Source organism: Hungatella sp., assembly GCF_046966825.1.
Window position 1 is genome coordinate 35,478 of sequence record NZ_JBKVCZ010000009.1, and the last position, 55,561, is coordinate 91,038.

50 protein-coding genes, 1 pseudogene and 1 riboswitch are annotated in these 55,561 nt (G+C 50.1%); of the genes and pseudogenes, 44 read left to right on the plus strand and 7 right to left on the minus strand.

Going from position 1 to position 55,561, the window contains the following annotated elements; translation table 11 throughout:
* Positions 1-101: 101 nt before the first annotated feature.
* Complete coding sequence (locus ACLTD4_RS04665) at positions 102-1,829, minus strand: IS1634 family transposase (protein ID WP_002602553.1); 1,728 nt, start codon at positions 1,827-1,829, stop codon at positions 102-104.
* Positions 1,830-2,118: 289 nt separating this feature from the next.
* Between ACLTD4_RS04665 and ACLTD4_RS04670 the strand changes: the two genes are divergently transcribed.
* The 19 genes and pseudogenes from ACLTD4_RS04670 to ACLTD4_RS04760 all read left to right on the plus strand — a co-directional run bounded on the left by ACLTD4_RS04670 (position 2,119) and on the right by ACLTD4_RS04760 (position 25,431).
* Positions 2,119-2,778, plus strand: coding sequence for a YigZ family protein (locus tag ACLTD4_RS04670; RefSeq protein WP_055655344.1), 660 nt, complete (start codon positions 2,119-2,121; stop codon positions 2,776-2,778).
* A gap of 247 nt (positions 2,779-3,025) precedes the next feature.
* Entirely contained in the window at positions 3,026-8,644 is a 5,619-nt protein-coding gene (locus tag ACLTD4_RS04675) for a polysaccharide lyase family 8 super-sandwich domain-containing protein (protein ID WP_243008447.1), read from the plus strand.
* A 96-nt stretch (positions 8,645-8,740) separates the two neighbouring features.
* Positions 8,741-9,250, plus strand: a complete 510-nt coding sequence (locus ACLTD4_RS04680) for a DedA family protein (protein WP_110324804.1) — start codon at positions 8,741-8,743, stop codon at positions 9,248-9,250.
* A gap of 13 nt (positions 9,251-9,263) precedes the next feature.
* Complete coding sequence (locus ACLTD4_RS04685; RefSeq protein WP_117622341.1) at positions 9,264-10,523, plus strand: glycosyltransferase; 1,260 nt, start codon at positions 9,264-9,266, stop codon at positions 10,521-10,523.
* Between the two features lie 226 nt (positions 10,524-10,749).
* Positions 10,750-12,591: a translational GTPase TypA gene (typA, locus tag ACLTD4_RS04690; RefSeq protein WP_055655337.1), complete on the plus strand. Its 1,842-nt coding sequence runs from the start codon at positions 10,750-10,752 to the stop codon at positions 12,589-12,591.
* Between the two features lie 408 nt (positions 12,592-12,999).
* A complete protein-coding gene (locus ACLTD4_RS04695; protein WP_002600312.1) occupies positions 13,000-13,626 on the plus strand; it encodes a single-stranded DNA-binding protein in 627 nt (208 codons plus the stop codon).
* Between the two features lie 126 nt (positions 13,627-13,752).
* Positions 13,753-14,259, plus strand: a complete 507-nt coding sequence (locus ACLTD4_RS04700; RefSeq protein ID WP_002600311.1) for a cob(I)yrinic acid a,c-diamide adenosyltransferase — start codon at positions 13,753-13,755, stop codon at positions 14,257-14,259.
* Positions 14,260-14,279: 20 nt separating this feature from the next.
* A riboswitch (Lysine riboswitch) is annotated at positions 14,280-14,457 on the plus strand.
* Positions 14,458-14,641: 184 nt separating this feature from the next.
* Positions 14,642-15,526 carry a 4-hydroxy-tetrahydrodipicolinate synthase gene (dapA, locus tag ACLTD4_RS04705; protein ID WP_002600310.1) on the plus strand — a complete coding sequence of 295 codons (885 nt, stop codon included), beginning with the start codon at positions 14,642-14,644 and terminating at the stop codon, positions 15,524-15,526.
* Positions 15,527-15,638: 112 nt separating this feature from the next.
* Positions 15,639-16,390, plus strand: a pseudogene (gene dapB, locus ACLTD4_RS04710) (4-hydroxy-tetrahydrodipicolinate reductase).
* A 295-nt stretch (positions 16,391-16,685) separates the two neighbouring features.
* Entirely contained in the window at positions 16,686-16,925 is a 240-nt protein-coding gene (locus ACLTD4_RS04715; RefSeq protein ID WP_243008446.1) for a GNAT family N-acetyltransferase, read from the plus strand.
* Positions 16,926-17,051: 126 nt separating this feature from the next.
* Positions 17,052-17,363 (plus strand): hypothetical protein, encoded by a 312-nt coding sequence (locus tag ACLTD4_RS04720; RefSeq protein WP_055655331.1) that lies wholly within the window; start codon positions 17,052-17,054, stop codon positions 17,361-17,363.
* A 109-nt stretch (positions 17,364-17,472) separates the two neighbouring features.
* The gene (locus ACLTD4_RS04725) at positions 17,473-18,141 is read left to right on the plus strand and encodes a vancomycin high temperature exclusion protein (RefSeq protein ID WP_117622346.1); all 669 of its coding nucleotides are present in this window, start codon (positions 17,473-17,475) and stop codon (positions 18,139-18,141) included.
* Complete coding sequence (locus ACLTD4_RS04730; RefSeq protein WP_117622338.1) at positions 18,134-18,553, plus strand: hypothetical protein; 420 nt, start codon at positions 18,134-18,136, stop codon at positions 18,551-18,553. The genes ACLTD4_RS04725 and ACLTD4_RS04730 overlap by 8 nt, the downstream gene beginning before the upstream one ends.
* Before the next feature lie 167 nt (positions 18,554-18,720).
* Positions 18,721-19,428, plus strand: coding sequence for a phosphoribosylaminoimidazolesuccinocarboxamide synthase (gene purC, locus ACLTD4_RS04735; RefSeq protein ID WP_002600301.1), 708 nt, complete (start codon positions 18,721-18,723; stop codon positions 19,426-19,428).
* A 23-nt stretch (positions 19,429-19,451) separates the two neighbouring features.
* Positions 19,452-20,894 (plus strand): amidophosphoribosyltransferase, encoded by a 1,443-nt coding sequence (gene purF, locus ACLTD4_RS04740; protein ID WP_117622337.1) that lies wholly within the window; start codon positions 19,452-19,454, stop codon positions 20,892-20,894.
* A gap of 466 nt (positions 20,895-21,360) precedes the next feature.
* The gene (gene purB / locus ACLTD4_RS04745; RefSeq protein WP_025532461.1) at positions 21,361-22,791 is read left to right on the plus strand and encodes an adenylosuccinate lyase; all 1,431 of its coding nucleotides are present in this window, start codon (positions 21,361-21,363) and stop codon (positions 22,789-22,791) included.
* Between the two features lie 132 nt (positions 22,792-22,923).
* On the plus strand, positions 22,924-23,820 hold the full coding sequence (locus ACLTD4_RS04750; protein WP_117622336.1) for a LysR family transcriptional regulator: 897 nt from the start codon (positions 22,924-22,926) through the stop codon (positions 23,818-23,820).
* 75 nt (positions 23,821-23,895) lie between these two features.
* Positions 23,896-24,102: a hypothetical protein gene (locus tag ACLTD4_RS04755; RefSeq protein ID WP_147342746.1), complete on the plus strand. Its 207-nt coding sequence runs from the start codon at positions 23,896-23,898 to the stop codon at positions 24,100-24,102.
* Positions 24,103-24,156: 54 nt separating this feature from the next.
* The gene (locus ACLTD4_RS04760; protein WP_117622334.1) at positions 24,157-25,431 is read left to right on the plus strand and encodes an adenylosuccinate synthase; all 1,275 of its coding nucleotides are present in this window, start codon (positions 24,157-24,159) and stop codon (positions 25,429-25,431) included.
* A 79-nt stretch (positions 25,432-25,510) separates the two neighbouring features.
* Here ACLTD4_RS04760 and ACLTD4_RS04765 read toward each other — a convergent pair whose 3' ends face one another.
* Complete coding sequence (locus ACLTD4_RS04765; protein ID WP_117622333.1) at positions 25,511-25,726, minus strand: hypothetical protein; 216 nt, start codon at positions 25,724-25,726, stop codon at positions 25,511-25,513.
* A 185-nt stretch (positions 25,727-25,911) separates the two neighbouring features.
* Between ACLTD4_RS04765 and ACLTD4_RS04770 the strand changes: the two genes are divergently transcribed.
* Positions 25,912-27,123: an N-acetylmuramoyl-L-alanine amidase family protein gene (locus ACLTD4_RS04770; protein ID WP_412331173.1), complete on the plus strand. Its 1,212-nt coding sequence runs from the start codon at positions 25,912-25,914 to the stop codon at positions 27,121-27,123.
* Between the two features lie 645 nt (positions 27,124-27,768).
* On the plus strand, positions 27,769-28,530 hold the full coding sequence (locus tag ACLTD4_RS04775; RefSeq protein WP_055655319.1) for an SDR family NAD(P)-dependent oxidoreductase: 762 nt from the start codon (positions 27,769-27,771) through the stop codon (positions 28,528-28,530).
* A gap of 82 nt (positions 28,531-28,612) precedes the next feature.
* Here ACLTD4_RS04775 and ACLTD4_RS04780 read toward each other — a convergent pair whose 3' ends face one another.
* Positions 28,613-30,550 (minus strand): ABC-F family ATP-binding cassette domain-containing protein, encoded by a 1,938-nt coding sequence (locus ACLTD4_RS04780; RefSeq protein ID WP_412331174.1) that lies wholly within the window; start codon positions 30,548-30,550, stop codon positions 28,613-28,615.
* A gap of 548 nt (positions 30,551-31,098) precedes the next feature.
* On the opposite strand from ACLTD4_RS04780, the gene ACLTD4_RS04785 reads away from it, so the two are divergent.
* From ACLTD4_RS04785 to ACLTD4_RS04825, 9 genes are all read left to right on the plus strand, one after another.
* A complete protein-coding gene (locus ACLTD4_RS04785; RefSeq protein WP_055655681.1) occupies positions 31,099-31,773 on the plus strand; it encodes a redox-sensing transcriptional repressor Rex in 675 nt (224 codons plus the stop codon).
* A gap of 151 nt (positions 31,774-31,924) precedes the next feature.
* The gene (locus tag ACLTD4_RS04790; protein WP_117622330.1) at positions 31,925-33,439 is read left to right on the plus strand and encodes an NAD(P)H-hydrate dehydratase; all 1,515 of its coding nucleotides are present in this window, start codon (positions 31,925-31,927) and stop codon (positions 33,437-33,439) included.
* A gap of 30 nt (positions 33,440-33,469) precedes the next feature.
* Positions 33,470-34,654, plus strand: a complete 1,185-nt coding sequence (alr, locus tag ACLTD4_RS04795; protein ID WP_412331175.1) for an alanine racemase — start codon at positions 33,470-33,472, stop codon at positions 34,652-34,654.
* 153 nt (positions 34,655-34,807) lie between these two features.
* A complete protein-coding gene (locus ACLTD4_RS04800) occupies positions 34,808-35,155 on the plus strand; it encodes a type II toxin-antitoxin system PemK/MazF family toxin (RefSeq protein WP_002600289.1) in 348 nt (115 codons plus the stop codon).
* A 368-nt stretch (positions 35,156-35,523) separates the two neighbouring features.
* On the plus strand, positions 35,524-36,930 hold the full coding sequence (locus tag ACLTD4_RS04805; protein ID WP_412331176.1) for a hemolysin family protein: 1,407 nt from the start codon (positions 35,524-35,526) through the stop codon (positions 36,928-36,930).
* A gap of 84 nt (positions 36,931-37,014) precedes the next feature.
* Complete coding sequence (locus tag ACLTD4_RS04810; protein WP_029466057.1) at positions 37,015-37,743, plus strand: YebC/PmpR family DNA-binding transcriptional regulator; 729 nt, start codon at positions 37,015-37,017, stop codon at positions 37,741-37,743.
* 51 nt (positions 37,744-37,794) lie between these two features.
* Positions 37,795-38,007, plus strand: a complete 213-nt coding sequence (locus ACLTD4_RS04815) for a hypothetical protein (RefSeq protein ID WP_412331177.1) — start codon at positions 37,795-37,797, stop codon at positions 38,005-38,007.
* On the plus strand, positions 37,947-39,854 hold the full coding sequence (locus ACLTD4_RS04820) for a M28 family peptidase (protein ID WP_412331178.1): 1,908 nt from the start codon (positions 37,947-37,949) through the stop codon (positions 39,852-39,854). Before ACLTD4_RS04815 ends, ACLTD4_RS04820 begins: the two co-directional genes overlap by 61 nt.
* The gene (locus ACLTD4_RS04825) at positions 39,827-40,459 is read left to right on the plus strand and encodes a GNAT family N-acetyltransferase (protein WP_002600285.1); all 633 of its coding nucleotides are present in this window, start codon (positions 39,827-39,829) and stop codon (positions 40,457-40,459) included. The genes ACLTD4_RS04820 and ACLTD4_RS04825 overlap by 28 nt, the downstream gene beginning before the upstream one ends.
* A gap of 74 nt (positions 40,460-40,533) precedes the next feature.
* On the opposite strand, the gene ACLTD4_RS04830 is transcribed toward ACLTD4_RS04825, so the two are convergent.
* Positions 40,534-41,295 (minus strand): GNAT family N-acetyltransferase, encoded by a 762-nt coding sequence (locus tag ACLTD4_RS04830; protein WP_412331179.1) that lies wholly within the window; start codon positions 41,293-41,295, stop codon positions 40,534-40,536.
* A gap of 176 nt (positions 41,296-41,471) precedes the next feature.
* Between ACLTD4_RS04830 and pepF the strand changes: the two genes are divergently transcribed.
* Both pepF and ACLTD4_RS04840 read left to right on the plus strand, forming a co-directional pair.
* Positions 41,472-43,253, plus strand: a complete 1,782-nt coding sequence (gene pepF, locus ACLTD4_RS04835) for an oligoendopeptidase F (RefSeq protein ID WP_117622326.1) — start codon at positions 41,472-41,474, stop codon at positions 43,251-43,253.
* 38 nt (positions 43,254-43,291) lie between these two features.
* The gene (locus tag ACLTD4_RS04840; RefSeq protein WP_055655305.1) at positions 43,292-44,056 is read left to right on the plus strand and encodes a nitroreductase family protein; all 765 of its coding nucleotides are present in this window, start codon (positions 43,292-43,294) and stop codon (positions 44,054-44,056) included.
* Between the two features lie 175 nt (positions 44,057-44,231).
* On the opposite strand, the gene ACLTD4_RS04845 is transcribed toward ACLTD4_RS04840, so the two are convergent.
* Complete coding sequence (locus ACLTD4_RS04845; protein WP_055655303.1) at positions 44,232-44,645, minus strand: Hsp20/alpha crystallin family protein; 414 nt, start codon at positions 44,643-44,645, stop codon at positions 44,232-44,234.
* A gap of 240 nt (positions 44,646-44,885) precedes the next feature.
* On the opposite strand from ACLTD4_RS04845, the gene pyrF reads away from it, so the two are divergent.
* The 8 genes from pyrF to ACLTD4_RS04885 are packed head-to-tail and all read left to right on the plus strand — an operon-like array spanning position 44,886 to position 51,256.
* On the plus strand, positions 44,886-45,803 hold the full coding sequence (gene pyrF, locus ACLTD4_RS04850; RefSeq protein ID WP_412331180.1) for an orotidine-5'-phosphate decarboxylase: 918 nt from the start codon (positions 44,886-44,888) through the stop codon (positions 45,801-45,803).
* An 8-nt stretch (positions 45,804-45,811) separates the two neighbouring features.
* Positions 45,812-46,588, plus strand: a complete 777-nt coding sequence (locus ACLTD4_RS04855) for a dihydroorotate dehydrogenase electron transfer subunit (RefSeq protein WP_117622325.1) — start codon at positions 45,812-45,814, stop codon at positions 46,586-46,588.
* Positions 46,588-47,490, plus strand: coding sequence for a dihydroorotate dehydrogenase (locus ACLTD4_RS04860; protein WP_055655297.1), 903 nt, complete (start codon positions 46,588-46,590; stop codon positions 47,488-47,490). The genes ACLTD4_RS04855 and ACLTD4_RS04860 overlap by 1 nt, the downstream gene beginning before the upstream one ends.
* Before the next feature lie 27 nt (positions 47,491-47,517).
* Complete coding sequence (gene pyrE / locus ACLTD4_RS04865; protein ID WP_055655295.1) at positions 47,518-48,192, plus strand: orotate phosphoribosyltransferase; 675 nt, start codon at positions 47,518-47,520, stop codon at positions 48,190-48,192.
* 12 nt (positions 48,193-48,204) lie between these two features.
* A complete protein-coding gene (locus ACLTD4_RS04870; RefSeq protein ID WP_002600276.1) occupies positions 48,205-48,354 on the plus strand; it encodes a hypothetical protein in 150 nt (49 codons plus the stop codon).
* Between the two features lie 10 nt (positions 48,355-48,364).
* Complete coding sequence (locus ACLTD4_RS04875; RefSeq protein WP_117622324.1) at positions 48,365-48,856, plus strand: VanZ family protein; 492 nt, start codon at positions 48,365-48,367, stop codon at positions 48,854-48,856.
* Complete coding sequence (locus tag ACLTD4_RS04880) at positions 48,825-49,145, plus strand: DUF6142 family protein (RefSeq protein WP_242352911.1); 321 nt, start codon at positions 48,825-48,827, stop codon at positions 49,143-49,145. Before ACLTD4_RS04875 ends, ACLTD4_RS04880 begins: the two co-directional genes overlap by 32 nt.
* 2 nt (positions 49,146-49,147) lie before the next feature.
* Positions 49,148-51,256, plus strand: coding sequence for an aminopeptidase (locus ACLTD4_RS04885; RefSeq protein WP_117622323.1), 2,109 nt, complete (start codon positions 49,148-49,150; stop codon positions 51,254-51,256).
* A gap of 203 nt (positions 51,257-51,459) precedes the next feature.
* Here the strand turns inward: ACLTD4_RS04885 and ACLTD4_RS04890 are convergent, their stop codons facing one another.
* Together ACLTD4_RS04890 and ACLTD4_RS04895 are read right to left on the minus strand one after the other, a co-directional pair.
* Entirely contained in the window at positions 51,460-51,948 is a 489-nt protein-coding gene (locus ACLTD4_RS04890; protein ID WP_002600272.1) for a hypothetical protein, read from the minus strand.
* Between the two features lie 3 nt (positions 51,949-51,951).
* Positions 51,952-52,149, minus strand: a complete 198-nt coding sequence (locus ACLTD4_RS04895; RefSeq protein WP_002600271.1) for a helix-turn-helix transcriptional regulator — start codon at positions 52,147-52,149, stop codon at positions 51,952-51,954.
* A 263-nt stretch (positions 52,150-52,412) separates the two neighbouring features.
* Between ACLTD4_RS04895 and purE the strand changes: the two genes are divergently transcribed.
* From purE to purD, 4 genes are all read left to right on the plus strand, one after another.
* Entirely contained in the window at positions 52,413-52,931 is a 519-nt protein-coding gene (gene purE / locus ACLTD4_RS04900) for a 5-(carboxyamino)imidazole ribonucleotide mutase (RefSeq protein ID WP_117622322.1), read from the plus strand.
* Positions 52,932-53,018: 87 nt separating this feature from the next.
* Complete coding sequence (gene purM / locus ACLTD4_RS04905; RefSeq protein ID WP_117622321.1) at positions 53,019-54,044, plus strand: phosphoribosylformylglycinamidine cyclo-ligase; 1,026 nt, start codon at positions 53,019-53,021, stop codon at positions 54,042-54,044.
* On the plus strand, positions 54,038-54,637 hold the full coding sequence (gene purN / locus ACLTD4_RS04910; RefSeq protein WP_117622320.1) for a phosphoribosylglycinamide formyltransferase: 600 nt from the start codon (positions 54,038-54,040) through the stop codon (positions 54,635-54,637). The genes purM and purN overlap by 7 nt, the downstream gene beginning before the upstream one ends.
* Before the next feature lie 46 nt (positions 54,638-54,683).
* Positions 54,684-55,561: phosphoribosylamine--glycine ligase (gene purD / locus ACLTD4_RS04915; RefSeq protein ID WP_412331181.1), on the plus strand; the 878-nt coding region annotated here is incomplete at its 3' end.

The following is a 55,561-nucleotide window of genomic DNA, read 5'->3' on the forward strand; positions in this document are numbered from 1 at the left end:
TATAATCCCATCTTTGACAGTTGATTAAGAAGAAACCGCTGCAACCCCCAGGTTTTATCAGGGGTGCAGCGGTTTTGTTCTCTGTCACGGACTTTAGTAATTTATGACTTGCCTTTACTTTCTTTTTGAATGGTTCGCATTTGGCTTTTGGTGATAAACTGATAATCCGTTCGGAAGCCACAGACATTATGCAAGGCATCGGTTATCTTTTCTCGTTTATATAACGGCATAAATCCCTGTTCTTGTATCTCTGCAAAGTTCATTGCTTTTAGTGCTTCTAAAATAGTTTTACATGTGTACTTATAATCCAGCTTTTTCTCAAGAATTCTGTAGAATAGGAGTGCGAGAAAACAAATAAGGAAATGAGCCTTAATTCTGTTTTCGCCTTGCAAGTATACTGGCCTTGCAGAAAAATCGGTTTTCATGATCCGGAAGCATTCTTCAATCTGCCATCTGCCTTCACTGATTTTTAAGATCTGGCTTATATCATCATCAAGAAGATCGGTGCACACCGCATACAAGCCGTCATACTGGGCTTCCGCTGCTATTTTTTCCGTGTCAAGATAACTGTGGGTTTCGGCAGCTTCTCCTTCCTTTGTCACCGCAATTGTGCCAATAAACCGGGCAGGATCATTTGGGTTTTTACGGTTCCTCTTTGCCTTTCCGCTATTTAACAACTGTTCCGCACGTTCCATCTGCCTGGCACGGATGGTCTTCTGGTATAAAGCGTACTTCGGTGAGTAAGTGATAATGAGCCGCTGATGGAGGCGTTTCGTGGTGTATGGTTCATCTTTATAATAGAGTCCCTGATCATCTTCTGGAATTCGGGTGATATCAACCGGCTTATTATCGGAAATCCTCTTAAAACCACGAAGATCTAATGCCCATACTTTATCTTCAGAAGGAAGTTTCTTTATTGATTGTGTTACAATAAAGGAACGTTCGCCCATGTGATTGAAATGTCGGATATCTTCAGACGCAAGTCCAGCGTCACAGCAATAGATGAATTTCTGGCAACCGAATTCACTGAGTATTTTTTTCTCCAATGGCTTCAGGGAAGTCTGTTCATTGGCATTGCCAGGAAACATGGAAAATGCCAGAGGAATGCCTTCACCGTCCATAAATAAGCCCATTTGAATAATCGGGTTAGGTCTGTGCTCTTTACTCTTACCGTATCTCTTATCTCCAGCCTCCTGCTCAATTTCAAAGTAATAATTAGAGCAGTCATAGTAAAGTACCTGATCATTTCTGTTCATTAAAAAGTTGCTGTTTTTATATAGCTCACTTTGAATGAGATCACACTCATTCCCCAGGATATCCAGTGCGCGGTATACATCGTGAAGTTCATAGGATGGTTTCTCCAGGAACTCCGATGCAAGCTTAAAAGAAGAACGCTTGCTGGTCGGTTCAAGGACTCTGGCATAAATCAGGTCGGACAGGATCGCATTAATATCATACTGAAACTTATACTTTAATTTTATTTTCCGACAGACCTTGTTTAACTGAAGCCCATAATAAATAGATTGCAAAAAGAGATATCCCCCACGGAAGAACTTTTGCCTATCATAGTCCAGTTGTCTGTCAGCCTGAAACGTAATCTGGACAGATTTAATCTTTTGTTCGTTTTTATATTTGTCTGTTTCAATTTTCACTTCATTTTTAGCCCAAGAAATGACATCATCTCTGGTCGGACCGTGTTCTAAGAGCAATTTGTCTAAGGTACCAAGTTTACGAACAATGGTAGAAGTAGTACAGCCATTTGCCTTGACATAGGATTTACAAATATAAAAAGATTCTGAATTTTTAGATTTCGTTATATGAAGATTCATTTTGACACCGCCTTTATCCTTATTATACTATACAATAACATAAAATACTATATACTAAAACAAAAAAGTTGACAAAAAAACACAGGCTTTATGCAGCCTGCAAGTATTTTTCTTAATATTCAACTGTCAAACTCCCGGGGAGATGATTACATGGATAAATATTATGTGACAACAGAGTTCTGAATGCCAGGTCTCTGCTCAATATACGAAAACGTACTTGCCTTAGTCTTTGTGTTTTCTTATAATGTTAGATAGAAAAAAGAAAACAGCGAAAGAAACGAGGAATCCTATGAGAAATCCATATAAGATATTATACCAGGGCGGAACCTCCGAAATTGTGGAGAAGAAATCCAGATTCATTGCGTCTCTGCGCCCCGTCAAGTCGGAAGAGGAGGCGCTTCTGTTCCTGGAAGAGACACGGAAAAGGTATTGGGATGCGCGCCATAACTGCTACGCCTGGATCATTGGAGAGAATGGGGAGCAGAAGCGGTGCAGTGATGACGGAGAACCATCCCAGACTGCCGGCCGCCCCATGCTTGATGTGCTGGAAGGCGAAGGCGTATGCAACGTCTGTGCTGTTGTAACCCGTTACTTCGGAGGAACCCTGCTGGGAACCGGCGGATTGGTGCGGGCCTATTCTTCCGCTGTCCAGGAGGGGCTTAAAAACAGTACCGTTCTCTCTGTGACGCCTGCAGTAAAGACGGCTGTCACTACCGATTACAATGGAGTCGGCAAGATTCAGTATCTGCTTGGACAGAGAAATATTACTATTCTGGACAGCCAGTATGCAGACCAGGTGATGCTCACGGTGCTGATCCCGGAGGAGCAGAAAGAACGGACGCTTGCGGAGCTGACTGATTTAACCAATGGAAAGGCCGGGATTGAGGTACAGGACGAGGTAGCTTTTGGTATTCTGGATAAACATGTGATTCTGTTGGATAACAGGTAAAGTACGGCGAAAAATATAGAATAAATGAAAATAAAAAACATGGAATAATTTGATAATAACACGAATATAAGTATGTATTACAACTGAAAATAGTATTTTTATACAAATAATATAAAAATCTGAAAATAGTAATAGAATTATTGGGTGAAATCCTGAAATTTTATAAGAAATATAAAAATGTTCCATTTCGTTTTACATCAATACTTTCTATAATTTTTTTATCTTATAGAAGGAAAGAGGGGATTGTGTGAAACGAAGGGGTAAAAACAAATGGAAACAGGCCGTCAGTATGTGTCTTGTATTTCAGATGGCGGTGACGTCGCCGGCCGCTGCGGTGACTCTGCCGGCGGGAAAACAGCAGTCAAAGTTTAACACGGGACAGTATGCTGCGGTACTCGATCCATCGGCAGGCGGCGGGAGTCTTGCACTGTTTAACGGCAGCCGGCCGGATCAGGCCTGGAACACCATGGACGAAGCGCTGGTTCCGGGGACGACGATGCTGTGGGACGGCAGCAGTGGTTTTAGGAAGCTGCAGATAACACCGGAGGCAGTCATGAGTGCAGGCTTAAACAGCGGCGCGGCCACCGGGATCAGGCTGGGAAATGAAGCAGAAGGGGTGAAATCCTGGTTCCTGTTTGAGGATGAGATCATCTGTGCAGGAGCAGGCGTAAAGGTGCGAAAGGAAGAAAGCGGCAGGCTTGTGACGATAGTGGATACCATTCCGGTTACCGACACCACGAAGCTGGCACTGACAAACCCGAATAATGGATTCCGGCTTGTGCGTACAGCCAGTAAAGAAGGCGGTTTGTGGGCATCGCTGATCGACACGGTGACTCAGGGGGTCCATACCCAGCGGAACTGGCTCAGCGCGTCTTCCGGATCAGGAGCTTCCAACAGTCTGGACTGGTCCTATGTATTCGGCAGCGGTGAGAGCGGGTCCTATTTGACGAAGGAATCCGTTTATTACAGGCTCAATACAAAGGAAACAGATGCCGCTCAGCTTGCAGAACTGTTCCTCGCACCGCAGGAAACGTACCAGTATACGCTGGTTGCCGGCGGGACGACGGATGATTATTCCAACAAGAGCCTGTATCAGACGGATGCCAGACTGCTTATCAATACGACTGCGGTCCAGGCGGCCGCCGATGTGGGGGAAGGCGCAGTAGCCATCACAAAGTGGGAACCGGGAAGTGTCCGGGTGGACAATCAGGTCGTTCCTGTTACCATGGATTACCCTGCGGCACTGGAACTGAAGAAGGATTCTTCCACAGGAAACATCGAACTTACGGCGGCAGTTATGCCGTCACAGCAGGATGGGATTCTGGAGGTGATTCTTGAGACCGCTGGTAAACAGATTTTAGCGAATTCGAATCCGGATGCGCTGCAGGAAGCGGTTATGGGAGAAAAGGTAATACTTAAGTTTGACACCGCGGCCATGAAGGGCAATGCGGCGACTGTAACCATTGAGGGAAAGGTTCCGGATACATTGACGGGCGAAGAGATTACTCTGGTCCGGGGATCGGATGGCAGAATAAAGGCGCCGGAATCCCTGCAGGGGGCGATCCGGTGGGAAGTAAAGATTCCAAAGCCGGATGGAAGCTTTGTCCGCAATGCAGGAAGCAGTAAAATCAAGCGGGAACTAAAGGAAGGAGAGACAGACGGGGACAGAAAAGCCGGTGATGCAGACGGCAGCCACATTGCCTCCGTTCGAGGGGCAGCTGATGGGTACGGCATGATCACCGCACGGGAAAAAGGAACCGTGACGATCGTAGCGACGGATGAATACGGAACGAGCGCAAAATGGCAGGTAACTGTTCTCTATGAGGATCCGGATAATCTGCCGGAGGCGGACTCAGCCGATTATGCTGCAATCCGCAAACGCTGGAAGGAATCGATCATCGGAGCCGATTTGACAGCTGTGGACGGCGGTACTGAAATTCTGGAAACGATCGACGAGCGGGCCATGGCTGCCTGGGAGGCGTATGCATACCGCGGACAGGATTCCTGCCAGGATATTCCGTGGCCGGAGGATGCCGGCGCAGCGGGGAATGCTGACATAGCGTACGAGGACGATGCGGTGGAGTTCAGGCCGGCATTTAAAAAGGTACTGGCCATGGCAAGCGCCTATGCAGCGAAGGGAAGCCGGTATTATAAGGATAGCTATATGCTGAGCGACATGAAGCATATTCTGAACTGGCTCTGTTCCAACTGTTATACGCCGAAGACGCAGACCGATAACTGGTGGACATGGGAAATCGGTCTGCCGAAGGATCTGATTCCGGCACTGGTGCTCTTATATGACGATCTGACTCCGGAAGAAACGGCGCTTTATACCGAAGCACTTTACTTCTTCCAGCCGGATCCCTATCATGAAGGGCTGATCGGAACCGGAAGCACTCATGCGCAGGGATACCGGACAGCCCAGGGGGCCAATATCATCGACTGTTCCAGAACCGCGCTGGGGCTTGGGGTTTTAAGAGAAGACAATGAACTGGTTTACTTAGCTTCCAAGGCAGCCTCGGAGACGTTTGTCATCCAGTCGGTGGAAGACAGCACAAAGATTGCGGATCAGGGATATACCAGCGGATTCTACGCAGACGGTTCCTACCTCGATCACTCCCATGTGCCGTATCTCGGCTCCTATGGGATCGAATTCTTAAAGGGCGGTGTCGGCCTTCCTCCGCTGCTTGCAAAATCACCGTGGGATTTTCCGAGGGAAGTTCAGGAGAATCTGGAATTTTATCTGAAAGAAGGTTTTTTAAACGGTATATACAACGGTTTGATGATGGACAGCCTGAAGGGCCGTTCTGTATCCAGACCGGGGGCGAGTGACCGTGATTCGGGAAGAGAAGCCATGGCTCTGATGATTCAGCTTATGAATTCCGTTTCCCCGGAGGTGGAAGAAGAGCTGAGGGGCGCTTTAAAGACGTGGATCGATCTCGATCCGGGCTTTTTGGATACCTTAACCGGTGCGGAGAATATGGCGGTAAAAGAGAAGGCCATAGAAATCAGAGATGATGATTCCATCGTAAGCAGTATACAGCCTGTCCATAAAAACATGCCGCTGATGGACCGGGCTGTTCACAGAACGGATGATTTCCAGCTGGCGCTGTCTATGTATTCCGAGCGCATTCAGAACACGGAGATCATGAACCATGAAAACCGTTACGGATGGCATCAGGGAAGCGGAATGACCTATTTATACAACCGTGACATTCTGCAGTATACAGAGAATTTCTGGAATACGGTCAATCCGCTGCGGCTGGCAGGTACGACTGTGGTTTCCAAGGATATCGGCACAGGACAGCCTGACAGTTCCGGCTTTGCCCAGGGAGGGGATTTCCGGTCGAAAGAGTCCTGGGTAGGGGGCAGTACGATCGGCACGAACGGAATCAATGGTATGTCCATGACCGGAGAGGTCCGGGTGAAGGAGGGCGAGGGATCTCCGTCCATACTGTATGCCCCGGAGTTCTCGGCTAAAAAGTCCTGGTTCATGTTCGGCGGACAGATCGTGTGTCTCGGAGCAGGGATCACCAATACCGGAGAGTCATATCCGGTGGAGAGCATCATTGAGAACCGGAGACTGAGACCGGAGCAAGACAATGTATTGACGGTCAACGGAGAAGTCGAGGACCTGTCGGTTCAGGAGGCTGATCTGGAAGATATTGTGGCCGGCAGCATCGACGTTTCAGGAACCAGAATTCCCGAGGTGTCATGGGCCCATCTGGAAGGCAATGTGGAAGGAAGCGATATCGGATACTATTTCCCGGGAGGAGACCAGACGGTATCCGTCAGAAAGGGAAGAAACGCGGGAGACTGGTCCCTGATTGGGACTTCGAAAGGCGGGGCTTTGGAGACTTACCTGGAGATGTGGTTTGATCACGGAGCCAATCCGGAGAATGAGGCGTATGAATACGTTCTCCTTCCTGGGCTGAGCGCCGAAGAGACGGAAGCCTATTCAAAAGAACCGGGAATTACAATATTGAAGAATACGCCGGAGATTCAGGCCGCTGCAACAGCAGACGGGCTTCTGACAGGCGTGAATTTCTGGACAGACGGACAGGCGGAAATCGGGGCAGTGGCGGCCAGCAGAGCGGCATCTGTCATGACAGAAGAGGATGAAGACGGCGTATTGACGATCGCTGTGTCTGATCCGACCATGAAGAATTCCGGGTCGGTCACTGTGGATATTAAACGCCCGGCTGAAGAAATCCTGACTCACGATGAAAATGTTGACGTCCAGCTGACAGAAAACGGAGTGAGGCTCGTCGTACATACGAAAGGAACCAATGGAACCAGTTCTTACGCGTCCGTAAGGCTGACTCCGTCCGTGATACCGCCGTCCGTGGAACACGTTGTGGAACTGATTACGCAGGCAGCGGAAACAGCAGAGGCGGCCGGTGATTACGGAGCTTTCGATGTGGTAAAGGCAGTGAAGACGGCGGTCAGCGCAGTCTGGAGCGTATCAAACGAAGAACTGGCAGAGTACTGCATGAAAGATCTTCTGGTTTTGGAAGAACTGTACAGAGAGGTTATGGCGGCCCGCGGCAATCGCGTTGAGGTCAGGGTTGAGACGCCAGAGCTTATGGAAAGCCCGGTTACGGCGGCAGGACTTCTGCTGAGTGTCCCGTGGGATGACAGCTTAATGCCGGCGCCCCCATCCCAGGCGAAGAAGGCTACGGCCTCCAATGCCGGTTATAAAGCGTTCGGAGCCGCACGCCAATCAGCGGCCCCATCAACAGCGGCCCCATCAACAGCGGCCCCATCAACAGCGGCCCCATCAACAGCGACCCCATCAACAGCAACCCCGTCAACGGCAGATTCCCCGGCATCAGCCTCTTCCAAAGAGAAAAAGGAGGCAGGAGTGCGCGCCGCGGTACATTCCGTCATATTAACAGTGACAGAAAACGGCGATGCAGGCTGGCCTGAGGACAGACCGCGCGGGGACTGGAGCCAGTCGTATAAGTTCCAGCTCTGTCTGGAAGATGAAAATGGTGTGAGAAGCGGCCCGGTGGCCTGGAAGGCGCCTGCGAACATCTGGATGCAGTTTTCTGAGGACGAGGTACAGACAGACACCATTCGTGCATACTCAGACACCGGCAGCGGAGAGGTACAGTCACTGTCAGTCAGCCTGGAGGAAGCCGGGAGAATCTGTTTTGTACTTCCGGACAGTGCCAGGGTGTATCTGACGGGAGATAAGACAACGGCCGCAGAAGAAATCTTCCAGGTGTCGATCGAAGAAGACTTGACAGGAGGCAGGATAACGGCCTCTCCCATGAGCGGAAAGAAGGGCACAAAGGTAACCGTGCAGGCAGTTTCCCAGAGCGGTTACCGTCTGGCAGGCCTGTCGGCCAATGGAAAATCGCTTACTGCCGGCAGCGACGGCCGCTGTACCTTTGTGCTCCGGGAAGATACACATCTGACTGGCGTGTTCAAACGATCCGGCAGCAGCAGTTCAGGTTCAGGCTCCTCTTCTGGATTCAACAGCGGCTGGAAGAAATCGGGCGAGGTATGGTACTATTACGACACCAATGGAAGAAAAACGACAGGATGGCTTTTAGACAATGGAAAATGGTACTGGCTGGATTCCAGCGGAGCCATGAAAACCGGCTGGCTGCTTAACGAATCCGATGGCTTCTGGTATTACTTAAAACCGGACGGCTCTATGGCAGAAGGGTGGAATTCGCTTAACGGTGTCTGGTATTACTTCGCTCCCCAGACCGAAGGAAGTCCAGGCTGGAGTCTGGTAAATGGCCGCTGGGTCTACGAAAAACCGGAAGCGTCTTATCGTCCTCACGGAGCGATGTACAGCGGATGCGTGACACCGGATGGGTATACGGTCGCGGAAGACGGTGCGTGGAATTAAGATAATATTTCTTTTTTATCCTTCTTTTTTTCTTTAAAATCAGCAAGTGGTGTTAAGATTCCTCCTTTATGATTCTATCATCAAGGAGGTTTTTTTATGGATATACAGGCATTGACACAGTATTTTCTGCAGTACGGGGCAGTTTTTATATTTGTAATTGTGTTGCTGGAGTATTTGAATCTTCCCGGCTTTCCGGCCGGTGTTATCATGCCGCTGGCAGGGATCTGGGCCGCAAGAGGGCAGATCGGACTTGGGATGGCGCTGCTGCTGGCGCTGGCTGCGGGACTGCTGGGAAGCTGGATTCTGTACGGGCTGGGAAGGCTGGGCGGCCATGTACTGCTGGAACGGTATTTAAAGAAGTTTCCGGCCCAGCGGCCGGTCATAGAGAAGAATTTCGCCATGCTTGAGAGGCGGGGGGCCATCGGAATCTTTATCAGCAAGCTGATTCCCATGGTCAGGACCGTGATCTCCATTCCGGCCGGAGTGATCCGCATGAATTTTATTAAATACAGCGTGAGCTCGGCGCTTGGAATTTTTGTATGGAATTTTTTCCTGATAGGAGCCGGTTACTGGCTGGGTGACAGGGCGATCAGCCTGTTTTCATAAGAGGAGGAGCGAAATGAAGATCGCAATGCTGACAAACAATTACAAACCATTCATCGGCGGTGTTCCGATTTCTGTTGAGAGGCTGGCAGAGGGGCTTCGGAGCCTGGGGCATCAGGTGACCGTGTTTGCACCGGAGGGGGCAGGATGGGAGGAAGAACCGGATGTGGTGAGATTCCGGGTCCTTTACGAGTGGCGGGACAAGGGGCTGGTAATCGGCAATTTCAGCGACAGCCGCATTGAAAAGCGTTTCCGCGAAGAACAGTTTGACGTTATTCATGTACATCACCCGGTGGTAATCGGATTTACGGCCGTCTATTTAAGCAAAAAATACGGAATTCCGCTGGCGTATACGTACCATACCCGCTATGAGGAATATCTTCACTATTTTAAACTGTATGAGAGGATGGCGGCGGGGCGGGAGTCTGTGAGAAATGCAGCGCGTTTCAGCAGGGAAGTGCTGGTGCCAGGGTATCTGAATACATTTACGGATCAGTGTGACACGGTATTCGTACCGACAGCATCGATGAAGGAATGTCTGGTGAAACAGGGAGTTGCGACACCGCTGGAGGTCCTTCCCACGGGAATTGGCGAGGAGGCATTTAAACGGGACCCGGAACGTGAGAGGGAGATCCGATCCCGGTATTTAAACGGAGAACCGTGGCTGTTTGCCACGACCGCGCGCCTGGAAAAGGAGAAGAATCTCGATTTTCTGCTGCGGGGAGCCGCCCGTCTCAAGGAACTGGTGGGAGACTGCTTCCGCATTCTGATAATCGGGGATGGGACGAGGAAAGAGACGCTTAAGAATCTGGCAGAGGAGCTTGGAATCGGACGCCAGATCGTGTTTGCCGGACGGGTTCCCAATGCCGAGGTATCCCATTATCTCCATGCGGCCGACGGATTTTTGTTCGCCTCCAAATCGGAGACGCAGGGAATCGTTCTTCTGGAAGCCATGGCCGCAGGCTGTCCCGTAGTTGCGGTCCATGCCAGCGGAGTTGTCGATGTCGTCAGCCAGGGAAAAAACGGATTCATGACCGGAGAAGAGGAGGAAGAATGGGCGTCTGCCGCAGCACGCCTCATGACAGAACCGCAGCTATATCAGAAATTATCGGCGGGAGCCGCAGAAACTGCTTCCTTATATAAGGCGGAGACGGTGGCAAGGGAAGCGGAACACCAGTACTATAAAATGATAGAGAGAAGAACTTCTCCGGAATGGGAATACAGTGGCAGGCAGCTGCCTGTGCCGTCTTTCCTGCGGCTGTTTAAGACTGCCTGACTATGCCTTCCAGGTGGGTGAGAGAACCGTCGGATTAGTAGGAATGTACCGGCGAAAGTGAAAAAACTGGAAAGGCAATAGCCAAAATTCTGAAAAACACCTTGCAATCTGGTATATAGGGTGCTATACTAAATTATTGTGAAGAGTGTAAATGAAACTAAGGACAGTATAGAGTCCTTAGTTTTTTATTGAGTTTTTATCCAAAGGAAAGAAGAGTACACATATTATGAAGATGAAACGAGAAGACGTCAGAAATGTAGCCATCATCGCCCACGTTGACCACGGCAAAACTACCCTGGTGGATGCCCTGCTCAGACAGAGCGGAATTTTCCGCGAGAACCAGGAAGTTGTTGACCGGGTTATGGACTCCAATGATATTGAGAGAGAGCGTGGTATTACCATCCTTTCCAAGAATACCGCTGTCAACTACAACGGTACGAAGATCAACATTATCGATACGCCAGGCCATGCGGATTTCGGCGGCGAGGTTGAGCGTGTCTTAAAGATGGTAAACGGAGTTATTCTGGTGGTGGATGCCTACGAGGGCGTTATGCCGCAGACGAAGTTTGTTCTGCGCAAGGCGCTGGAACTGGGCCTCTCCGTTGTAGCCTGTATCAATAAGATTGACCGTCCGGAGGCGAGACCGGACGAGGTTGAAGAGGAAGTCTTAGAGCTCCTCATGGACCTTGATGCGACAGAAGAGCAGTTAGACTGCCCATTCTTATACGCATCCGCAAAGGGCGGTTTTGCAAAGAAGAATTTAGAGGACGCGGAAGAGAACATGAGCGCCTTATTCCAGACAATCATCGACCATATACCGGCTCCAGAGGGAGACCCGGAAGCGCCGACTCAGCTTCTGATCAGCACCATCGATTACAACGAGTACGTAGGCCGTATCGGCGTAGGCAAGGTGGATAACGGAGCGATCCGTGTCAATCAGGAATGTGTCATCGTAAACCATCACGACCCGGACAAGATGCGCAAGGTTAAGGTAGGAAAGCTGTACGAGTACGAGGGACTGAACAAGGTGGAAGTGACGGAAGCGGGAATCGGCGCGATCGTGGCCATTTCCGGTATTACGGATATTCATATCGGTGATACGCTCTGCTCTCCGGAAAACCCGGAAGCCATTCCGTTCCAGAAGATATCCGAACCGACTATCGCCATGAACTTCATGGTAAACGACAGCCCGCTGGCAGGACAGGAAGGTAAATTTATCACCTCCCGTCATATCAGAGAGCGTCTGTTCCGCGAACTGAACACCGACGTCAGCCTTCGCGTGGAGGAGACCGATTCCCCTGACTGCTTTAAGGTATCCGGCCGCGGCGAGCTGCATCTTTCCGTTCTGATCGAGAACATGAGAAGAGAGAATTTTGAATTCGCAGTCAGCAAGGCTGAGGTTCTGTACCAGTATGATGAAAGAAACCGCAAACTGGAGCCGATGGAGATCGCCTATATCGACGTACCGGAGGAGTTTACCGGCGCGGTTATCCAGAAGCTGACCAGCAGAAAGGGCGAACTGCAGGGCATGAGCCCGGCTAACGGCGGCTATACAAGGCTGGAATTCTCGATTCCGTCCAGAGGCCTGATCGGCTACCGCGGTGAGTTCATGACCGATACAAAGGGTAATGGTATCATGAATACGGCATTTGACGGCTACGCTCCTTTCAAGGGAGATTTATCCTACCGTAAGACCGGCTCCCTGATCGCGTATGAGTCAGGTGAATCCATTACCTACGGTCTGTTCAATGCGCAGGAGCGAGGCATCCTGTTTATCGGACCTGGCGTGAAGGTTTATTCCGGTATGGTAATCGGTCAGAATCCGAAGGCTGAGGATATCGAGATCAACGTCTGCAAGACGAAAAAACTGACCAACACCCGTTCATCCAGCGCGGATGAAGCCCTGAAGCTGACGACGCCGAAGGAGATGAGTCTGGAGCAGTGCCTGGACTTTATCGATACGGATGAGCTCCTTGAGATCACACCGGTATCCCTGAGAATCAGAAAGAAGATCCTGGATCCGACGATGAGGAAGAGGTCTTCCCTGAACAAGAAATCATTGGGTTAATGGAATTATATTAGCTATACCGACAACGGCTGTATATAAGATTATGCTCTGCGGGAGGAAACTTTCGCAGGGCATATTTGCATCCTGGAAATAGTGAAATCCGCTTACTGTCGATAAAGGTCGAAAACGGAAGGAAAAGAGAAGCCGCCGGTATCCGGCCTCCGGTATTTCGGGGAAATATGGGGGTAACTGATTTTTTGTGAGGTTTGACAGGTATTTTCTGTCGATATTTTTGGATGTGTTCTTATCATTTCACGGAATCCCTTTTCATACACTTAATATTAGCTGCAAAGCAAATTGTAACCATTCATCCGTGCATCTTTCTGTTTTCAAAAGCAGGAAAACAGAATACGCAGGACGCCCGGCTGAATCGTTACGGCAAATTAGTGAAAGAAGAGGAGAAATACAATGTCGGAAAAAATGATTGAGAACAACAAAGTAAGCGTAATCGGGGAGATCATCTCCGGCTTCACCTTCAGCCATGAGGTATTCGGAGAAGGATTCTATATGGTGGACGTTGCAGTAAATCGTCTTAGCGAGCAGGCTGATGTCATACCTCTTATGATATCGGAGCGACTCATCGATGTAGAAGCGAATTACATAGGCTGTACCATGGAAGCCCTGGGACAGTTCCGTTCCTATAACCGGCATGAAGGGACGAAAAACCGCCTGGTTCTGTCCATCTTCGTGCGTGAGATCCATTTCCTGGAGGAATTTACGGATTATACGAAAACAAATCAGATTTTTCTGGATGGATATATATGTAAGGCCCCTATATACAGAAAGACTCCTCTGGGCAGAGAGATCGCGGATCTTCTGCTCGCCGTAAACCGGCCCTATGGGAAGTCTGACTACATTCCGTGTATCGCGTGGGGAAGAAACGCCAGATACGCCTCCGGCTTCGAAGTTGGCGCGCGGGTGAAGGTCTGGGGCCGCGTGCAGAGCAGAGAGTATACGAAGAAGCTCAGCGAAACCGAGTGTGAGAAACGGATCGCTTACGAGGTATCTGTCAGCAAGCTGGAATGCGCGGAATAACGAAGGATAAGGCGGGAATTAAGAAAACGGTAAGAAAACTTGCAAAAATTTAAATTTTGTGATACGATAAGCGGGTAACGTAGTATATCAATATATTGCTTTTTTGCTGGTATGAGGTGCAAAAGGATGAGTAAAGGTACAATACAGGTTATATGCGGCGAAGGAAAAGGAAAGACGACGGCTGCGCTCGGCATGGGGATCTCCGCTCTGTTAAAGGGGCAGACGGTAATCATGATACAGTTTTTAAAGGGCTGTCAGGAGCTGGCCTCCTGTGAGATTTTAGAGCGGCTGGAACCGGAACTGAAGATTTTCCGGTTTGAAAAGTCCGATGCTTTCTTCGAGACATTATCGGAGGAGCAGCAGAAGGAAGAACGGATGAATATCCGCAACGGCATGAATTTTGCAAGAAAAGTACTTTCGACCGGAGAGTGTGACCTGGTTATTCTCGATGAGGTGCTGGGACTTTTGGATCAGGGAATTATCGAGATGGATGAGATGACGACGCTGCTTCAGTCCAGGGTTGAGGAAATCGACCTGATTCTGACTGGAAAGGTATTCCCGAAGGAGCTGGATCCCCTCGTGGATGGCATCAGAGAAATTGATCATCTTAAAGTTGACAATACAAAGCAATAATGGTAGTATGGTAACATACATAATAAAGTAGAGGTTGCGTTGATTATGAGTATTCTGCCTGATGCATCAGGGTGCATGTGAGGGTGGAGGAAAGGATGAGACGCCGAAGGACGGTACGGCCCGGGACGTATCTGTTCTGGGCATATGATGAAGAATCATATGACTGTCATCCTGCATGGATGGGGCGCTGCTTGAAGATAAGAAGTATTTACCGGATTCTGAACTTTAAGAGCTGACCCCGCTGTCAGCTCTTTTTCTCTGTCAGGAATGATCGTTTTGCAGGCAAAAGGATAAGAGCAGGATAATGGCACGGGGCGGGCGCATGATTTTATGTAGCGGAAGCGTTGGCAACAGGAACAGATTGAATCAGGAGGATAAGACTATGGCACTTTTTGAAGGAGCGGGTGTAGCGCTGATTACACCATTTAAGGACAACGGAGAGGTGAATTACGAGAAGCTGGAAGAACTGCTGGAAGAGCAGATTGCCGGCGGTACGGACAGCATCGTCATCTGTGGAACCACCGGTGAGGCATCCACCATGACCCATGAGGAACATTTAAGCGTAATAAAGTATACGTGTGAAGTGGTAAATAAGAGAATACCCGTAGTGGCCGGAACAGGTTCCAACTGTACGGAGACAGCCATCTATCTTTCAAAGGAGGCGGAGAAATTCGGTGCAGACGGTCTGCTTCTCGTGTCCCCGTATTATAACAAGGCGACTCAGAACGGCCTGATCGCACATTTTACCGCGATTGCGGATGCGGTGAAGATTCCGATCATTCTCTATAATATCCCGGGACGTACCGGCGTGACGATCGCTCCGCAGACGATTGTAACACTCTGTAAGAACGTGCCGAACATTGTCGGTGTGAAGGAGGCCAGCGGAAATCTCACGAATATCGCTACGATGCTTGCGATGGCAGACGGCTGTGTGGATGTATATTCCGGCAACGACGATCAGATCGTACCGCTTCTCTCTCTCGGAGGAAAGGGCGTCGTTTCGGTTCTGTCCAATGTAGCGCCTGCACAGACCCATGAGATCTGCGCTTCCTATTTCCGCGGCGATGTGAAAGAGAGCGCAAGACTTCAGCTGGAAGCGATTCCGCTGATAGGCGCCCTGTTCTGCGAAGTGAACCCGATTCCGGTCAAGGCGGCCATGAACTTAATGGGTAAGAAGGTTGGCCCGCTTCGCCTGCCGCTCACCGAGATGGAGCCTGCAAACCAGGAACGTTTAAAGAAAGCTATGGAAGAATACGGAATTTTATAAACCCCGTTAATCATTAAATGCAGGGCCGGACGCATCGGTATCAGGGCGTCCGGCCTGTTGAACACTCTCAGATACTTCCCTGCACTCATTATAAAATGGAGGAAAAATACTTATGGTAAAGATGATTATGCACGGCTGCAATGGAGCCATGGGACAGGTGATTTCTAAAATTGTTGAAGAAGACGAGAATATTACGATTGCTGCGGGAATTGATGTAAATGACACCATACAGAATTCCTATCCGGTATTTCCCTCTCTGGAGGCGTGTACTGTGGAGGCGGATGTGATCGTGGACTTTGCATCGGCAAAGGCGGTAAACGGTCTTCTCAGCTACTGTTCCGAAAAGAGGATTCCTGTGGTAGTGTGTACGACAGGACTTTCAGAAGAACAGATTCAGCTTGTGGAAGAGACCCCGTCAGGTGCGGTACTTCGTTCCGCAATATGTCGCTGGGGATCAATCTGCTGTTAAAGCTGGTGAAGGAGGCGGCAGAGGTTCTGGCTGAGTCCGGCTTCGACATTGAGATTCTGGAAAAGCACCACAATAAAAAGGTGGACGCGCCCAGCGGAACCGCTCTGGCGCTGGCTGACTCCATCAATGAGGCGATGGACAACCACTACCACTATCAATACGACCGCTCCCAGACGAGGGAGAAGCGCCAGAAGGATGAGATCGGAATCCAGGCTATCCGCGGAGGCTCCATCGTCGGTGAGCACGACGTGATCTTCGCCGGACAGGATGAGGTGATTACCTTCCAGCATACCGCCTACTCCAAGGCTATTTTTGCAAAGGGCGCAGTATCGGCAGCAAAGTTTCTGGTGGGTAAAGAACCGAGACTTTATACCATGGCGGATGTGATCGGCTAAGAGAGGGGTACGGATGAGGACTGTCATTTACAGTCAGTTGCGGGAGTCTGAGCAGGCAGCTGACGGCCAGCTACCGCGCCGCCTACCGGGGACTTATGGACGAGGCGTATCTGACCTCCCTTCAGGAAGGCAGGTAATGTAAACGGTGCCTGTCCCCCCAAATGCCGCGCCAACTTTACAAAGTCACTTTGCAGAGCGATCGATCCAGGTTTGACAGAATTGTATTGAAATTACAAAATGAAACAAATAATAAGCGTTTGATGCATTGTGCAGTATCTTGTGTGATGAAGAAGTGATGAGGCCTGCTTATGAAAGTGCGTTCAGCCCAGATGCAGCGGAAGCGGCAATTGCGTGCAGGGAATATGCGTTCACGGTTCTCGATGCAGACAGCGTCTGCTCTATGATTCGGGATACAAATATAGCTTCTCAAAATGTTGCTGTTCGAAATGGTATGAAAATTATTGATAAAGCTGCAAAGAATTTTAGGAATACGAAAATGAACTTTTTTTTATATTTTGCAGAACGGACACAATGATTTTGAGTCAAGCGCTTTTAAGCTGTTTTTCCGGCTTTGAGCCATTAAAAAATTAGAAAAATTTCCCACCATAATTTATTCTCCTCTAACACATACTAAGCATAGAAAATGAAAGGAGAATGTATTATGAAAAGAATAAAACCATATGTATTTGCAGTACTTGTCATTATGACAGTGATGTGTCTGTCCGCATGCGGCAGCAATAAGAACACAACAAATGAAACCACCGGAGGCAGCAGCGCAGCTACAACGCAGACAACGGCTATGGAGTCCACAACAGATATGGGGACTACAAGAAATGCCGATGAAGACGCTAAGGAAAGCACCGGAGTTATCGACGGCATGATCAATGATGTTGAGAGAGGTGTCGATGATATAACTGGCGAGAGCAACGGCCATCCGACCAACAGTGCTGATATGAGCTCTGCAGCAGAATAAGTATTTTTATACAGAGACGAAAAATAAAATGGCTTTGGGCCCGGAAAGGCTTGAAGCCATTTTTTCCCTGTTATATAATGGAGCGTATAACAGAAATGAGGACAGAAGGATGAAAAAACTGATTAAAAAGGCATTTATTACACTGATCGTTCTGGGCGTTGCCGGTATTGTCTGCCTGGCGGGCGTCAATACATATATGATCAAATCTACGGAAAAACGGATTCTCACACAGGAGGAAGCGGCCGCGCTGGGAGCGGACTGCATCCTTGTTCTGGGAGCGGGTGTTCATCCGGACGGAAACCCCAGCAACATGCTGGAGGACCGTCTGCTTCGCGGGATCGAGCTGTATGATGCAGGCGCTTCTCAGAAGCTGCTGATGAGCGGAGATCATGGCCGGAAAAATTACGACGAGGTGAACGTGATGAAGCAGTTCGCCGTGGCCCGCGGCGTGCCTTCGGAGGATGTATTTATGGATCACGCCGGTTTTTCCACCTATGAGAGCATGTACCGGGCCCGCGATGTGTTTCAGGCGGACAAGGTGATCATCGTGACACAGCGCTACCATCTCTACAGGGCGCTGTACGCCGCGAAACAGCTGGGACTCGACGCTTATGGCGTGGCTTCCGACCAGAGGACGTACGCCGGTCAGAAGCGGCGTGATGTGAGGGAGCTGCTGGCCAGAGGGAAAGACTTTATGACCGGAATCTTCAAGCCGGAGCCGACGTACCTGGGAGAGGCGATTCCGGTAAACGGCGATGGAAATGCAACGAATGACTAAGGCGGAGAAAGAAAGGACGGGCTTTTTGAAGAATACCCTGTTTGCAGAAAAACAACGGATGAAACGGTATAACCGGAGTAAGAAGCCGTGGAGAAGCCGCGGCTTTCTCAGGGCGTCCATGGGAAGGCGTACCCACATTTTCAGAAACTGCTTAAGCTGTATGGTTCTGGCGGAGCTGATCGTTATAGGTGTAAATGACCCCGGTATTTTTACGGAGACTGCGCGTCGATTTCATATTGGCTGTGTGAAGGAAGAGACGGTGGAGACAGCGGATTTTGGGGCCTTAGAAGATGGACACCAATCTGACAAAAAGGACAGCGGAGTTACGATTGACTGGAAAGAGGGCAGGGTTGAATTCTGGCGGACAGAGGAGAAGCTTCGCCGTGAAAATGCGGAGAACAGACCGGATTAACGCGGCGTCCGGCGCATTTATATGCGAATACAGCCATCGTCCATAAGAATTTATAATATATAAAAATGTTGCAATCGCATTTTCACTGTATTATAATTTCTACTGAAATACCTTGGTTATATTCATAAAACTTATAAATTAATTCAGGAAAAGGACTGGTGGATACCATGGAGAAAAAAGAATTACTGTATGAAGGAAAAGCGAAAAAGGTTTATACAACAGAGGATCCGGACGTATTAATTGTGGATTATAAAGATGACGCTACGGCATTCAACGGTTTAAAGAAGGGTACCATCGTAGGAAAAGGCGCGATCAACAACCGCATGACAAACCACATCTTTAAGAAGCTGGAAGCAGAAGGCGTTCCGACTCATTTTATCGAGGAATTAAGCGACCGTGAGACCGCTGTTAAGAAAGTAGAGATCGTTCCGTTAGAAGTAATTGTAAGAAACTTCTCCGCAGGCAGCTTCGCAAAGAAGATGGGCATGGAAGAGGGCATCAAGTTCGCTTGTCCTACACTGGAATTCAGCTATAAAAATGATGATCTGGGAGATCCGTTCATCAACAGCTACTACGCACTGGCACTGAACCTGGCAACTCAGGAGGAGATCGACGCGATCACAAAGTATACCTTTAAGGTAAACGAAGTGATGAGAGAGTATTTTGACAGCCTTGGCATCGAGCTGATCGACTTTAAGATCGAATTTGGCCGTTACCATGGACAGATCATTCTGGCCGACGAGGTTTCTCCGGATACCTGCAGACTGTGGGATAAGGAAACGCATGAAAAACTGGATAAGGACCGTTTCCGCCGCGATATGGGTAACGTAGAAGACGCTTATGAAGAAGTATTCCGTCGTCTTGGTATCCAGTAAACAGCACAGAAAGGCATTACTACATGAGACATGACTTGAATATTACTGCGGGGGATGAGTTACATGAGGAGTGCGGCGTCTTCGGAATGTATGATTTCGATCACGGGGACGTGGCGTCTACCATTTATTACGGATTATTCGCATTGCAGCACAGGGGGCAGGAAAGCTGTGGAATCGCGGTCAGCGATACGGCGGGCCCCAAGGGGAAAGTAAACGCGTATAAGGGGATGGGTCTGTGTAACGAAGTCTTTACTCCTGAGATCTTAGAAGGTCTTCACGGCAATATTGGAGTGGGTCATGTTCGTTATTCGACGGCGGGCAGCAGTACCAGGGAAAATGCCCAGCCGCTGGTGTTAAACTATATAAAAGGCACTCTGGCTCTGGCGCATAACGGCAATCTTGTCAATGCGCCGGATCTTCGCCGGGAGCTGGAATATTCGGGGGCGATTTTTCAGACTACGATTGATTCTGAAGTCATTGCCTACCACATCGCAAGGGAGCGTGTGAAGACATCTTCTGTGGAAGAGGCGGTTGCCGGAGCCATGAAGAAGATTGTGGGAGCATATTCCCTTGTTGTCATGAGTCCCAGAAAAATGATTGGGGCCAGGGATCCCTTCGGATTCAAGCCCCTCTGTATCGGAAAACGTGACAACGCCTATATTCTGGTGTCGGAAAGCTGCGCGCTGGATACGATCGGAGCGGAATTCGTCCGGGATGTCAGACCGGGTGAGATCGTTACCATTACGAAGGACGGTATCGCATCGGATACGAGGCTGTGCTTTCAGGACCGGAGCAGGGAAGCGAGATGTGTATTTGAATACATTTATTTCGCCAGACCGGACAGCGTATTTGACGGAGTGAGCGTCTATCAGGCCAGAATTCTTGCCGGCCGTGCCCTGGCTGTAGATTCACCGGTGGAGGCCGATCTGGTGGTCGGAGTTCCGGAATCCGGCAATGGAGCGGCGCTGGGCTATTCCATGGAGTCAAAAATTCCCTATGGCACTGCCTTTGTCAAGAACTCTTATGTAGGCAGAACCTTTATCAAGCCGAAGCAGAGCAGCCGGGAGTCGGCCGTACGGATTAAACTGAACGTCTTAAAGGAGGCTGTGGCGGGCAAACGCGTCATCATGATTGATGACTCCATTGTCCGGGGAACCACCAGCGCTTTGATCGTCGGGATGCTGCGGGAAGCAGGGGCGAAGGAGGTCCATGTCCGGATCAGCGCTCCGCCATTTCTCCATCCGTGTTACTTTGGAACGGATATTCCTTCCGAGGACCAGCTGATCGCTCACGGCCGGACGGTACAGGAGATCTGCGATATGATCGGTGCGGATTCCCTGTCCTTCTTAAGACAGGAACGGCTGACGGAAATGGCGCAGGGACTGCCAATCTGTACTGCGTGCTTTTCCGGTGAGTATCAGATCCAGCCGCCTGAGGAGGATATCCGGGGCGAGTACGTGCAGTAGTTCAGAGATTCCGCAGAAGAAAAGAGGCGCTGCACCGGATTGTGTCACCATCCGGCACGGCGCCTTTTATGCAGGGAGAGCGGCAGTGAAGATGGGTAAGATTCGACATGATCCGGCACAACCGTAAATTTTGTGATTTTTTCCTTTTAACTGTGAGCATATTATGATATGATATTTAATAAAAATCAACGAGAATTCTCCCAGCCTCTACAGGTGGAGATGAATCGCAAAAACAAACTTAGCGGCAGTGGCGGGCAGATATCCCCCCACTGACATGAAATCAAAACAATCCGGGCAACCGGATAAAATGGCAGCATAGCTACTAGGTTATTCTGGGTTTTGTATTCTGGACTCAGAATGTGGATTGAAATAAAATCAAATGAAAGGGTGGAGACGTGGAAACGGTATCAGTCACATGCCGGTTCCTCCGTATGACGAAAGCCATCAGTCTCCTTGGTATATTTTTATGAACGACCGCTATCAGAGTCCTTTGTCTGAGCGCTATGCCAGCAAGGAAATGCAGTATATATTTTCACCGGATAAGAAATTCCGCACATGGAGGAAGCTCTGGATCGCTCTCGCCGAGACGGAGATGGAACTGGGGCTGCCGGTTACGCAGGAACAGATCGATGAGCTGAAGGCCCATCAGGATGAGATCAATTACGATGTAGCGAAGCAGCGCGAGAAAGAAGTTCGTCACGACGTCATGTCCCATGTGTACGCTTACGGCGTACAGTGCCCGAAGGCAAAGGGAATCATCCATCTGGGAGCGACTTCCTGCTACGTGGGCGATAATACGGATATTATCGTTATGACCGAAGCGCTGGCGTTAGTCAGGAAGAAACTGGTCAACGTGATTGCGGAGCTGGCGAAGTTTGCAGACAGATACAAAGATCAGCCGACGCTGGCATTTACCCATTTTCAGCCGGCACAGCCGACTACGGTTGGAAAACGCGCTACACTGTGGATGCATGAGCTGGTCATGGATTTAGAGGATTTAGACTATGTGGCAGGCTCCATCCGTTTATTGGGCTCCAAAGGCACCACGGGCACACAGGCCAGCTTCCTGGAGCTGTTTGACGGCGATATGGACAAGGTAAGAAAGCTGGATCCGATGATCGCAGAGAAGCTGGGCTATCCGGGCTGCTATCCGGTTTCCGGCCAGACGTATTCGAGAAAAGTGGACAGCCGTGTCTTAAATATACTGGCCGGCATCGCACAGAGTGCGCACAAGTTTTCCAATGATATCCGTCTGCTTCAGCATTTGAAGGAGATCGAGGAGCCATTTGAAAAGAGCCAGATCGGTTCTTCCGCCATGGCCTACAAGCGCAATCCGATGAGAAGCGAGAGAATCGCCTCTCTGTCAAACTATGTGATGTCCGATGTGATGAACCCCATGCTGGTGGCTTCCACCCAGTGGTTCGAGCGCACGCTGGACGATTCCGCGAATAAGCGTCTCAGCATTCCGGAGGGATTCCTGGCGATTGACGGTATTCTGGACCTTTACTTAAATGTAGTTGACGGTCTCGTCGTTTATCCGAAGGTGATCGAGAAACACATGATGGCGGAACTGCCATTTATGGCTACCGAGAATATTATGATGGATGCCGTAAAAGCAGGAGGCGACAGACAGGAGCTTCACGAGAGAATCCGTGAGCTGTCCATGGAGGCCGGAAGAAATGTGAAGGAAAACGGTATGGACAATAACCTCCTGGAGCTGATTGCCGCTGATCCTGCGTTCAATTTAAGCCTCGATGAACTTAAGCAGAACATGGACCCGAAGAAGTATGTCGGATGCGCGCCGGCTCAGGTGGAGATCTATCTGGATGAAGTGATTCGGCCGCTGCTTTCCGCGAATCAGGATGTTCTTGGGATGACGGCTGAGATTAATGTCTAAAAATGTGTAAGATAAATGTGTGTCAGCGGAAGACCATTTAGACGGGTATAAAAACAGTGATCTTCCGCAGAATAAGAATGGATTCAGAGCAGAGGCGGTCGATAGTCTCTGCTCTTTTCAGGAGGATACGGTATGAGCAGCAATCTGGAATATTACAAGGTGTTTTATTACGTAGGACAGTTAGGCAGCATCACACTGGCCGCGGAGAAGCTGTGCATCTCCCAGCCGGCCGTCAGCCAGGCGATCCGCCAGCTTGAGCTTTCCGTCGATGCGAAGCTGTTTATCAGGACCTCCAAAGGTGTCAGGCTGACGAGAGAGGGAGAACTTCTCTATTCTTATGTGAAATCGGGTTTAGATGATATCTGGTATGGGGAGAATATGTTAAGGCGGATGCAGGATCTGGATACGGGAGAGGTCAGAATCGGAGCCAGCGATATGACGCTTCAGTTTTATTTACTGCCGTTTCTGGAGCGTTTTCACGAGAAATATCCGAAGGTTAAGGTAACGGTGTCTAACGGCCCCACACCGGAGACACTGGGCTTTTTAAGTCATGGAACCATTGATTTCGGCGTGATCAGCTCCCCGGTCGATGCGAGGCCGGAGGTCTCTGTCACTGAGGTAAAGAAGATCCGTAATATTTTTGTGGCGGGAGAGCAGTTTAAGCATTTAAAGGGGAAAAGGCTGGAATACGGTATATTGAAAGAACTCCCCTGTATTTTTTTGGAAAAGAATACGAGTACGAGACGGTTTATGGATGATTTTTTAGAGAAGCTGGGTATCGTTGTGGAACCGGAATTCGAGTTGGCGACCAGTGATATGATTGTCCAGTTTGCCATGAGGAATCTTGGAATCGGCTGCGTGATGTCGGAGTTTGCAGAGAAGGAAATCGAAGCAGGCCATCTGTTTGAACTGGAATTTAAGCAGGGAATGCCGGAGCGGAGTTTCTGCATCATCACAGACCGAAAAAATCCCATGTCTCCCGCAGGAGGCCGTCTGCTGGAGCTATTGATGGAAAAACCAATGATATAATTAAAACTTATGGAGAACATAAATAATATTGACTTTACTTATGATGTGCTTTGAGCTATGATATACGCGGTGGCAATGAGCAGTGTGGAATCCGGTAAGCAGCAATCTGCGTCATGCTTGCATGAAAGCAGATTGCCGCTTACCGGATTCCATAGGGCGAAGCCCGTGACCGAGATGGAGCGGAGCGGAATCGAGGTCCACTGCGGGATAGAACGAAGCAAGCTTGAAGCCTGCCACGGCGCAGAACGAAGCAAGATCGAGTCCTGCCACGGCGCAGAATGAATCAAAATCGAATCCCGCCGCAAACCGTAGTGAAGTAAAGGAGGAAACAAACAAATGGTAAGAGCAATAGTAGGCGCCAATTGGGGCGATGAGGGAAAAGGAAAAATCACGGACATGCTGGCGAATGAGTCCGACATCATCATCCGTTTTCAGGGAGGCAGCAATGCAGGACATACGATCATCAACAACTATGGCAAGTTTGCGCTCCACCTTCTGCCGTCCGGCGTTTTCTACAGCCATACGACGAGCGTAATTGGAAATGGCGTGGCGTTAAACATCCCGTTTCTGGTTAAGGAAATTGACGAGCTGGTAAGCAAGGGCGTTCCGAAGCCGCACATTCTCGTCTCTGACCGCGCGCAGATTCTGATGCCGTATCATATTCTGTTCGACCAGTATGAAGAGGAACGTCTTGGGAAGAAGTCCTTTGGCTCTACAAAGTCGGGTATTGCTCCATTCTATTCAGATAAATATGCAAAGATCGGATTCCAGGTCAGCGAGTTGTTTGAAAGTGAATCCTTAAAGGAAAAAGTAGCGCAGGTGTGCGAGACGAAGAATGTGATGCTGGAGCATTTATACCACAAGCCGGTTCTCGACCCGGAGGAGCTGTTTCAGACAATGCTTCAGTACCGTGATATGGTGGCTCCTTACGTCTGTGATGTGTCCAAATACTTATACGATGCCATCAAAGAGGGAAAGAATATCCTGCTGGAAGGCCAGCTTGGCTCTTTGAAGGATCCGGATCACGGCATTTATCCGATGGTTACATCCTCCTCCACACTGGCAGCTTATGGGGCCATCGGCGCAGGTATCGCGCCTTATGAAATAAAGAATATCACTACCGTTGTGAAGGCATATTCCAGTGCGGTTGGAGCAGGTGCATTTGTCAGCGAGATCTTCGGCGAGGAAGCTGATGAACTGAGAAAGCGCGGCGGCGACGGCGGTGAGTATGGAGCTACAACAGGACGTCCGAGACGTATGGGCTGGTTTGACGCGGTTGCGAGCCGGTATGGATGCCGGATTCAGGGATCCACAGAGGTGGCACTGACCGTTCTCGATGTACTGGGATATTTAGATGAGCTTCACGTCTGCGTTGGTTATGAGATTGACGGTGAGGTTACGAAGGATTTCCCGACTACAGTCCGTTTGGAGCGCGCAAAACCGGTCTACGAGACACTTCCTGGCTGGAAATGTGAAATCCGTGGTATCAAAAAATACGAAGACCTGCCGGAAAACTGCCGGAAATATATTGAATATATTGAGAAAGAGATTGAGACTCCAATCACCATGGTTTCCAATGGACCGGGGAGAGACGAGATCATTTACAGATAAGACTGTCCTTATTTATTGGCAGAAAATGAAAGACGGCCAAATCCGGTAAAAGAACCATCCGGATTTGGCCGTCTTTTTTCTATTCGTTGTTTCTGTCTTTTTCCTCAGGATTTAAGAGCCTGTACACCAGTTGAAAAGCATACAATATGACGGGTATGATGACGGTTGAGAAGATAGCGGCCATCAGCCAGTTATTTGCGGACGGACTTTTGGAGAAAGCCGAAACGATGGCGATAACATACATGGCCAGTATGAAAATAACTCCGGCCATGGCCAGAGGGCGTTTCCATTTCATGGGGACACCTCGCTTTCTTTGGGATGGTACTTCTCTTTATTATAACAGAAAACTTCGGAAACTCAAGGTAAGGATTTGGGATTTGTTCACAAAAACTTCAGATTTGCAGCCTGTACTTTTTTACCAGATTATAGTACAATCAGAGAGAGATAACGTGTGAAAAGACAGGGAAGGAGTGTGTATTCTTGAAGAAAAGATGGGCAGCGGCGGTTGCAGTGAGCATGCTCTTAAGCCTCGGAAGCGTCATGGCAGCCGCGGCAGATGAGACGGGGGCCGTTCAAACAGAGAACACAACTTCAGAGAGCGGAACCGCGGAGAATGGGAACCCGGCAAACGGAGCTGTAGAGAGTGGGAACCCGGCAAACGGAGCTGTAGAGAATGGAAACCCGGCAAACGGAACCTCAGAGAACACAGCCGGGCAGGCGTCGGAGGCAGACTCCGGGAATGAAGTAAAGGGAACCTGGAAGCAGGAAGACGGCGGCTGGAGATATTATGACGAAGCCGGAACGTATAAGAAGAACAGCTGGGAGCAAATCGGCGGTTACTGGTACCATTTTGGCAAGGACGGTCTTATGGCTGTGGGCTGGCAGAAGATAGGCGGATATAACTATTGTTTCTGGGAGACGGGAGATCTGGCAATCGGCTGGTGCTATAATGATGACGATGAGAAATGGTACAATTTTGATGCGGATGGCACTGCGAAGAAGGGCTGGTTTCAGGATGAAGACGGAAGCTGGTACTGGTTCTCCACAAGAGGAGAGATGGCTTCTTCCGGTTATAAGTCGATCGACGGGAAACGGTATTATTTCTTCGAGGATGGCCAGATGGCGGCCAATCAGTATGTTGGATTGTTCTACATGGACGAGAACGGCCAGAGGGATAAGCGCTATGACATCGTAATAGAAGGAAAGAGCAGGGAATCATCTGTGGCATCTGAGACGAAAGAGGAGATCACAGCAGCCCTTGAGCATATTCCGAGAGGCTGGATCAAGTATTTTGTGGATCACGGATGGGAGATTCTCTATTATCCGGATAAGGAATATTTTTCCGCACCCGAGTCCGACGGCAGTACATACTATGTGTATCATAAGCTGGATACGAGCTACCGGAAGATTAAGTTCTGCAAGGCGGAGGGATTGACCCAGGCCTTTGGAGAATACATTGGATACGCGGCCGACTGCTTTGACAGCGACAGCCAGTTCGCTGTGGATCTGGCCATGAATAAGGGGAATGTGGATGAGTTCGTCGATGTCCCCGATTATTATACGAACAACATGCAGTTTTATTTCGGTAAGCTGGTGGAGGCATATTTAAGCGACAACGATACGAGAACCGCTATGGAAGCGGATTCGCCTCAGGTTTGTGAGATTTTAAGGAAGGTTTTGTATGCGCGGTAGGCGGCTTTAACAAAACAAGCGAGAATTCCCCCACTGACATGAAGTCAAGCCGCGCATCTATAAGATGTAGCCGCACTCTGTGAAATGATCGAGCGTGGATTGAAACAACAAAATAGACGGCACTTTGCGAAATGACTAAGCGTGGAATGAAACCTATATACGAAAAATAATAGGAACGATAAAAAAGCAGGAGCAATCCTGTTTTTTTATTGCTTCTGAAAGGATAGGGAGATAGAAGACAGGAGATAATAGATGCAGAAAACAGGATACGAATAAACGAAGCGACGTAAAAGACATCATTACAAAATAATCGATAAAAAAATACTTATTTACTCTTGACTCCTGAAGGCATCAGGTATATACTAACCATAGAACGTTAATTATTTAACAAAACAGAAAAAACTTATAAATGAAAAGCTTATCTTAGATCAATTTAAATCGTTTAACAAAATCAACGAGAATTCTCCCAGCCTCTACAGGTGGGAGATGAATCGCAAAAACAAACTTAGCGTCAGTGGCGGGCAGATATCCCCCACTGACATGAGGTCAAAACAATCCGGGCAACCGGATAAAATGGTAGCATAGCTACGATGTGTGAATTGAAATAAATAAATCGTTTTTATTATTAATGAGGAGGCGGCATCCATGAAGAAGATGGAAGGTAAAGTCGTACTGATTACCGGCGGTGCGAGAGGGATTGGCTATGGTATTGCAAAGGCATTTGCAGAAGAGGGCGCCAATATCGTTATTACGGGACGTACGGCGAGTACACTGATCGAGGCAAGAGAGAATCTGGAAGCAGATTACGGCATCGAGGCGCTGTTCGTAGTTGCGGACGGCGGCGATGAGACGGCTGTAAAGAACGTGGTAAAGCAGGCGGTTGACCGTTTTGGCAAGCTGGATTGTCTTGTCAATAACGCACAGGTTTCCAAGTCCGGCACAATGCTGGTGGACCACACGAAAGAGGATTTCGACCTTGCGATCTATTCCGGTCTGTATGCGACGTTTTTCTATATGAGAGAGGCGTTCCCGTATTTGAAGGAGACAAAAGGCAGCGTAATCAATTTCGCCTCCGGAGCGGGCCTGTTCGGCAAACTGGGCCAGTCTTCCTATGCGGCAGCCAAAGAGGGAATTCGCGGTATGTCCCGTGTGGCGGCGGCAGAGTGGGGCGAGTTTGGAATCAATGTGAATGTAGTCTGCCCGCTGGCCATGACACCTGGTCTGGAAAAGTGGAAAGATGAGTATCCAAAACTGTATGACCAGACGATTCAGAGCATTCCTCTCAAGCGATTTGCCGATCCGGAGAAGGATATCGGGCGTGTCTGCGTATTTCTTGCATCAGACGACGCCAGTTATGTGACGGGTGAAACAATAACACTTCAGGGTGGAAGCGGATTGAGACCATAAATGAAAAGAATCCATCGGAGACGATACGTCTTCCGGTGGATTCTTTTTGTTTCCGCGAGCAGCGAGTCTGGTGGAACCGTTTCTATTCAGCAAGCGTTTCCCATATTTCATAGAGTTCTTCCAGCCTTGTCTGAAGCTCTTCTTTCTCTTTGTTGAGTTCCATGAGGCGGGAGACATCGGTAAAGACTTCTTCCCGGGTGAGAAGCCCGTCGATTTCGCCGTCCCTCGTCTCCAGCTGATGAATCTCATCCTCGGTCTTTTTTAAGTCGTTCTGCCGTTTGCGGATTCTGGCCTGTTCCTCTTTAAATGCCTTCCAGTCCTGTTTGACTTCGGAACCCTCGGGAGTCTGTGATGCACCGCCTTTCGCTCCGTTTTCCTGATTTCCTGACGGCTCTGAGGCGTAAAGCTCTGTCATCAGCTCTTTCTTTTCCAGATAATAGTCGTAATTGCCGATATAATTGACCAGCGTGTGACCCGTCAGGTCGAGAATGCGGGTGGCCGTTTTGTTGATGAAGTAACGGTCGTGGGACACGTAGAGAATTGTGCCCGTATAGCTGTTCAGCGCATCCTCCAGAATTTCCTTGGAGGTGATATCCAAATGGTTCGTCGGCTCATCGAGGATCAGGAAATTGGCCTCGGACAGCATCAGCTTCGCCAGAGAGACGCGTCCCCGTTCGCCGCCGCTTAAGTCCTTGACCCGTTTGAACACATCGTCTCCGGTGAACAGAAACGCGGCAAGAATGTTCCGGATCTGCGTGTTGTTCATGTTGGGATACGTATCAGAAAGCTCGTCGAAGAGCGTCTTTTCCATATGCAGAACCTGATGTTCCTGGTCGTAATAGCCGATATGCACCTTGGAACCGAGACGAATTTCCCCGGTATCTGCAGGCAGTAAGTTGTTCAATATCTTTAAAATCGTGGTCTTTCCGGTTCCGTTGCCTCCGATAATGGCAACCCGCTCCCCCCGTTTGATATCAAAATCCACATGGTCAAACAGATGGTTGGGACCGAAGGCCTTGCTCAGGTCACGGACGGTCAGCACATCGTTACCGCTGATGATGTTGGGCTCTAAACGGATTCGCATCTCGTCATTGACTTCCGCCGGTTTTTCCAGGACCTCGATCTTATCCAGCATCTTTTCACGGCTTTCCGCCCGTTTGATGGATTTTTCCCTGTTGAAGGATTTCAGCTTCGCAATGACCTCCTCCTGGTGGCGGATTTCCTGCTGCTGGTTTAAATAAGCCTTCATTTTCGCGTCCCGGATCATGGCGCGCTTTTCACTGTAGGCTGTGTAATTGCCCTGGTATACGGCGAGATTGCCACTGTCCATCTCGATAATCTTTGTGACGACGCGGTCGAGGAAATACCGGTCATGGGCGACGATGATGACGCTTCCGTCGTAATTGGTCAGATAACCCTCCAGCCAGGCAATGGAGTTCATGTCTAAATGGTTGGTAGGCTCGTCCAGAAGAATAATATCGGGCTTTGTTAAAAGAAGCTTGCCCAGGGAGACTCTGGTCTTCTGGCCTCCGGACAGGGCCGATACCGGCTTCGTGAATTCTTCCTCCGTAAAGCCCAGGCCTTTTAACACACCAGTTACCTCGCTCTGATAGGCGTAAACGTTTTGAAGTTCAAATTCATGGTTTAAACGGCTGTAGACGGAAAGCATGTTTTCCAGCTCATCTCCTGAAGCGTGCTTCATATCCAGCTCCAGTCTGCGGATTTTTGCTTCCATCTCAATCAGCGGCCGCTTTACCTCCAGTACCTCGTCGAAAATGGACCGGTCGCCGCCCAGCTCCTGGTGCTGCGCCAGGTATCCGAGTGTCTTTCCCTTGGAAATGACAACCTCGCCTTCATCGGCGGCCAGCTCTCCGATGATGATTTTTAACAGTGTGGATTTGCCGGCGCCGTTGATACCGACGATGGCTGCCTTTTCATGATCCTCTATATGAAAGGAAGCATGGCGGATAATTTCCGTGCTTCCAAAGGCCTTGCTTATGTTGCTGCATGATAAAATCATGGTAGTTCCTCCCCTTGAATGGATCGAATAAATGTTGAATAACACGAATAGTATAATATAGGTTGGATTTTTTTTCAACTGCAACTGGTTGGATTGAGTGTTGCAGTTCACAGCCCTGCCAGCCTCTGCTTCCCGGTCGGCTCCGGCTAGCTCATGGGCCGTTTCCAGTTCAAGTTTCGGGGATAAGCACTTCTAAACGTGCAGAATTTTTCTAAAAACCAGGGAAAATTCCCAAACTCGCTGCGCTCAGACAGGTGGGAATTTCCCCTGAACGAAAAATCCTGCGCGTTAAGAATTGCTAATCCCCTGCAAAGTCACTGGAAACGGCCCATGAGCCAGCCGGAGCCGACCGGGAAGCAGAGGCCGACAGGGCTGTGAACTGCAACGATTAAGAGGACCGCCCAAGCAAGAAAAATAAAACCTGTTTGACATTATTTTGTCATGCCTGTATAATAGTAGTTAATTTAACAAAACAAGCGAAAAGTCCCTCGCCGCTGTAAGGCAGAGGGATGAAAAGGAATAAACAAACTATTGAAGAAGGTGAAGATGTGGCAGAAAAAGAGATATCAAAAGCAGTGATTGCGAGGTTACCGAGATATTACCGATATCTTGGAGAACTGATGGAGGATGGGGTGGAAAGAATTTCTTCCAATGACTTGAGTGTCCGTATGAAGGTTACTGCGTCTCAGATCCGCCAGGATCTGAATAATTTTGGAGGCTTTGGACAGCAGGGCTATGGCTATAATGTAAAGTATTTATATACGGAGATCGCTAAGATCCTCGGAATCGACAGACAGCATAATATTGTAATTATCGGTGCGGGTAATCTGGGACAGGCAATTGCCAATTATGCGAATTTTGAGAAGCGGGGCTTTCTGATCAAGGGAATGTTCGATATTAATCCCCGTCTTATCGGGCTCGTCGTTCGAGGGATTGAGATCAGAAGTGTCGATGATCTGGAGCAGTTTGTGAGGGATAACGACGTTCAGATTGCAGCTTTGACGATACCGAAGACCAAGGCGCCGGAGATTGCGGACCGTCTTGTGAGCGCCGGAATCAAGGCAATCTGGAATTTCGCCCATACGGATCTGGTGGTACCGGATGACGTGGTGGTGGAGAACGTACACCTTTCTGAGAGCCTGATGCGCTTATCCTATAAGGTTTGCAGCATGCAGGACAAGGCAGAGGAAGAAAAGGCGGAGCGGGAAAAAGGCAAATCTTGACCCATTTCGTTTGTGAAATGAGTGCCGGCAGGCAAAGGAGAAATTCTTCTTTGCCTGTCGGCAGTTTTGTATTATAATAGAGAACATGCAGAGATGAGTTTCAGATCGTTAAGACTGAGGGATGAGTTTTTAGTCGGAAAGGCGAATGGGTATGAGATATCTGGTATCGGGAAGCCAGATGAAGGAAGTGGACAGCTATACCATCCAGTCCATAGGAATCCCTTCACTGGTGCTTATGGAGCAGGCGGCCGCGGCCGTTGTGCGGGAAGTGCAGAAAAAGGCAGAGAAAAAGGACCGTATCTGGGCAGTCTGCGGGACTGGGAATAATGGGGCGGACGGGATTGCAGCCGCCAGGCTTCTCCATTTAAAGGGGTACGCCGTGACCGTGATCCTGGCAGGGACGAAGGAGAACGGGACGGATGAATACAAGAAGCAGCTGGCCATTGCGGAGCGGCTGGGCCTGAATCTGATTGAGTACAGCGATTTTATACCGGGGCGCTGCGAACTTATTATCGACGCCGTGTTCGGCGTGGGGCTGTCCAGAGAGGTAGGCGGAACGTACCGGGACCTGCTGGCCACGCTCCCCGGATGCGGAGCGGCTTACGTGGTGGCTGTGGATATTCCGTCCGGAATTCACGCCGACACGGGGGAGGTCATGGGAATCGCCCTGAAGGCCGATGTGACGGTTACCTTTGGCTATGAAAAGCTGGGGACGCTTCTCTATCCGGGACGCGCTTACAGCGGCGCCGTTGTTGTGGCGGATATCGGTTTTCCGCCGGTCAGCTTAGAGAGGCTGAGCCCGGAACTGTTTACCTATGAAGCTGAGGATATCCGTATGATTCCAGCCCGGCCGGCATATTCCAATAAGGGTACCTTCGGCCGTGTACTGATTGCCGCGGGTTCGAAAAATATGAGCGGAGCGGCCTATTTAAGCGCCATGGCGGCATACCGGATGGGGGCCGGTCTGGTGAAGATCTTTACCGTGGAGGAGAATCGGGCGATCCTGCAGACTGCGCTTCCTGAGGCGATCATCACCACCTACGACCCGGAGGAGGCAGAGACGCCTACCGTGCGTTTCCAGACGCTTCTGGAGGCGCAGTGTGAATGGGCCAGCGTCATCGTCCTGGGCCCCGGAATCGGCCAGGAGCCGTATACGAAGAACCTGGTGGAGACGGTGCTGGCCAATGCCTACGTTCCCATTATCCTCGATGCGGACGGACTTAATACCATTGCGGCATTTCCGGAGCTGACCAATTATTTTACGGAGAATATCATCGTGACGCCTCATCTCGGTGAGATGGCGAGGCTGACGGGCAGTTCGGTGGAGACGATCAGAGGGTGTCTGATTCCCACCGCGAGGGAATACGCGGACCGTTATGGAATTACCTGCGTGCTGAAGGACGCGGTGACGGTGGCGGCCTTAAAGGACCAGCGGACCTACATTAATACCAGCGGCAACAGCGCCATGGCGAAGGCGGGAGCGGGGGATGTCCTGACCGGAATTATCGCAGGACTTCTGGCGCTTGGCATGGAGGAATCGGACGCCGCGGCCATGGGTGTATACCTGCACGGACGAGCGGGGGATCTGGTAAAGCTTCAGTCGGGAGAGCACGGCCTTCTGGCCCGGGAACTGACGGAAGCACTGGCAGACATTATAAAATCATGAGACAGAATAATCTGAAGGAAGTATAGAGAAATGGAACGATACAGCAGAGTTTATGAGACGGTAAATCTGGACGCCATCAGACAGAATATGGAAGCTATGAGGGCCAATCTAAAGGAAGGCACTGAGATGATTGGCGTGGTAAAGGCGGATGGATACGGTCATGGCTCAGTACCGGTGGCGTGTGCCATCGACTCTTACGTAAGCGGATACGCGACGGCCACCCCGGAGGAGGCTGTCATATTGAGAAAACATGGTATTACGAAGCCCATTCTGATTCTCGGAGTGAGCCCGGAGAGCAGCTTCAGCCAGCTGATCGAGTACGATCTCCGCCCGGCCATCTTCCGCTATGAAAGCGCGGCGCGCCTGTCGGAACTGGCAGTACAGGCGGGGAAAAGGGCGTCCATCCACATCGCCCTGGATACCGGAATGAGCCGGATCGGTTATCCGGTGACTGCGGCGGCGGCGGAGGAGACTGCGCGGATCAGCCGTCTTCCGGGAATCCGCATCGAGGGTCTCTTCACTCATTTCGCAAGGGCGGATGAGAAGGACAAAGGTGCCACGGACCGCCAGATGGAGCTGTTTACCACATTCGTTTCCATGCTTTCCGAGCGGGGCGTCACGATTCCGGTTCTGCATTGTTCCAACAGTGCGGGAATTTTAGAGCTTCCGAAGGCGAACTTTAACGCGGTCCGCGCGGGAATCTCCATTTACGGCCTCTATCCGTCGGATGAGGTGGAGAAGGAGCCGGTTCGTCTGATACCGGCCATGGAGTTAAAGAGTACCATAACCTATTTGAAGACGATTGCGCCGGGAACTCCGGTCAGCTACGGCGGCACCTTTACGGCAGAGAGAGAGACCTCCATTGCGACTATTCCGGTAGGGTACGGGGACGGTTATCCCCGGGCGTTGTCAGGCCGGGCGGATGTCCTGATCCGCGGCCGCCGCGCCAGAATCCTGGGCCGTGTCTGTATGGACCAGCTGATGCTGGATACGACGGATATCCCTGAGGCGGAGGAGGGCGACGAGGTCACTCTGATCGGAAAAGACGGAGAGGAGGAGATTACAGTAGAGGAGCTGGCGCACATTGGCGGCGGATTCCATTACGAAATCCTCTGCGACATCGGCAAGCGTGTCCCAAGAGTCTACATAGAAGCGGGAAAAGTGGTCGGAAAAAAAGATTATTTTGATGATATTTACGAAGGTTTCGGAAAGTAATCCGAAAAGGAAGTGAAGGGACGAATAACGTCATCCATGTCCGTATCATATCATAGAATATGCGGCAAAAGAACTTGAGCGAATAACTTAAGTGAATACACGAGTCAAAAAAGGTCAATAATAGACGTAAATCAATTGACGGAGTGTGAGAAAGTGATAATCAGACGTGGAGACATTTTTTATGCAGACTTAAGACCGGTAGTAGGCTCCGAGCAGGGAGGAATCCGGCCGGTCCTCATCATACAGAACGACATCGGAAACAAGCACAGCCCCACCGTCATCTGCGCAGCAATCACGTCCCGGATGAACAAGGCAAAGCTTCCCACCCATGTCGAACTCGATACCAGAAGATGCGATATGATAAAAGATTCCGTAATCCTGTTAGAGCAATTAAGGACCATAGACAAGCAAAGACTGAAAGAGAAGATTTGTCACATCGATGAGGAACTTCAGGAGAAAGTGGACTATGCGTTAAAAATCAGTTTGGAACTGGATACATAGTTCAGGAATACGAAAGAGATGGGATAAACCTGTAAAGGAAGCGTAAATACTTGACAAATGAGAGGGAGGAGGGTATCATCTTTCATAGCTGTGAGCAGGGGAAAAGAATACCCAACACCTGGCGCCTCCCGGCGTAAATACGCCATGCACAGCACCTGCTCTCTACGCCAGTTGCACGCCTGCGAAGCTAGCCGTAGGCTCCAGCTAGCCGTAGGCCCTACTACGCCGTCGCTTCGCAGACGCACACCTGACGCAGATATCAGGCACTATACAAGGCGTATTTACGCCGGGAGGCACTAGTGCAAAGCTGTACCGGTTCCCCAAAAATAACAACCAATGACAATCAATTAAAGGAGTAAAACAAGACAATGGACGATGGCAACCCGCTTCCCAGCGTGGCAATATTTTTACTATTCATTCTGTTAGACGCCATATTTTACGGATTTGGCGCAGCAATTCAAAACGTCAACACGAATGACTTAGAGCATCAGATGGAAGAAGGCAGTGACAAGGCAAGAAAGCTGCTACATATCGTTAACAGGCCTACCCGGTTTGTAAACACGATACAGGTTTCGACCAATATCATAGGCATAATCACCGGTGCCTTTATTTTAGAGCAGCTGGGCGGCCGCCTGACCCTTATTCTGGACCGCCGGGCCAGCATGTCCGCTCCCTGGCTTTCCATCTTAAGCCTTCTGATCGTAGGCATTCTCCTGATCGTGCTGCTTATCAGCTTCGGCATCGTGATTCCGAAACACTGTGCGGCCCAGAACCCGGAGAAATGGGGCTATAACATGCTTCCGGTCGTCACCTTTTTCATGGTTCCCCTAATGCCGTTTACCTGGCTCATCAACGCTGTGGCATTTCTGTTTTTGAAGCTGATCGGGATCGATATGATGTCGGACAATGAAAATGTGACAGAAGAGGACATCATGTCCATGGTCAATGAAGGCCACGAGCAGGGCGTCTTAGAGGCCAGAGAGGCGGAGATGATCACCAATATTTTCGAACTGGACGACAAGGACGCCGGCGACATCATGACGCACCGGAAGAATCTGGTTGCCCTGGACGGCTCCATGACCTTAAAGGAGGCGGTGAATTTCATCCTGAAGGAAGGCTATAATTCCAGGTACCCGGTTTACGAAAAGGATATTGACGACATCACCGGCATCCTCCATATGAAAGATGCGCTCATTGCCGCGGAGAACGGCGGTAATGCGTCGGTTCCGATCTGTGAGATCGAGGGACTTCTGCGGGAGGCCCATTTCATTCCGGAGACGAGAAACATCGATTCTCTCTTTAAGGAGATGCAGTCCCAGAAGATTCACATGGTTATCGTGGTCGATGAATACGGGCAGACGGCCGGTATCGTCACCATGGAGGACATTCTGGAAGAGATCGTCGGCAGCATCATGGATGAATACGACGTGGATGAAGAATTTATTGCCGAGTCGGAGGACGGCTCCTATATTGTCAGCGGCATGACACCGTTAGACGAGGTGGCCAAGACCCTGGATATCGAATTTGAGGAGGACGATTACGACTCCTATGACACCATCAACGGGTTCCTCATCTCGAGGCTGGACCGCATTCCGCAGGAAGGCGAGCAGACAGAGGTGGAATACGAGGGATACGGATTCAAGATTCTCCAGGTGGAGAACAAGATGATTCATACCATCCGCGTACAGAGGCTTGCGCCTCCGCCGGATACCCCGTCAGGGCCGGAAAATGGCGGGGAAAGCCCGGTGGAGAGCGAAAATTCCTTGCCAGATTAACAGAATGGTGTTAAAATGGAAAAGATGCTGATTTTTAGAATATTTTCAGGACGAAGAAGATAAAGGAAAAGGAGTGTTATAACAATGTCAGGACATTCAAAGTTCGCAAATATCAAACACAAAAAAGAGAGAAATGATGCTGCAAAAGGCAAAGTTTTCACTGTAATCGGAAGAGAAATTGCAGTGGCAGTGAAAGAAGGCGGACCGGACCCTGCGAATAACAGCAAGCTGCGCGATGTCATTGCAAAAGCCAAAGCCAACAATATGCCGAACGATACGATTGACCGTGGAATCAAGAAGGCGGCCGGCGACGCTAATGCTGTGAATTATGAGACCATTACATATGAAGGATATGGTCCGAACGGGGTAGCGATCATTGTTGACACCTTAACCGACAACAAAAACAGGACGGCAGCCAATGTGAGAAGCGCCTTTACAAAGGGCGGCGGAAATGTAGGAACGCCAGGCTGTGTATCTTATATGTTCGATAAAAAGGGCCAGATCATCATTGATAAGGAAGAGTGTGAGATGGACCCGGATGAATTGATGATGATGGCTCTGGATGCGGGAGCCGAGGATTTCTCCGAGGAGGAAGACAGCTACGAGGTGATCACGGCGCCGGAAGATTTCAGCGCGGTGCGTGAAGCGCTGGAAGCGGCCGGAATTCCGATGGCAGAGGCCGACGTAACCATGATCCCGCAGACCTGGGTAGAACTGACCGATGAGGACGCGATCAAAAAGATGAACCGTACTCTCGATCTTCTGGACGAGGATGACGACGTTCAGGCCACCTATCACAACTGGGAAGAATAATATTGAAATGAGAAGCCGGCTTAAGAAAATAATACTTTCTGAGCCGGCTTTTTGCATAAAGAAGAGGGCGAATGCGAATTGAAGGAAGAAGAGGCATACGTAAGGGCCGTTGATGTGGATTACTCCTTCCATCTGGCAAAGCGGATGGAGCAGTATAAGTGCAACGAGGCGCTGGGATACCGGACGGCCGGTTCCAGGGCGGAATGGGAGACCGGGGAGATGATCCGGCGGGAAGGAGGCCATCGGGCGAACGCGAAGAGCTGAAACCACTGGATTCCTGGGAGTTTAAACAGGCCATCCTCAGATTTTACGACGCCTCCGGTCAGCTGAAGGAGTGTCAGCTGGGGGCGTATCAGACGGATTTTCACACCGATGGATTCGAGGAGTTCACCATCGTCTGCGGCGGTAAGGGGACGGCGGCGGATTACGAGGGCGCCGATGTCTCCGGCAAGCTGGTTTTGGCAGAGATCAACCAGAGGGAGGAGTGGTGGATTAATTTTCCCGTGTATGAGGCCCATATCCGGGGCGCGGCAGCCTTAATCGCCGTTCAGGGCGGCGGCTACGGGGAGGTGGATGATACCGCCTTAAATGCCCAGGATATTGGAGGCCCGGCCGATGCGCCTGCATTTTCCATGTCACGGGCGGATGCGCGCGCACTGAAGGAAAGCATGGCCGGTACAGGCGAAAAGAAGGTCTGGTTCTGCGCGGATTCGACGGTAAAGACGGGGGTGGTCTCCTACAATATTGTGGGGGAGATACCGGGACGGGACCGGGAATCCATGATTCTGCTGTCGGCCCATTACGACTCCTACTTTTCGGGTTTTCAGGATGACAACGCGGCGGTGGCTCTGATGCTGGGAATCGGCAGGGCTCTCATACAGAGCGGGTACCGCCCGGAAAAAACCATTGTCTTCTGCGCCATGGCGGCTGAGGAGTGGGGGATGGCGGATTCGAAATACGACTGGTCAACCGGTGCGTGGCAGCAGGTTTCCGTCGTCCATCCGGAATGGCGGGGGAAGGTGGCGGCGGATTTTAATTTTGAACTGCCGGCTCACGCACACGGAAAAAAGGACGCCATACGCACGGTGTACGAGTATGCGGATTTTCTGGAGTCCCTGCTCGGGGGCACCGGTGTGGGAAAGGACGTGTATCCGGAAGGCGTGGCTGTGCTCTGTCCCGTCGAGACCATGTCGGACGATTTCTCCATGGCGATCTCGGGCATTCCATCTATGGTCAACGATTTCACGTCGGGCCAGTTCATGGAGACCCACTACCATACGCAGTTTGACAATGACGACTATTACGACGAGGCGGTATACCGGTTTCATCATGAGCTGTATGGATGTCTGGTCATGGCATTCGACCGGACGGCGGTAGCGCCCCTTAATTTTGAGAGGCTGTTTCTGGCGCTTAAGGACAGCCTGGATCTCGACTATTCGGAGAAGACCGGAGCCGGCGGAGAACGGCTGAAGGAGCTGACAGAAGAGGCGGCCCGGCTGGGAAAAGCGGTTTATGAGCAGGTGCGCCGGATTAATGAGAAGTGCCGGAATCAGGAGCAGCCCTGGAAATACCGGGAACAGTACCGTGAGCTGGAAGCCGTCCTGATGCAGCTCTTCAAAATGGAGCAGGACAGCTTTGTGAGGCTGGACTGGCACGACGAGGTCTGTTTTCCGCAGGAAGCAGTGCGGAGAAATTTAAAGCTGGTGCGGACCGCTGTCGAATGCCTGGAAAACGGCCATGGGCGGTGTGCACTGGAGGCCATCTACGGGATCGACAATAACCGGTATGCATTTCAGTTTGACGAGGAGGTGTTCCGCCATTTTACGGATTACGTGATGAATCAGGAGGCGGGGCGTCTGCAGTGGGGAGCCGGCCGGATCGTCCACCACGAAAATCTGTTTCATCTGGTGCAGCTTCTAAAGGGCAAGCTGGAGGAAGAGGACGAGGATTTCACGGAAGAGCTTCTGATCCTTAAGCGGGTGGAGGAGAACCAGCTTGCCTGCTATTTGGATGATATTGAATACATGAACCACGCAATAGAAAAAATGATACAGAAATTAAAGGAGATAACAGAGAACGAATCATGGAAAGTGACCGATTGTACCGAGTGAAAAGAGAAGATGTGGAGAAGCTTAAGGAGCTGCTGACAGCATGCTTTGCCAGGGACCCTCTGTACTGCAAGCTGATCCCTGATGAGGACACGAGGAAACGGCTGATGCCGGAGCTGTTTGAATGCGATATGGAGGAATTTTTTGAGACGTGTGAAATCTACGCGGACAGCCCGGAAATTAATGGAATCATTGTGGTGGATGACGAATCGGAGCCCTATAATCCGGTGCATTACTATCTGACAGAGGCGGCCGCGACGCTACGGACAGACGGGTATCTGATCAAGGAGGACCCATCACTGAAGACGTTCTGGAATTTTGCCATGGGACGGGATTATTTAAATTCCAAATGGACGGACCAGCTCCACCAGGAGGAGCGGTTACATATCATTTATCTGGCTGTGAGGCCCAGGATGCAGCACCACGGGATCTCAGCCCTGCTTTTAAATGAGGCGATCGATTATGCGGACCGCCACAGGCAGATGATCTCACTGGAGACGCACAATGAAAAAAATGTGGCGTTTTACCAGCACTTTGGATTTAAGGTATTCGGGGTGGTGGAGAAGCATTTTGATTTGAAGCAGTATTGTATGATCCGGGAAGTATAGAGAAGCTGGCGGGAGCCGGTGCAGAAACAGACTTCTGTCCTGCGCCGGCTCCCGTTTATCGCTGGTCCAATCCGTTAATACACGTAATACGACAGGGTCTCTGTAAATGCAAAGCCCAGTTTCCGATAAAGTGCAAGCGCCGGTTCGTTGTCCCCGGACACCTGAAGCAGGACGCGGCTGACCGGGAGGTCCTCCGGCTGCGGCCTGGCTGACCGGTTTAGTTCCTCAATGAGCGCGGCGGCGGCACGGGTTCCGATTCCCTGATTCCGCAGGGGCTCCTGAATCTCGAAACCATAGAAGTAAACGGTTTCATTTTGAAAAATGAGGTGGAAGGAGCCGGCAGGCTGATCATTTACGCGGATGGTATAGAGCGTGTCCTCATCCCGGGGGCTGAGCGCGGGGGAGAATTTGACCGCCCGGCTGTCCGGGCCGGGAGACGGCGCAGGCAGGCGCAGCTCCATCATGTGTTCCCGGTTTAATAGCTCCGCTCCGATGGCGTCCAGCGTATGCTTCGCGTCGGCGCAGGAATCATCGGCCAGGAAGAGAAGATCGCATTCGTCTGACTCCTTCAGCAATTCTTCCAGCAGCCGGGTAAAATGCCCGCGTCTCCGGCAGGACGGAAGCGTGAAGGCGCTGCAGCTGCATGTCTCAAATTCGTTAAAAATTGCAGAAAATGCGGATAAGAGCGTTTCTTCGTCGTATAATAGAAAGAAAAGACAGCCGTCTTCCGTGGGAATGGTGAGTGAAGTCTGATCGTGCGACCGGCATGCGGTTTCGAGGGCGTGCAAGTCTTCCAGCTGATGGAGGTCTAATTGCTTTGTGCGTATGATTTTCATGGTATTCTCCCTTTTCTTTTCCGGAGGAAATATCAGCACTGCACTGTGCAGTACTGGTGTATACAGTATAGTACAAGAAACCATGTGATTTCAATCAAATATTTTCCATATTGCTGATTGTTTCTTTGAAATATGGGTGATAGAATAAAACCAGTGGATATAGTGGAGGGATTATTTTGAAAAAGAGAGATGAGATACCGGTTTGTGATACCTGGAACCTGGCGGACATTCTGCCGTCCGATGAAGCTTGGGAAGCGCTGTTTCTCGAGACTGAGAGAGAACTGGCCGGTTATAAGGAGTTTGAAGGACATCTGGCCGAATCCGGCGAGGTGCTGTTTCAGTGTTTGAAATTCGATGAAGACATTTCACTGAAGATTGAGAGGCTGTTTGTATACGGAAGAGAGAAATCCGATGAGGATACGGCAAAGGCGAAGTATCAGGATTTTTCGGCAAGAGCCCAGGCGCTCTCCTATAAGGCGGCAGGACTTTCGTCTTATATTGTTCCGGAGATTCTGGCCATGGATGAGTCTGTGCTGAGCGGATTGATCCGCACGGAGAAGGAGCTCCGCCGGTATGCCCGGACATTTGAAATCATCATGAAGAAGAAGGCGCACACGCTTTCCGCAGGAATGGAAGAGCTTCTGGCAAGGTCCATGGAAGCGACCCAGAGCCCTTCCGATATTTTTAACATGTTTAATAACGCGGATGTGAAATTTCCGTCCATCACAGACAGTGAGGGAAAGGAGATTCCCGTCACCCACGGAACGTATATTCCGCTCATGGAGAACCGGGACCGCCGTGTGAGAAAAGAAGCATTTCAGTCCATATACAGCGTCTACGGCCAGTTCGCCAATACGCTGGCTGCGACGTTCGCGGCAAACGTAAAGCAGGCCTCCTTCTATGCGAAGACCAGAAATTACGCCTCCAGCCGCGCCTATTATCTGGCGGAGAACGAGGTGCCCGAGAGCGTCTACGACAATCTGGTGGCGGCGATTCAGGAAGGCTTACCGCTGCTCCATGATTACGTCGCCGTCAGAAAGAACGTGCTGGGGCTGGATGAGATCCACATGTACGATTTGTATACGCCCATGGTCAGCCGCGACGACAGCCGGATTCCCTATGAAGAGGCGAGGGAGATGGTGAAAAAAGGCCTGGCTCCGCTGGGAGAGAAGTATCTGTCCCTTTTACAGGAAGGCTTTGACAACCGCTGGATCGATGTCTATGAGAATGAAGGCAAACGCAGCGGCGCGTACTCCTGGGGCGTCTACGGAACCCACCCGTATGTGCTGCTCAATTACAGCGGCACTCTGGACAGCGTGTTTACCCTGGCCCATGAGATGGGGCATTCCCTGCACTCCTGGTTTTCCGATCAGGCGCTGCCTTACGTAGATGCGGGATACAAGATTTTCGTCGCGGAAGTGGCGTCCACGTGCAATGAGGCGCTGCTGAACCGTTATCTGCTGGCCGTGACGGAGGATAAGAAGGAGCGGGCGTATCTTCTGAACCATTTTATGGAGAGTTTCCGGGGAACGGTGTTCCGTCAGACCATGTTTGCGGAGTTTGAGGCCGAGACCCACAGGAGAAGCGAGGCGGGAGAACCGCTCACGGCGGAGCTGCTCTGCAGGCTGTACCATGAGTTGAATGTAAAATACTTCGGACCGGAGATGGTGGTCGACAGCGAGATCGATTATGAGTGGGCGAGAATCCCTCATTTCTATACGCCATTTTACGTATATCAGTATGCGACGGGCTTCTCGGCGGCCATGGCGATCAGCAGCAGGATCCTGGCCGGTGATGAGCAGGCCCTGGAAGGCTATTTCAAGTTCTTAAGCGGCGGCAATTCCATGCCTCCGATCGAACTTTTAAAGCTCTGCGGCGTGGATATGTCCACAGCCCAGCCGATCAGGGAGGCTCTGGCCGTATTTAAGGAACTGCTGGAGGAATATAAGACGCTGTAGCAGCGATTATATTTTAGATAGAAAAGAGGGGAGCAGGGATGAATCTGTATCAGATGATCTTCAAGAGAAGATCCATTCGAAAATTTAAATATGAAGCGGTACCGGAGCAGCTGTTAAAGGATATTCTGGCCTTTGCAGGCTGCGTGGCGACGCTTTGCCCGGAGATTTCCATAAAGATGGAGATTAAGGAGAATATAGAGAAAGACCTTCACGTCAAGGGCCTGTGGAAGGTGGAAGCGCCGTATTACCTGGTGTTTTATTCGGAAGAGAAGGAAGGCTATATGATGAATGCCGGATATGTTCTGGAGCCGGTCCTCCTCTATATGACCGGAAAAGGCCTGGGAACGTGTTACCTTGGCAGCACCCGCATCCCCGGAGCGGAACCGGCCGGGATGAAGGCGGCCATAGCTGTTGCGTTTGGATACCCCAAATCCCTGCTGTACCGTGATCCGGCTACGGCAAAGCGTCTGCCGTTAAAAGAACTCTGCGTGTTTAAGGATGAGATCGGCGAGCCGGTGAAGAATATCCTGAAAGCCGTCCGTCTGGCGCCTTCGGCCATGAATACGCAGCCCTGGCGTTTTATCGTCTACCATGACAGAATCTATATTTTTTCCTGTAAGGAATTTCTCCCGTCCCAGACCATGGTGGCGATGAGGGATTTGAGTATGGGAATCATGTTGTCTCATCTGTCCATCGCGGCGGAAGAGCTGTGGCTGAATTTAAAGATCGAAGTGGAAGCGCAGATGGTAAAGAAGTCTTATAAGAGCGGCGCCTACGTGGCAACTGCATTTCTGCTGGAATAATGCCGGACTGTGTTTCAGGCATGGATACAGAGAATGGATAATAGAAGAAAATCGGGACATCAAGATAAAAAAGGGACAGCCCCTTCGGAAATCGCTGCCGTTATGAAACGGCAGACGGATCGCTCCGGGGGGCTGTCCTCATTTTCTATTCTAAAGGGGGCTGCGGGGATATGTGTTATTCAATGGTGATGTAGTGGTTTTCTTCAATCTGCTTCGGAGCTTCCTTCGGAACGGTCAGCTTCAGGATGCCGTTGTCGAAAGCAGCCTTTATATCTTCCTGGCGTAACTGGGATCCAACGTAGAAGCTTCTCTTGCAGGAGCCGCTGTAGCGCTCTTTGCGAAGGAAGTTCCTGCTCTCGCTGTCTTCGGAAGAGCCTGACGCCTCGGCAAAGATGGTCAGATAGCCATCCTTTAACTCGGCACGCACATTCTCCTTTTTGTATCCCGGAAGTTCCACGTCGATGATGTAATTGGTTCCGTCATCTTCAATATCGGTTCTCATAAGCGTTGTTCTGGTCTGAACAGAGTCGTTAAAAAATGGATCGTTGAAAAATTCATCGAATAAGTTGTTTCTTCTGGATAATAACATAGGTTCTTCCTCCTTATTTATCTGCACCGCTTTTGATGCGGTGTTGTTGTTTGATTTGTTCTAGGTGTAATATAACACAAATTGTTAGCACTGTCAATAGGTGAGTGCTAATTTTTCTTGCGATTTCTTTTATTACCTTATATAGACCGGTGGTACGGCGAGAAAGACGCTTGAAACAGCCCCTTACTTATGATAGAATTGGTAAGAATAGAGAAAATGTGAGGAACGAAGGAGGAGACTATGATTAATCAGTTGATTCAGAGGATTCAAAAAACAAAGGCCCCCATCTGTGTTGGACTGGATCCGATGCTTGGCTATATACCGGAGCATGTGACAAGAAAGGCATTTGATGAGTTTGGTGAGACACTGGAAGGCGCAGCGGAGGCCATCTGGCAGTTTAATAAAGAAATCGTGGACCATGTCTATGACATTATTCCATCTGTAAAGCCGCAGATCGCCATGTATGAGCAGTTTGGGATCGAAGGACTTAAAATATACAAGAGAACCGTCGACTACTGTCAGGAGAAGGGACTTCTCGTGATCGGCGATGCAAAGAGAGGGGATATCGGTTCCACCTCCGCGGCGTATGCCACGGCGCATATCGGCCATGTGAAGGTGGGGAGCAGCGTGCTTACCGGTTTCGGTACCGATTTTCTGACTGTGAATCCATATATTGGCACCGACGGGGTAAAACCGTTTGTCGATGTCTGCAGGGAGGAGGACAGAGGCCTCTTTGTGCTGGTAAAGACCTCCAACCCTTCCAGCGGTGAATTCCAGGATCAGCTGATCGGCGGCAGACCGCTGTACGAGCTGGTAGCAGACAAGGTAGTGGAATGGGGAGCAGACTGTATGGATGGCACTTACAGCAATGTCGGAGCCGTAGTGGGTGCGACCTACCCGGAGATGAGCAGAATCTTAAGGAAACTGATGCCGAATACCTACTTCCTGGTACCGGGATACGGTGCGCAGGGCGGCACCGCCGAGGACTTAAAGTACTGTTTCAATGAAGACGGACTCGGCGCCATCGTCAACTCCTCCAGAGGCATCATCGCCGCCTATAAGCAGGAGAAATACGCGAAGTTTGGCGCGGAGCATTTCGGTGAAGCGTCCAGACAGGCCGTGATCGACATGGTTTCCGATATCAACAGCGTACTGTAGGAGGAATCATGGCGCAGAGAAAAGTAACAGCCTTTGTGGATAGTCAGGAAAGGCTGACAGAAGATGTATACAGCATGTGGATCCGGGAGGAGGAGATGGCTGCCCAGGCAAAGCCGGGACAGTTTATTTCTGTGTATACAAAGGACGGAGCAAAACTGCTTCCGCGCCCGATCAGCATCTGTGAGACGAATAAAGAAACAGGTATGCTGCGGATCGTATACAGGACCGTCGGAGCGGGAACGGAGGAGTTCTCCCGTTACCAGGCGGGAGATACGGTCGATATCATGGGTCCTCTCGGCAACGGATTCCCGCTGGAGGAAGCAGCAGAGGGAAAGACTGCCTTCTTAATCGGCGGCGGAATCGGGATTCCTCCCATGCTGGAGCTGGCGAAGCAGTTACACTGCAAAAAAGAAGTGATTTTAGGATATCGTGATGTCCTGTTTTTAAATGAGGAATTCGCCCCATACGGGGAAGTGGTTCTTGCGACAGAGGACGGAAGGGCCGGAACAAAGGGTAATGTCATTGACGCCATCAGAGAGCACGGTTTAAAGGCGGACGTAATCTTTGCCTGCGGTCCGACTCCGATGCTGCGCGCGTTAAAGGCCTATGCCGCGGAGGAGAACATCACCTGCTTTCTGTCTCTCGAGGAGAAGATGGCCTGCGGAATCGGCGCATGTCTGGCCTGCGTATGCAAGACAAAGAACGTGGACGAACACTCCCAGGTTCACAATGCGAGAATCTGTAAAGACGGGCCGGTATTTCGGGCAGAGGAGGTAGAACTCTGATGAATATGAAGGTAAACTTAGCCGGTGTGGAGCTGAAAAATCCGGTCATGACGGCTTCCGGTACCTTCGGGTCCGGAGCGGAATACGGCGAGATGGTGGATTTAAACGGTCTGGGCGCAGTAGTGACCAAGGGCGTGGCCAATGTGCCGTGGCCCGGCAATCCGACTCCCAGGATCGCAGAGACGTACGGCGGCATGATCAATGCCATCGGCCTGCAGAATCCGGGAATCGATGTGTTTGCAAAGCGCGATATTCCATTTTTAAAGCAGTATGATACGAAGATTATCGTCAATGTCTGCGGCAGAACCACGGAGGACTACGTGGAAGTGGTGGAACGGCTCGGGGATGAACCGGTGGATATGCTGGAGATCAACATTTCGTGTCCCAATGTAAAGGAGGGCGGCATTGCCTTCGGACAGGATCCGAAAGCGGTGGAGGCCATCACCAGAGAGGTGAAGAAGCATGCGAAGCAGCCGGTCATCATGAAGCTGAGCCCCAACGTGACGGATATCACCGTCATGGCGAAGGCGGCGGAGGCGGGCGGCGCTGATGTGATCTCTTTGATCAATACGCTGACAGGCATGAAGATTGATATAAACCGCAGAACCTTCGCGGTGGCGAATAAGACGGGCGGATTATCCGGTCCGGCCGTGAAGCCGGTGGCGGTCCGCATGGTGTATCAGGCGGCAAATGCCGTGAAGATCCCCATCATCGGCATGGGCGGCATTATGAACGCGGAGGATGCGCTGGAATTTATCCTGGCGGGAGCCACGGCAGTTTCTGTGGGAACGGCCAACTTCCATAATCCGTATGCCACAGCCGGGGTTGTGAGCGGAATCGAAAGCTATATGAAGAAATATAACGTAGAAGATATCAATGATTTAGTCGGAGCCGTACGGTAAGAGGCCGGCGAAAGGAAGGACGATAAGATGGAGCAGTATAAGCAGGAATTTATAGAGTTTATGGTAGACAGCAACGTGCTGAAGTTTGGAGATTTTACCTTAAAAAGCGGAAGAAAGTCTCCATTTTTTATGAATGCGGGCGCCTATGTGACGGGCGCGCAGTTAAAGAAGCTGGGTGAGTATTATGCGAAAGCGATCCATGATAATTTCGGGGATGATTTCGATGTGCTGTTCGGACCGGCGTACAAGGGAATTCCGTTAAGTGTGGCGACCACCATCGCTTACCATGAATTATACGGGAAAGAGATCCGATACTGTTCGAACCGGAAGGAAGCAAAGGACCACGGAGACGCAGGGATTCTTCTGGGAAGTCCGATTAAGGACGGCGACCGCGTGGTGATCATCGAGGACGTAACCACATCCGGCAAATCGATTGAAGAGACATTTCCAATTATCAAGGCACAGGGTGATGTGACAATTCTTGGCCTGATGGTTTCCTTAAACCGTATGGAGAAGGGAAAAGGAGAGAAGAGCGCTCTCGACGAGATTCATGACAAGTATGGTTTCAACGCAAAAGCCATCGTTACGATGGCAGAAGTAATCGAATATCTGTATAATAAGGAATATAACGGAAAGATTATTATTGATGATACTTTAAAGGCGGCAATTGACGCCTATTATGAAATCTACGGCGTAAAGTAAGGAGAGCTGAATATGGAGAGAGTTTATAAGACCATGAGAAATGCGGGCGCGCTTAACATTGTAATCGGAATCATTATTACAGTAGCAGGCTTAAGCGTTGGAATCATGTCTATCATCAATGGCGCTGTTCTGCTTAAGAGAAAATCCGAGATCACTTTTTAATGGGGCATTTATGATAAAAAATACAACAAAACGACAAAAGCTGGGTTGGGTGATTTTTATCGTTTACCTGATTCTTTTGGCGTACTTCCTGTTCTTCTCCGAGGACTTTGGCCGGGGAAGCCATCTGCAGGAGGAGTACGCCTATAATCTGGTGCCGTTCAAGGAGATCAGACGCTTTATTGTGTACTGGCACGTGGTAGGAATCCGGTCGTTTTTGCTGAATATTGTGGGAAATGTTGTTGGATTTATGCCATTCGGATTTTTTCTTCCGGTCATCAGCCGCAGAAGCCGTCACTGGTATAACACCGTGCTGTTAAGCTTTCTGTTCAGCCTCTGCATCGAGACGGTGCAGCTGGTGTGGAAAGTCGGCAGCTTCGACGTGGACGATATGATACTCAACACCCTTGGCGGTTTACTCGGCTTTGTGTTCTACAAAATTGTACAGACGATAAGAGTGAGGAGGAAGCGGCGTGCAGCAGCAGAAAAAAGTATCCTACATTAGGAAACCATTTGCAAGGAGAAGCTTCATGGCCCTTGGGCTTGCTGTCGCCGCTTTGATTCTTGCGGTCATCGGTGTGGCGAGCTCGGTCATGACGGCAGGGAACGCGGAGCTTAATGTGGCCGCGGTGTGCTTCTGCAGCTTCCTGATTGCCATAGTCTCTCTGATTTATGGGGCGCTTTCTTTTTTTGAAAAGGAAAAGAAGTACATACTGTCCAAAATAGGGATGGCCGTCAGCGGCCTTCTGGTTATTGTGTGGGCAGTTCTGATTATCATTGGATTTGGAGGATGACAATGAACGTTTGTGACAGATTCAAAGAAGAAAATGAAAGTGTGATGGAACGGTATCAGCTTTCCATGGAACGGCTCCAGGCCATCCAGAGCGAGGAGACGGTGGAAGAACCGTACCGCTCCTATTTCCGTAAGATGGCATCCTTTATCGGCATGATCGGCGATTATCGGGAAATGGTGGCAGGCGGACTGGCGGAAAACGCGCCGCTTAAGGAGTTAGAGGACTGGAACCACAGGCTTTATGAGGACATTCTTCCGGAGAATTACGAGACCAGCTATGGCAATCCGCAGTACGCTGTTTCCGCTCTGGGAGAGGAGTATGGACAGCTGCTTTCCTACCTTTATAAGGAAATCCGGGGCGATATTATCTTTGCTGCGGAAAACAGGCTGACGGATATCACCATTTTAAATGAAACACTGATTGAGATTTATAATATGTTTGAGGATACGGTCCCTTCCGCCGCCAGTATTAAGGATGTGCTCTACTGGTTTGTCAGTGATTACTGTGACTATACGGTGGCATACCGCATCCGGGAAGGCGTGGATCCCACGCTGACTTTTGCGAAGGACATCATCCTGGACAGCGATTTAAGCGACCTGCGGTATTTATACCGGTTTGGCGATTATATATCCGAATCCGAGCTGTTAGTGGCGCAGTTTATGAATTCACTTCCGGAAGAGACTGTGCGGCTTATGGCAGACACCTACACGGAAGGGTACCGGAAGGGCTTCGAGGTGATGGGGCGCGATCTGTCAAAGAAGAGTGCGGTGCAGATCCGGTATGAGCTGGGCTTTGAGCGTATGGTGAAGGCGGCGATTCAGAACTTCCGTGAGATGGGGCTGGATACGATCCTTTGCCGCTCTGCGGTGTGGTCTGTAAATCAGAAGGCGGGCAAAAAGGTGGGCTATTACGGTACGCCGGCAAACCGCCAGTATGAGTACGATCACCGCTACGACGAGGCTATCTACTTAAACAAGGCGTTTACCGACAGGAAGGCTTCCGTTTTGCGGGTGGCCTATGAGCAGTATAAGAAAGAAGCTGCGGCCTATGCGGGTCCTGCTGTGATCGAGACCTTCGGACAGGAGGGCTTCCAGCCGGTCAATAAGCCGGAGACAAACCGCCTGGACGCAAAACAGGAAAAGCTGAGCGCCAGGGCAGCCAATGAGACGGCTGTGATTACCAACGAATATATGCCGGGTGATGAGACCAGCTTTACAATCATCGCATTCCCGGTTCCGGAGATCGGACGCGACAGCCGCGGCGACTTAAGCCCCGAGCAGGCAAGAGAACGTTTCGAGAAGATATTCGAGGAGACCATTGCGATCAATACGCTGGATTATGAAAAGTATAAGACGATCCAGCAGACGATCATCGATGCGCTGGATGAGGCGGATTACGTGGAGGTGAAGGGAAAGGGAGACAACCGGACTGACCTGCGCGTAAGCCTGCATGAACTTGGAGACAGGGAAAAGGAGACGAATTTTGAGAACTGCGTGGCGGATGTCAACATTCCGCTGGGCGAGGTGTTCACGTCGCCGAAGCTGTCCAAAACGGAGGGGACTCTGTTTGTCGGAACGGTGTATATCGGGGATTTCCAGTTTAAGAATCTCTCCATGACGTTTGAAGACGGGATGATCAGAGAGTACGCCTGCGATAATTTTGAGAATCCGGAAGAGGGGAAGGCGCTGGTAAAACAGATGATTCTGAAGAACCACGACACGCTTCCCATGGGAGAGTTCGCCATCGGAACGAATACGACGGCGTACGCCATGGCCGGGAAATACGGAATTCTTGACAAGCTTCCGATTCTGATCGTGGAAAAGATGGGACCGCATTTCGCGGTCGGCGATACGTGCTACAGCTGGGCCGAGGACAGCGCCGTGTATAATCCCAACGGCAAGGAAATTATAGCCAGAGACAACGAGATCTCCATTCTGAGGAAGGAAGATTTATCGAAGGCGTATTTCAGCTGCCATACGGATATTACGATTCCTTATTCGGAGCTGGATACGATCGACGCGGTGCGGGCGGACGGCAGCAGGATTTCAATTATCGCCGACGGAAGATTCGTACTTCCGGGAGTGGAGGAGCTGAATGTTCCGCTGGACTGAACGTGGAACAAATTGCCGGGCCTGGGGCCTGGACTCAAAGAAATGCAGAAAATGGGAGATAAATTTGCGTTATAAATTTTAGAGCTTAAATAAAAACACAGAATATGCCGAAGGGTCAGACCCGACGGCGCATTCTGTGTTTATTAATTTAATCCGTGATCCTGATCAGATACCGCTGCCTTTTACCAGGCTGTTATAAATCCTTACATTGTTTTCTGCAGTATCATTCGAAAGATAAACAGGACCAGTACATAGACAGCCAGTATTACCAGGAGTGTCTTAAGTATAATGATACTGATGAAACCGCTGACCAGGATTCCGATGTAAAGTATGAACAGCATGGCGTAACCGGCGTAAGCCCAGCTGCGCAGCCCCAGCATACGGTTCCTCTCGTCCGTTTCATAGATTTCCCGCTCTTTCTTTAAGTCTGGTTTCTTTAAATAACGGACATTTTTGATGATCGTCGCGATGGCGGCGAAAAGCAGTCCGAATCCGGTTCCCATATAGAAGCCCGGGATGAAGTCATAGTGGTCGGCTGTCATGTACAGCACAGGAATATGGTCGCCTGCCAGGAAGGAGAGGGCGATCGTGACTGCGCCCAGCACCAGAAGAAGGCAGCTGGCGATGATTCTGGTCTTGCATCTCTTCTCAAAATTAATCGGATTATCAATAAATAAATTGTTCAGCAACATAGTTTATTCCTCCTCAAATAAGAATATTTCTTCAATGTTCATGTGAAAATATACTGCAATTTTGTGGGCCAGCTGGAGAGAGGCATTATACTTGCCGTTTTCCAGGGAGATGATGGTCTGTCTCGTTACGCCCAGAGCATCCGCCAGTTCTTCCTGCGTGATTCGCGATTGCTTTCTCAACTCCTGTATTCTTGTTTTCACTTACACAACACTTCCTTTTCTTTTAAAAGTAATGTTCCCTTTACATTTTGAGTATAGCACGCTTTACATTAAAAGTAAAGCGTATTTTACAATTTTTGTAAAGGAAGTTTTACATTATTTTATATACGAGTATTTTCAAGAAAATTATTGACGGGAACATAAAAAGCTAGTATTATAATTATAAGTAAAGACTGATTTATAAGCTTTATATATTAATATAACTAATGAGAAACATAACCGTTAATAATGAAAGGAGATTTACTATGGCAAAGATAGCAATTGTTATGGGCAGTGATTCCGATATGCCTGTTATGGCGCAGGCCGCGGACGTTCTTGAGAAACTGGGTGTTGATTTTGAAATTACGGTTATTTCGGCTCACAGAGAGCCTGATATATTCTTTGATTACGCGAAGACAGCAGAGGCAAGAGGAGTGAAGGTGATCATCGCGGGAGCCGGCAAGGCGGCTCATCTTCCGGGCATGTGCGCAGCACTTTTCCCGATGCCGGTTATCGGAATTCCGATGAAGACTTCCGATCTCGGCGGTGTGGATTCCCTCTATTCCATCGTACAGATGCCATCCGGTATTCCGGTTGCCACAGTTGCGATTAACGGAGGAACAAACGCGGGAATTCTTGCGGCTAAGATTCTTTCTACGTCTGACGAAGCCCTGCTCGGCAGATTAAAGGAGTATTCTGAGAATTTAAAGAACGATGTGGTGAAGAAAGCGGACAAGCTGGAGCAGATCGGATATAAGGAATATCTTGCGCAGATGAAGAAATAAGACAGAGTCACTAAGTGGAGATGACATGCATCGCACGTAAGCGCCTGAAATACAGGCGCCAAGTGCTCATAGCGAGGAGGAAGAGAGATGGATTACAAGAATGCCGGTGTGGATATTGAGGCTGGATATAAGTCAGTAGAGTTGATGAAGGAACACGTGAAGGGAACCATGAGACCGGAGGTGTTAGGCGGAATCGGCGGCTTTTCGGGAGCATTTTCCATGAGCGCATTTAAGGATATGGAGAAACCGACTCTGGTTTCCGGCACTGATGGCGTAGGTACGAAGCTGAAGCTTGCATTTCTTATGGATAAGCACAATACCGTGGGCATTGACTGTGTTGCCATGTGTGTCAACGATATTGCCTGCGCAGGCGGAGAACCTTTATTCTTTCTGGATTACATTGCCTGTGGAAAGAATTTTCCGGAAAAGATTGCTGAGATCGTCGGCGGCGTAGCGGACGGCTGCAAACAGGCCGGCGCGGCCTTAATCGGCGGTGAGACGGCCGAGATGCCGGGCTTCTATCCGGAGGATGAGTATGATCTGGCCGGTTTCGCGGTCGGTGTTGTCGATGAAAAGAACCTGATCACAGGGAAAGACTTAAAAGCCGGCGATGTGTTAATCGGCATGGCTTCTTCCGGTGTGCACAGCAATGGCTTCTCTCTTGTACGTAAGGTATTTGAGATGACAAAGGAGAGCCTTGATACGTATTACGATGAACTGGGCGGAACTTTAGGTGAGACACTGATCGCTCCGACCAAGATTTATGTGAAAGCCTTAAAGAGCGTGAAGGACAGCGGCGTTACGATCAAGGCATGCAGCCACGTGACGGGCGGCGGCTTCTATGAGAACATTCCGCGTATGCTTCCGGACGGTGTCAGAGCAGTTATTAAAAAGGACAGCTATGAGGTACCTGCGATCTTTAAGCTTCTGGCTGAGAAGGGCAGTATTGAAGAGGAGATGATGTACAATACCTATAACATGGGTATCGGCATGGTTCTGGTGGTCGATCCTTCTAAAGTTGATACAGCCATGAAGGCCATCCGTGAGGCTGGCGAGATTCCGTATGTAATCGGTTATACGGAGGCAGGAGAAAAGGGAGTGACCTTATGCTGAGAGTCGGCATTCTCGTATCCGGCGGCGGAACGAATCTTCAGGCCATCTTAGACAGGATGGACGACGGCCATCTCACCAATGTAAGCGTGGAAGTGGTAATCAGCAACAATCGCAACGCGTATGCGCTGGAACGGGCGAGGAATCATGGAATCAGGGCTGTTGCCATTTCTCCGAAGGAGTTTGAAACCAGAGAGGCGTTTAATGAGGCATTTCTGGCAAAGGTAGATGAGTACAAGCTGGACCTGATCGTGCTGGCCGGTTTCCTCGTAACGATTCCGGAGGCTATGACCAGGAAATATAAGAACCGTATCATTAACATTCATCCATCTCTGATCCCCTCTTTCTGCGGCGTGGGCTATTACGGCTTAAAGGTTCACGAGGCGGCGTTAAAGCGGGGCGTAAAGGTTACCGGAGCAACGGTACATTACGTGGACGAAGGCGTGGACAGCGGCCCCATCCTTTTACAGAAGGCTGTAGAGGTGAAGGACGGGGATACGCCGGAGATTCTGCAGCGGCGTGTGATGGAAGAGGCGGAATGGGTTATTCTGCCGCAGGCTATCCAGCTGATTGCAGACGGACAACCAAACAATTGATATTTGTAAAAGCAGACTTACTTATTAGAATATCAGGAGGCGGATGATGAAGGTACTGATTGTAGGAAGCGGCGGAAGAGAGCACGCGATCGCGTGGAAGGTGGCAAAGAGTCCGAAGGTGGATAAGATTTACTGTGCTCCGGGCAATGCGGGAATCGCTGAATTTGCAGAATGCGTGCCGATCGGCGCCATGGAGTTTGATAAAATGGCAGCATTTGCGAAGGAACACCAGGTGGACTTAACTGTGATTGGTATGGATGATCCGCTGGTGGGCGGCATCGTGGATGTATTTGAGAAGGAAGGACTCCGCGTATTTGGACCGAGAAAGAATGCGGCAATTCTGGAAGGCTCTAAGGCATTTTCCAAGGATCTGATGAAGAAATATAAGATTCCGACGGCAGGCTATGAGACCTTTGATACCCCGGAGGCGGCGCTTCTGTATCTGGAAACGGCCGAAATGCCCATCGTATTGAAAGCGGATGGCCTCGCTCTCGGAAAAGGTGTTTTAATCTGTAATACAAGGGAAGAGGCGAAGGATGGCGTCAAGACGCTGATGCTGGATAAGCAGTTTGGCTCCGCCGGTGACCGGATCGTGGTGGAGGAGTTTATGACCGGCCGCGAAGTATCGGTGCTGTCTTTTGTGGATGGAGATACGATCAGGATCATGACTTCGGCTCAGGACCACAAGCGGGCGAAGAATGGAGACCAGGGGCTTAATACGGGCGGCATGGGAACCTTTTCCCCGAGCCCGTTCTATACGGAAGAGGTGGATGAATTCTGCCGGAAATACGTGTATCAGGCCACTGTGGACGCGATGAAAGCCGAGGGAAGACCGTTTAAGGGAATCATTTTCTTCGGCCTGATGCTTACGGAGAAGGGGCCGAAGGTCCTGGAATACAATGCGAGATTCGGGGATCCGGAGAC

Excerpts from the sequence above, each read along its gene's own strand:
- ACLTD4_RS04665 (WP_002602553.1), bottom strand. The coding sequence starts at position 1,829 with ATGAATCTTCATATAACGAAATCTAAAAATTCAGAATCTTTTTATATT.
- ACLTD4_RS04670 (WP_055655344.1), top strand. The coding sequence starts at position 2,119 with ATGAGAAATCCATATAAGATATTATACCAGGGCGGAACCTCCGAAATT.
- ACLTD4_RS04680 (WP_110324804.1), top strand. The coding sequence starts at position 8,741 with ATGGATATACAGGCATTGACACAGTATTTTCTGCAGTACGGGGCAGTT.
- ACLTD4_RS04685 (WP_117622341.1), top strand. The coding sequence starts at position 9,264 with ATGAAGATCGCAATGCTGACAAACAATTACAAACCATTCATCGGCGGT.
- typA (WP_055655337.1), top strand. The coding sequence starts at position 10,750 with ATGAAGATGAAACGAGAAGACGTCAGAAATGTAGCCATCATCGCCCAC.
- ACLTD4_RS04695 (WP_002600312.1), top strand. The coding sequence starts at position 13,000 with ATGTCGGAAAAAATGATTGAGAACAACAAAGTAAGCGTAATCGGGGAG.
- ACLTD4_RS04700 (WP_002600311.1), top strand. The coding sequence starts at position 13,753 with ATGAGTAAAGGTACAATACAGGTTATATGCGGCGAAGGAAAAGGAAAG.
- dapA (WP_002600310.1), top strand. The coding sequence starts at position 14,642 with ATGGCACTTTTTGAAGGAGCGGGTGTAGCGCTGATTACACCATTTAAG.
- ACLTD4_RS04715 (WP_243008446.1), top strand. The coding sequence starts at position 16,686 with ATGAGGCCTGCTTATGAAAGTGCGTTCAGCCCAGATGCAGCGGAAGCG.
- ACLTD4_RS04720 (WP_055655331.1), top strand. The coding sequence starts at position 17,052 with ATGAAAAGAATAAAACCATATGTATTTGCAGTACTTGTCATTATGACA.
- ACLTD4_RS04725 (WP_117622346.1), top strand. The coding sequence starts at position 17,473 with ATGAAAAAACTGATTAAAAAGGCATTTATTACACTGATCGTTCTGGGC.
- ACLTD4_RS04730 (WP_117622338.1), top strand. The coding sequence starts at position 18,134 with ATGACTAAGGCGGAGAAAGAAAGGACGGGCTTTTTGAAGAATACCCTG.
- purC (WP_002600301.1), top strand. The coding sequence starts at position 18,721 with ATGGAGAAAAAAGAATTACTGTATGAAGGAAAAGCGAAAAAGGTTTAT.
- purF (WP_117622337.1), top strand. The coding sequence starts at position 19,452 with ATGAGACATGACTTGAATATTACTGCGGGGGATGAGTTACATGAGGAG.
- purB (WP_025532461.1), top strand. The coding sequence starts at position 21,361 with ATGAACGACCGCTATCAGAGTCCTTTGTCTGAGCGCTATGCCAGCAAG.
- ACLTD4_RS04750 (WP_117622336.1), top strand. The coding sequence starts at position 22,924 with ATGAGCAGCAATCTGGAATATTACAAGGTGTTTTATTACGTAGGACAG.
- ACLTD4_RS04755 (WP_147342746.1), top strand. The coding sequence starts at position 23,896 with ATGAGCAGTGTGGAATCCGGTAAGCAGCAATCTGCGTCATGCTTGCAT.
- ACLTD4_RS04760 (WP_117622334.1), top strand. The coding sequence starts at position 24,157 with ATGGTAAGAGCAATAGTAGGCGCCAATTGGGGCGATGAGGGAAAAGGA.
- ACLTD4_RS04765 (WP_117622333.1), bottom strand. The coding sequence starts at position 25,726 with ATGAAATGGAAACGCCCTCTGGCCATGGCCGGAGTTATTTTCATACTG.
- ACLTD4_RS04775 (WP_055655319.1), top strand. The coding sequence starts at position 27,769 with ATGAAGAAGATGGAAGGTAAAGTCGTACTGATTACCGGCGGTGCGAGA.
- ACLTD4_RS04780 (WP_412331174.1), bottom strand. The coding sequence starts at position 30,550 with ATGATTTTATCATGCAGCAACATAAGCAAGGCCTTTGGAAGCACGGAA.
- ACLTD4_RS04790 (WP_117622330.1), top strand. The coding sequence starts at position 31,925 with ATGAGATATCTGGTATCGGGAAGCCAGATGAAGGAAGTGGACAGCTAT.
- alr (WP_412331175.1), top strand. The coding sequence starts at position 33,470 with ATGGAACGATACAGCAGAGTTTATGAGACGGTAAATCTGGACGCCATC.
- ACLTD4_RS04805 (WP_412331176.1), top strand. The coding sequence starts at position 35,524 with ATGGACGATGGCAACCCGCTTCCCAGCGTGGCAATATTTTTACTATTC.
- ACLTD4_RS04810 (WP_029466057.1), top strand. The coding sequence starts at position 37,015 with ATGTCAGGACATTCAAAGTTCGCAAATATCAAACACAAAAAAGAGAGA.
- ACLTD4_RS04820 (WP_412331178.1), top strand. The coding sequence starts at position 37,947 with ATGGGAGACCGGGGAGATGATCCGGCGGGAAGGAGGCCATCGGGCGAA.
- ACLTD4_RS04825 (WP_002600285.1), top strand. The coding sequence starts at position 39,827 with ATGGAAAGTGACCGATTGTACCGAGTGAAAAGAGAAGATGTGGAGAAG.
- ACLTD4_RS04830 (WP_412331179.1), bottom strand. The coding sequence starts at position 41,295 with ATGAAAATCATACGCACAAAGCAATTAGACCTCCATCAGCTGGAAGAC.
- ACLTD4_RS04840 (WP_055655305.1), top strand. The coding sequence starts at position 43,292 with ATGAATCTGTATCAGATGATCTTCAAGAGAAGATCCATTCGAAAATTT.
- ACLTD4_RS04845 (WP_055655303.1), bottom strand. The coding sequence starts at position 44,645 with ATGTTATTATCCAGAAGAAACAACTTATTCGATGAATTTTTCAACGAT.
- pyrF (WP_412331180.1), top strand. The coding sequence starts at position 44,886 with ATGATTAATCAGTTGATTCAGAGGATTCAAAAAACAAAGGCCCCCATC.
- ACLTD4_RS04855 (WP_117622325.1), top strand. The coding sequence starts at position 45,812 with ATGGCGCAGAGAAAAGTAACAGCCTTTGTGGATAGTCAGGAAAGGCTG.
- ACLTD4_RS04860 (WP_055655297.1), top strand. The coding sequence starts at position 46,588 with ATGAATATGAAGGTAAACTTAGCCGGTGTGGAGCTGAAAAATCCGGTC.
- pyrE (WP_055655295.1), top strand. The coding sequence starts at position 47,518 with ATGGAGCAGTATAAGCAGGAATTTATAGAGTTTATGGTAGACAGCAAC.
- ACLTD4_RS04870 (WP_002600276.1), top strand. The coding sequence starts at position 48,205 with ATGGAGAGAGTTTATAAGACCATGAGAAATGCGGGCGCGCTTAACATT.
- ACLTD4_RS04875 (WP_117622324.1), top strand. The coding sequence starts at position 48,365 with ATGATAAAAAATACAACAAAACGACAAAAGCTGGGTTGGGTGATTTTT.
- ACLTD4_RS04885 (WP_117622323.1), top strand. The coding sequence starts at position 49,148 with ATGAACGTTTGTGACAGATTCAAAGAAGAAAATGAAAGTGTGATGGAA.
- ACLTD4_RS04890 (WP_002600272.1), bottom strand. The coding sequence starts at position 51,948 with ATGTTGCTGAACAATTTATTTATTGATAATCCGATTAATTTTGAGAAG.
- purE (WP_117622322.1), top strand. The coding sequence starts at position 52,413 with ATGGCAAAGATAGCAATTGTTATGGGCAGTGATTCCGATATGCCTGTT.
- purM (WP_117622321.1), top strand. The coding sequence starts at position 53,019 with ATGGATTACAAGAATGCCGGTGTGGATATTGAGGCTGGATATAAGTCA.
- purN (WP_117622320.1), top strand. The coding sequence starts at position 54,038 with ATGCTGAGAGTCGGCATTCTCGTATCCGGCGGCGGAACGAATCTTCAG.